The 57,671-nt window shown below is 39.2% G+C and carries 44 protein-coding genes and 1 other RNA gene (2 of these 45 cut by a window edge); 18 read left to right on the top strand and 27 right to left on the bottom strand.

Annotation, left to right across the window (positions count from 1 at the left end; translation table 11 throughout):
- The 3 genes from aceE to H4J56_RS05530 all read right to left on the bottom strand — a co-directional run.
- A protein-coding gene (gene aceE / locus H4J56_RS05540; RefSeq protein ID WP_182213654.1) for a pyruvate dehydrogenase (acetyl-transferring), homodimeric type crosses the window boundary here: on the bottom strand, positions 1 to 280 show its 5' end (the start). Its footprint begins 2,408 nt before the window's first position; the window shows 280 of its 2,688 coding nt (coding positions 1-280); the start codon lies at positions 278 to 280; the stop codon falls past the left edge of the window.
- A 297-nt stretch (positions 281 to 577) separates the two neighbouring features.
- Positions 578 to 1,339 (bottom strand): pyruvate dehydrogenase complex transcriptional repressor PdhR, encoded by a 762-nt coding sequence (gene pdhR / locus H4J56_RS05535; RefSeq protein WP_157471132.1) that lies wholly within the window; start codon positions 1,337 to 1,339, stop codon positions 578 to 580.
- A gap of 536 nt (positions 1,340 to 1,875) precedes the next feature.
- Positions 1,876 to 3,522: a hypothetical protein gene (locus tag H4J56_RS05530; protein WP_182258980.1), complete on the bottom strand. Its 1,647-nt coding sequence runs from the start codon at positions 3,520 to 3,522 to the stop codon at positions 1,876 to 1,878.
- Positions 3,523 to 3,696: 174 nt separating this feature from the next.
- On the opposite strand from H4J56_RS05530, the gene H4J56_RS05525 reads away from it, so the two are divergent.
- Both H4J56_RS05525 and putA read left to right on the top strand, forming a co-directional pair.
- Positions 3,697 to 5,484, top strand: coding sequence for a PhoX family phosphatase (locus H4J56_RS05525; protein WP_182258979.1), 1,788 nt, complete (start codon positions 3,697 to 3,699; stop codon positions 5,482 to 5,484).
- 408 nt (positions 5,485 to 5,892) lie between these two features.
- A complete protein-coding gene (gene putA, locus H4J56_RS05520) occupies positions 5,893 to 9,717 on the top strand; it encodes a bifunctional proline dehydrogenase/L-glutamate gamma-semialdehyde dehydrogenase PutA (RefSeq protein WP_182221778.1) in 3,825 nt (1,274 codons plus the stop codon).
- A 110-nt stretch (positions 9,718 to 9,827) separates the two neighbouring features.
- On the opposite strand, the gene H4J56_RS05515 is transcribed toward putA, so the two are convergent.
- From H4J56_RS05515 to proB, 6 genes are all read right to left on the bottom strand, one after another.
- The gene (locus H4J56_RS05515) at positions 9,828 to 10,079 is read right to left on the bottom strand and encodes a TIGR03643 family protein (protein ID WP_070375800.1); all 252 of its coding nucleotides are present in this window, start codon (positions 10,077 to 10,079) and stop codon (positions 9,828 to 9,830) included.
- A 128-nt stretch (positions 10,080 to 10,207) separates the two neighbouring features.
- Entirely contained in the window at positions 10,208 to 11,758 is a 1,551-nt protein-coding gene (locus tag H4J56_RS05510; RefSeq protein WP_182258978.1) for a cryptochrome/photolyase family protein, read from the bottom strand.
- A gap of 51 nt (positions 11,759 to 11,809) precedes the next feature.
- Entirely contained in the window at positions 11,810 to 11,956 is a 147-nt protein-coding gene (locus tag H4J56_RS05505) for a DUF2256 domain-containing protein (protein ID WP_083278015.1), read from the bottom strand.
- Between the two features lie 6 nt (positions 11,957 to 11,962).
- Positions 11,963 to 13,519, bottom strand: a complete 1,557-nt coding sequence (locus H4J56_RS05500; protein WP_259368161.1) for a cryptochrome/deoxyribodipyrimidine photo-lyase family protein — start codon at positions 13,517 to 13,519, stop codon at positions 11,963 to 11,965.
- A complete protein-coding gene (locus H4J56_RS05495; RefSeq protein WP_182258977.1) occupies positions 13,512 to 14,858 on the bottom strand; it encodes a DASH family cryptochrome in 1,347 nt (448 codons plus the stop codon). The genes H4J56_RS05500 and H4J56_RS05495 overlap by 8 nt, the downstream gene beginning before the upstream one ends.
- A gap of 254 nt (positions 14,859 to 15,112) precedes the next feature.
- The gene (proB, locus tag H4J56_RS05490) at positions 15,113 to 16,291 is read right to left on the bottom strand and encodes a glutamate 5-kinase (protein ID WP_182213667.1); all 1,179 of its coding nucleotides are present in this window, start codon (positions 16,289 to 16,291) and stop codon (positions 15,113 to 15,115) included.
- Positions 16,292 to 16,672: 381 nt separating this feature from the next.
- Between proB and H4J56_RS05485 the strand changes: the two genes are divergently transcribed.
- From H4J56_RS05485 to H4J56_RS05460, 6 genes are all read left to right on the top strand, one after another.
- Positions 16,673 to 17,452 (top strand): pyrroline-5-carboxylate reductase, encoded by a 780-nt coding sequence (locus H4J56_RS05485; RefSeq protein ID WP_182221775.1) that lies wholly within the window; start codon positions 16,673 to 16,675, stop codon positions 17,450 to 17,452.
- 185 nt (positions 17,453 to 17,637) lie between these two features.
- Positions 17,638 to 18,909, top strand: a complete 1,272-nt coding sequence (locus tag H4J56_RS05480; RefSeq protein ID WP_083278014.1) for a glutamate-5-semialdehyde dehydrogenase — start codon at positions 17,638 to 17,640, stop codon at positions 18,907 to 18,909.
- Between the two features lie 401 nt (positions 18,910 to 19,310).
- A complete protein-coding gene (iadA, locus tag H4J56_RS05475; RefSeq protein WP_182258976.1) occupies positions 19,311 to 20,483 on the top strand; it encodes a beta-aspartyl-peptidase in 1,173 nt (390 codons plus the stop codon).
- Positions 20,484 to 20,491: 8 nt separating this feature from the next.
- Complete coding sequence (locus H4J56_RS05470) at positions 20,492 to 21,319, top strand: cyanophycinase (protein WP_182221773.1); 828 nt, start codon at positions 20,492 to 20,494, stop codon at positions 21,317 to 21,319.
- 503 nt (positions 21,320 to 21,822) lie between these two features.
- Positions 21,823 to 24,642, top strand: coding sequence for a cyanophycin synthetase (gene cphA / locus H4J56_RS05465; protein WP_182213673.1), 2,820 nt, complete (start codon positions 21,823 to 21,825; stop codon positions 24,640 to 24,642).
- A gap of 294 nt (positions 24,643 to 24,936) precedes the next feature.
- Positions 24,937 to 26,688 (top strand): Mur ligase family protein, encoded by a 1,752-nt coding sequence (locus tag H4J56_RS05460; RefSeq protein ID WP_182213674.1) that lies wholly within the window; start codon positions 24,937 to 24,939, stop codon positions 26,686 to 26,688.
- Positions 26,689 to 26,825: 137 nt separating this feature from the next.
- Here the strand turns inward: H4J56_RS05460 and H4J56_RS05455 are convergent, their stop codons facing one another.
- Both H4J56_RS05455 and rnpB read right to left on the bottom strand, forming a co-directional pair.
- Positions 26,826 to 28,172, bottom strand: a complete 1,347-nt coding sequence (locus tag H4J56_RS05455) for an AarF/ABC1/UbiB kinase family protein (RefSeq protein ID WP_182213676.1) — start codon at positions 28,170 to 28,172, stop codon at positions 26,826 to 26,828.
- A 354-nt stretch (positions 28,173 to 28,526) separates the two neighbouring features.
- An RNA gene (rnpB, locus tag H4J56_RS05450) (RNase P RNA component class A) lies at positions 28,527 to 28,932 on the bottom strand.
- 168 nt (positions 28,933 to 29,100) lie between these two features.
- Here rnpB and H4J56_RS05445 point away from each other — a divergent pair.
- Entirely contained in the window at positions 29,101 to 31,413 is a 2,313-nt protein-coding gene (locus H4J56_RS05445) for an isoamylase (RefSeq protein ID WP_182221771.1), read from the top strand.
- Between the two features lie 36 nt (positions 31,414 to 31,449).
- Positions 31,450 to 32,277, top strand: coding sequence for a PEP-CTERM sorting domain-containing protein (locus H4J56_RS05440; protein WP_182221770.1), 828 nt, complete (start codon positions 31,450 to 31,452; stop codon positions 32,275 to 32,277).
- Between the two features lie 143 nt (positions 32,278 to 32,420).
- Here H4J56_RS05440 and treF read toward each other — a convergent pair whose 3' ends face one another.
- From treF to H4J56_RS05425, 3 genes are all read right to left on the bottom strand, one after another.
- Positions 32,421 to 33,968 (bottom strand): alpha,alpha-trehalase TreF, encoded by a 1,548-nt coding sequence (gene treF, locus H4J56_RS05435; protein WP_259366351.1) that lies wholly within the window; start codon positions 33,966 to 33,968, stop codon positions 32,421 to 32,423.
- A gap of 23 nt (positions 33,969 to 33,991) precedes the next feature.
- Positions 33,992 to 35,221, bottom strand: a complete 1,230-nt coding sequence (locus tag H4J56_RS05430) for a sugar MFS transporter (protein ID WP_182221769.1) — start codon at positions 35,219 to 35,221, stop codon at positions 33,992 to 33,994.
- Between the two features lie 102 nt (positions 35,222 to 35,323).
- Positions 35,324 to 36,346, bottom strand: a complete 1,023-nt coding sequence (locus tag H4J56_RS05425; protein ID WP_182258975.1) for a LacI family DNA-binding transcriptional regulator — start codon at positions 36,344 to 36,346, stop codon at positions 35,324 to 35,326.
- Positions 36,347 to 36,563: 217 nt separating this feature from the next.
- Here H4J56_RS05425 and H4J56_RS05420 point away from each other — a divergent pair, with 217 nt between their 5' ends.
- Positions 36,564 to 38,822, top strand: coding sequence for a TonB-dependent receptor (locus H4J56_RS05420; protein WP_182221768.1), 2,259 nt, complete (start codon positions 36,564 to 36,566; stop codon positions 38,820 to 38,822).
- A 123-nt stretch (positions 38,823 to 38,945) separates the two neighbouring features.
- Here the strand turns inward: H4J56_RS05420 and rsmI are convergent, their stop codons facing one another.
- A complete protein-coding gene (gene rsmI, locus H4J56_RS05415; RefSeq protein WP_182213680.1) occupies positions 38,946 to 39,806 on the bottom strand; it encodes a 16S rRNA (cytidine(1402)-2'-O)-methyltransferase in 861 nt (286 codons plus the stop codon).
- A gap of 76 nt (positions 39,807 to 39,882) precedes the next feature.
- On the opposite strand from rsmI, the gene H4J56_RS05410 reads away from it, so the two are divergent.
- The 4 genes from H4J56_RS05410 to dolP are packed head-to-tail and all read left to right on the top strand — an operon-like array spanning position 39,883 to position 43,310.
- Positions 39,883 to 41,760, top strand: coding sequence for a penicillin-binding protein activator (locus H4J56_RS05410; RefSeq protein ID WP_182221767.1), 1,878 nt, complete (start codon positions 39,883 to 39,885; stop codon positions 41,758 to 41,760).
- Complete coding sequence (locus H4J56_RS05405) at positions 41,747 to 42,121, top strand: YraN family protein (protein WP_259366350.1); 375 nt, start codon at positions 41,747 to 41,749, stop codon at positions 42,119 to 42,121. The genes H4J56_RS05410 and H4J56_RS05405 overlap by 14 nt, the downstream gene beginning before the upstream one ends.
- A 27-nt stretch (positions 42,122 to 42,148) precedes the next feature.
- Positions 42,149 to 42,739, top strand: a complete 591-nt coding sequence (locus tag H4J56_RS05400) for a phosphoheptose isomerase (RefSeq protein ID WP_070375790.1) — start codon at positions 42,149 to 42,151, stop codon at positions 42,737 to 42,739.
- Positions 42,740 to 42,743: 4 nt separating this feature from the next.
- Positions 42,744 to 43,310 (top strand): division/outer membrane stress-associated lipid-binding lipoprotein, encoded by a 567-nt coding sequence (gene dolP, locus H4J56_RS05395; RefSeq protein WP_182213870.1) that lies wholly within the window; start codon positions 42,744 to 42,746, stop codon positions 43,308 to 43,310.
- A 163-nt stretch (positions 43,311 to 43,473) separates the two neighbouring features.
- Here dolP and H4J56_RS05390 read toward each other — a convergent pair whose 3' ends face one another.
- The 10 genes from H4J56_RS05390 to zapE all read right to left on the bottom strand — a co-directional run bounded on the left by H4J56_RS05390 (position 43,474) and on the right by zapE (position 53,065).
- Entirely contained in the window at positions 43,474 to 43,941 is a 468-nt protein-coding gene (locus H4J56_RS05390; protein WP_404842492.1) for a ClpXP protease specificity-enhancing factor, read from the bottom strand.
- 2 nt (positions 43,942 to 43,943) lie between these two features.
- Positions 43,944 to 44,582, bottom strand: a complete 639-nt coding sequence (gene sspA, locus H4J56_RS05385) for a stringent starvation protein SspA (protein ID WP_070375788.1) — start codon at positions 44,580 to 44,582, stop codon at positions 43,944 to 43,946.
- A gap of 85 nt (positions 44,583 to 44,667) precedes the next feature.
- Complete coding sequence (locus H4J56_RS05380; RefSeq protein WP_182213685.1) at positions 44,668 to 45,381, bottom strand: cytochrome c1; 714 nt, start codon at positions 45,379 to 45,381, stop codon at positions 44,668 to 44,670.
- Positions 45,381 to 46,646, bottom strand: coding sequence for a cytochrome bc complex cytochrome b subunit (locus H4J56_RS05375; RefSeq protein ID WP_146799547.1), 1,266 nt, complete (start codon positions 46,644 to 46,646; stop codon positions 45,381 to 45,383). The genes H4J56_RS05380 and H4J56_RS05375 overlap by 1 nt, the downstream gene beginning before the upstream one ends.
- Positions 46,646 to 47,236: a ubiquinol-cytochrome c reductase iron-sulfur subunit gene (petA, locus tag H4J56_RS05370; RefSeq protein ID WP_070375785.1), complete on the bottom strand. Its 591-nt coding sequence runs from the start codon at positions 47,234 to 47,236 to the stop codon at positions 46,646 to 46,648. The genes H4J56_RS05375 and petA overlap by 1 nt, the downstream gene beginning before the upstream one ends.
- 569 nt (positions 47,237 to 47,805) lie before the next feature.
- Complete coding sequence (rpsI, locus tag H4J56_RS05365; RefSeq protein ID WP_182169313.1) at positions 47,806 to 48,198, bottom strand: 30S ribosomal protein S9; 393 nt, start codon at positions 48,196 to 48,198, stop codon at positions 47,806 to 47,808.
- Positions 48,199 to 48,201: 3 nt separating this feature from the next.
- Complete coding sequence (gene rplM, locus H4J56_RS05360; RefSeq protein ID WP_070375783.1) at positions 48,202 to 48,630, bottom strand: 50S ribosomal protein L13; 429 nt, start codon at positions 48,628 to 48,630, stop codon at positions 48,202 to 48,204.
- 255 nt (positions 48,631 to 48,885) lie between these two features.
- Positions 48,886 to 49,554, bottom strand: a complete 669-nt coding sequence (locus tag H4J56_RS05355) for an NrdJb (protein WP_182213687.1) — start codon at positions 49,552 to 49,554, stop codon at positions 48,886 to 48,888.
- Positions 49,555 to 49,587: 33 nt separating this feature from the next.
- Complete coding sequence (locus H4J56_RS05350) at positions 49,588 to 51,744, bottom strand: adenosylcobalamin-dependent ribonucleoside-diphosphate reductase (protein ID WP_259367700.1); 2,157 nt, start codon at positions 51,742 to 51,744, stop codon at positions 49,588 to 49,590.
- Between the two features lie 205 nt (positions 51,745 to 51,949).
- On the bottom strand, positions 51,950 to 53,065 hold the full coding sequence (gene zapE, locus H4J56_RS05345) for a cell division protein ZapE (RefSeq protein WP_182213690.1): 1,116 nt from the start codon (positions 53,063 to 53,065) through the stop codon (positions 51,950 to 51,952).
- 176 nt (positions 53,066 to 53,241) lie between these two features.
- Between zapE and H4J56_RS05340 the strand changes: the two genes are divergently transcribed.
- From H4J56_RS05340 to H4J56_RS05330, 3 genes are all read left to right on the top strand, one after another.
- The gene (locus H4J56_RS05340) at positions 53,242 to 53,697 is read left to right on the top strand and encodes a YhcB family protein (protein WP_182213692.1); all 456 of its coding nucleotides are present in this window, start codon (positions 53,242 to 53,244) and stop codon (positions 53,695 to 53,697) included.
- A 91-nt stretch (positions 53,698 to 53,788) separates the two neighbouring features.
- Entirely contained in the window at positions 53,789 to 55,144 is a 1,356-nt protein-coding gene (locus tag H4J56_RS05335) for a Do family serine endopeptidase (protein ID WP_182221764.1), read from the top strand.
- A gap of 126 nt (positions 55,145 to 55,270) precedes the next feature.
- Complete coding sequence (locus tag H4J56_RS05330) at positions 55,271 to 56,320, top strand: trypsin-like peptidase domain-containing protein (RefSeq protein ID WP_220465261.1); 1,050 nt, start codon at positions 55,271 to 55,273, stop codon at positions 56,318 to 56,320.
- A 216-nt stretch (positions 56,321 to 56,536) separates the two neighbouring features.
- Here H4J56_RS05330 and H4J56_RS05325 read toward each other — a convergent pair whose 3' ends face one another.
- Both H4J56_RS05325 and H4J56_RS05320 read right to left on the bottom strand, forming a co-directional pair.
- Positions 56,537 to 57,448: a diguanylate cyclase domain-containing protein gene (locus H4J56_RS05325; RefSeq protein ID WP_182230198.1), complete on the bottom strand. Its 912-nt coding sequence runs from the start codon at positions 57,446 to 57,448 to the stop codon at positions 56,537 to 56,539.
- An 84-nt stretch (positions 57,449 to 57,532) separates the two neighbouring features.
- A protein-coding gene (locus H4J56_RS05320) for a response regulator (RefSeq protein WP_182258974.1) crosses the window boundary here: on the bottom strand, positions 57,533 to 57,671 show its final stretch. The gene runs 5,960 nt beyond the window's last position; only the last 139 of its 6,099 coding nucleotides appear in the window; the start codon falls outside the window, past its right edge; its stop codon occupies positions 57,533 to 57,535.

The following is a 57,671-nucleotide window of genomic DNA, read 5'->3' as shown; positions in this document are numbered from 1 at the left end:
GTACCAGCACTAAAGCGTTCCAACGAATAGCTGCACGAATGCGTGCTTCAATCGTTTGATCACCTGGCATATTAGGCTCTTGCCCAGGAGGTATGGTATTTACATAAGCTGTTTTTGCTTCAAAAGGTAAATGTGTGCCACTGCGACGAGCGCGGTCAATAAGTTTTTCTAAAATGAAATGTGCACGATCTGGACCTTCATTTTCCAGAATAGAATCCATAGATTCCAACCACTCTTGGGTTTCCAATGAATCTAAATCAATTTTTGGGAGCTCAGACATAATTACTTAGTTTCCAATAGTTAGTAAGTATATATAGTCATCATTACTCTATATGCAGGTTTATTGCGTTTCAAAACTAGCACTACGGCGTTACTCATTGTTGCAATAGCGAACCATTGCTGCAAACGAATGCCTTGTATCTATAATTTTGCACTCACACTAAACTTCAACATCTTAAATTATGATAGCTATAAGTTAAATTTCTGTGTTTAAAGATAGTCAACTTTTGCATATTTACATGCTTTGATTAACGTTAAACAGTTATTTTCTAAATTTTATTTTGCAACGTAATAGCTATTAATATTCACTACGTTGCATTCTGCGCATTGATCTTTCCATGCGACTATCTTCTTGTGACATTTTTAGTAGCACTTCTTCTATAAAAGCGAGGTGACGGTGGCTTGCCCCCCAAGCTTTTTGTGGCTGACCACTAATAATTGCGTCTAACAAGCGTTTTCTAAATTCAGCCATTTGCGCAAATATATCTGGGCGCTTAGCTAAAACAGTAAGATTTTGCTCAATATTATCAATCAACAAACTCGACATACTTCGCGCTAAGTGCAGAGTGACCGCATTGTGTGACGCCGCACATATAGCAAGATAAAAGTCGAATATAGCCTCAGCCTCTAAACGTAAATCATTTTCTAACTGGGCATTGCCGATACCGTCATGCTTTTTCTGTATTTCAGCAAAATCATTTTCCGTGCCTCGCATCGCCGCATAATATGACGACATCCCTTCAATACCATGACGAAACTCTAAGAGATCAAATTGCGACTCTTTACTTTTCGACATTAACTCAAATAACGGATCAGACAAGCCTGATAAAATTTGGTCACTAACAAATGTGCCACCACCTTGGCGACGATTTACTAAGCCTTTAGCTTCTAACTTTTGAATAGCTTCGCGTAATGAGGGTCGAGAAACATCAAATTGTTTTGCTAACTCTCGTTCAGGTGGTAATTTTTCACCTGCTTGCAAGCTACCTTCAAGAATCAAGGCTTCTAATTGTCGTAAAATTACATCCGACAATTTTGCTTGCTTAACTGGCTTTTGGATACCTGACAATGTCATAACTAACAGCTTAACCTATAGTTTTATTGGCCTAGAGTTAGATAAAACTAAAAAGTGATTAAACTTTCTTTGTAAATCTTCTAAAAAACCAAGAGGTAAATTGGTCTTACCAATCAAAAAAGTGGTGTAAAAATACCAAAAAAAACACATTTTGTAAAGAGAAGATAGATCAGCTAGGCTGATTTTCCAAGTACTATTTTAGAGCTCAAACTCCAAACAACTGTTTGAATAGCTAACACAATAACTCAAATAAAAGCCTTATATCGAACGCTATTTAACCAACAAGGTGGTCATTAAGCTAAATTATTTTATCTGGTTATTTTTAGTTTTATACGCATTGAGATTCGATAACAGATCAAAAAAAACATTATAAAAATTATTGAAAAGCCCGCTATAAATTACGCTTAACTCTTATAAAAGGGCTAGATGTTAAATAAAATAGCCCTTTACAAAGCTGAGTTTCCATTAATTAAAAGTCAATTTAAGCGACACAAAACAATAATGAATTATAGGACTATTTTTTAATTTATAGCTTTATCTGACCAATCTAAACGAATATCCCACCCTTCTACTCGATGATCTGGCTCTAATGGTGCAACTGATTCATCGATCGTCTTATGAACGTTAATTGCAGGCGTAATATTGACATCTCGGCCATGAATAAAACTCTGCGTTCTGACAATTTGGGTATAGGCTTTATTCATCGCATAAGCACGTTGCTTGGACGGGGTAATTAACGCATAAACATCCGCTTGCTTTACTTTCTCCTTATCAACAGAGCCATCTTTTTTATACCACTTGCTGTGCATTTCCATGTTTTCTCGAAACTCATTACCGCCACCATTAATTTGCAGATATTGTAAAATTTCTCCCTCTTGCTGTCCTTTCGATGGTGCATCTTTCATGCCTTTTAAATTGATATAGCCCCAACCTGCTCGTCCAGTTACTTTTCTTGGAAAAGCAAACGTTTGATCAATTGTGGTACCTATAGCGGAGTGACAGCCCATGCAATAAAAAGTTTCTTCATAAGACTGAGGTCGTAACTCACCATTATAATCTTCTATGTAGCCTTGAATAAGCCAGCCAAATTTATTATTAAAACCACGGTCTTTAACACGGATATAACTGGGTAATTGTTCATCAAGTTTCTCTTTTCGCTCTCGCCGATAAGCACTGTCTATTGCCGAGTCATTTAATAATTGCGTTTTAGTCATATAGCGCAACTCTTTCATCCGTTGCGGAATAGTGGTTTCACCCTTTGTATCAATCCCAACATAACGAACTGAATGCATAATTTCGGTGTTAACCGGGTATTGTTGACGAGGCACTTTAATCTGCTTGGCATCGCCAACAAAGTATTCTTGAGCTAACAATAATTCAACTTGTCTGGTTAATTGACCATCTATATTTAAGTCGCTATTAAGCTTTACTTCATCGGCTGGGAAAATATCTATTTGTGGTAAAGCCTTAATACTCATTTCAACTAACGAAAGATTAATTAAATAGACATCTTCATTATATTCGCCATTAAGTTGCCTAAACTCTGCTGATAAGCGAATTAATACATCATCTGTGGCGCCATTCGTTGGCCAAAAGGTTCCCGGAAAGGGTTTGTAATTAAACGCCACCCAACCTGTGCCATCTTTAGCAATACCTTTATCATTAAAGGCTTCACCAGCTAAATTATAGTTTTTCAAGTCGGGAATAAAACCTTGCCAGTTATTATCTTTTAATGTCGTCGACAATTGACTGTAGTTATCTTGATCTATGTATTGTGCTATTTGTTCATCAGATATTTTTGCTATCCAGGGTTCGCGGTTAACAAATAAGTTTTCCCAGCTATTACCTTCACCTTCATCCGAAAAATTGTAAAGACCCTGATTAACCCCGTCATTACGTAAATTATTGCGGTAACTATCAGTTTCAGTATGGCTATAGGTTTGATGGCAGGTGTAACAGGGATTGTTACTCCCTGCAGTTTTGGTGTAACACTGCGATGGAATAGGTGCTTCTTCATTAATGCTGCCATTAGCTGTCGGCGTGATTATTTCACTCATGTCTACTTCGGGTAATAAGCCCTGAGTCATTTTTTCACTTTTTGATAAACTCGAAAAACCAATAAAGGAAATCGTCACAAGTAAACTAAATATTAATACGTAATTTTTCATAAGCTTTAATAGCCCCTCATTTATATATTCAGTAAATTATACAAGGCTTTTATTACAGTAATTTGAAGCGCACTTTCATATTTTCTTAACAATAAAGTCAAAAAGACGTCACCTAAATGTCACACCCCGATATTACTTTAATAGCGTTTTTACACATAACTCTAGGAAGATAAAATGCTGAATCTAAAAAAAAGAAAAATAGCGACACTCATAGCAGTGATTCTCGGTTCGTCAATGTTAACAGCGTGTGGTGGTGATGACGGTAAAAATGGTACAAACGGTTCTAATGGCGTCATTGGATTAGATGGTAGCAATGGCAATGATGGTGTCAACGGTACTGATGGTACTGATGGCGCTAACGGGAGTGATGGGGCTAATGGGCAAAACCTGACAGCTGCAGCAAAACTAACCCGCTTAGCAACCGTGCCAGTAGGTGCAGAAATTACGGGTATGTTTTTAACGGATAACGATGAACTTTTCTTTAATGTACAACACCCTTCAGATCTGTCAGGTAACGAAACACCAGCAAAAGTTGGCGTAGTAACGGGATTTGACTGGGGTACGCTTGACCCTATGACTGAGAGTTTATCAGTGCCAACAACCGATACAGAAAAAATGGCAGTACGGGTCGTTGCCGGAACCTACCAAGTTTTGGGGCAAGCGGGTGATACCTTGAATAACCAATTGCCTCATGGTTTAGGCGCGATTGCTAGTGCTGATCAAGCCACTAAGATTAAGCAATCTCAAGATCCTGATTTTAATGCCTTCGTTCCAACTTCTGCCAGTGGTGACACAGGTTTTTTATTCACCGCATGGGAAGATCGCCCAGGTGCAATGAGCCGTATAGAACTATCTAAAGAAGACAGTGGAACTTGGACAATAGGTGATGCGATTAACGTTGATTTTTCAGCGGTATTAGGCACAATCATTAATTGTTTTGGTACGCTATCACCATGGAATACCCCTTTAACGTCAGAAGAAAACTACGAAGCTGAAAATACCGAGCAATGGAATAACACCGCTTACTTAGATGGCTATCCTAGCTACCCAGATGTTAAAAACTTACAAAGCTATTTAGCAAGTTCAACATTACCCAACCCCTATGATTACGGCTATATAGTTGAAATTACAGACCCAACTTCAACGAGCCCAACGCCAGTAAAGCATTTTACCTTAGGTCGTGTTGCCCATGAAAATTCGGTGGTAATGCCTGATTGGAAAACAGTTTACACCACTGATGATGGTTCAAATAAAGCCTTTTATAAATTTGTTGCCACTAACGCAGGCGATTTAAGCGCCGGCACTTTATATGCCGCTAAATTAACGCAAGACGCAACAAGTGCGCCAGCAAAAGCCGGCTTTGATATTCAGTGGATTGAGTTAGGTAGCAGTAATAATACCGAAATAAAAACCTGGATAAATTCATATAACGGTATTACTGAAGCTGATTATATTGAAGGTGAAACCAGCTATATCACTCAAACAGAAATAGATGATTGGGCAATAAATGGAGCTGGCGACGACCGTTACGCATTTTTAGAAACGTTACGAGCAGCTAAAGCCAAAGGCGCGACCACTGAATTTCGTAAAATGGAAGGTGTGGTGATTAATTATGATGGTGTTGCCAGTGGTGCCGTACCTTACATGTATGTTGCTATGTCTGAAGTAGGAAAAGGTATGGTTGATAATGAAGGTGATATTCAGCTTGATTCATCAGCTTACTGTGGCGCGGTATATCGCTTTGGTGTCCAAACAGACTTTAACGTTAATCGCATGGAACCAGTCGTTGTCGGTGGCGCTTATAATTCAGACGGCGATGCCAATGGCAACAAATGCGATGTTAATGGTATATCCAACCCTGATAATTTAGCGGTGATGGATGATGGTCGTGTTTTAATTGGTGAAGACACCAGTAAGCATGTTAACAACGCCCTGTGGATTTATAACCCAAAAGGTGAATAACCTTTAAAAATTTAGCGTTAATATTGATAAAGCCCAGCATGTCTGGGCTTTTTTTTACATAAAAATGATACAAATATAAGGCGGTTTGCCGCTCGGTAGCAAGAGTTAGGGGTTGGTTTAATTTCAGCATTAAGAAATGACTTAGCAATACAAAACACTCACTAAATATTGACTAAACCATAGCAAGTAAATGCCATGGCAACTTAGCGTAAACAGCAGTATTTTTAGGCAACTATATATATTATACCGTATATTTTATATCTTATTTGACCAGGAAATACATTCTATGGTGGTATTGTACTATAGCGACATTTATAATTAGGCAAATCAGAATTAAACAAACAAATTCTATTGTAACTATCGCTATATAGCACCAAGCTGTTATGTAGTCATTTTGAGGAAGAGTATATGCTTTTTAATGGTTCGTTTAGCACAGACTGCCCAATTCGTCAGAAAATCCGTGAATTTTATCGTATTGATGAAAATATAGCAGTAGATCATATTCTACCTGTGGCAGAAGTTAATGTTAGTGCTAGAAGTAGAGCTTGGGAAAGAGCTCGCAAAATGGTTTTACAAATTCGTGAAGACCAATCTGGGAATGGCGCAATTGATTCCCTATTAAAAGAGTACTCACTCTCCAGTGAAGAAGGTGTGGTATTGATGTGTTTGGCAGAAGCCTTATTACGTGTGCCAGACAAACATACTCAAGATGCCTTAATTCGTGACAAAATTTCTCAAGGCCAGTGGAGCAGTCATTTAGGCAGCAGTGATTCACTGTTTGTTAATGCTTCATCATGGGGCTTATTAATTACCGGCACTATGGTTAATTATGCCGATAAACGTAAAAAAGACAGCTTTGGTTTATTGAAAAAAGTCATTGGTCGCTTAGGCGAGCCAGTTATTCGTAAATCAATGAACTACGCCATGAAAATAATGGGTAAGCAGTTTGTAATGGGCGAAACTATTCAAGCGGCAACAGCGCGTGCTGCCACTAAAGAACAGCAAGGTTATGTCTATTCCTACGATATGCTCGGTGAAGGTGCTCGCACCATGGCGGATGCTGATCGTTACTTTAAATCTTATCAAGTTGCAATCGATGCCATCGGCGCTGTTGCTCGCGCCTCAGGTAAAAATGATCCTCGCCGAGTGCCCGGTATATCGGTTAAGCTTTCAGCCATTCATCCTCGCTACGAGTTTACCCACAAAGCCCGCGTTATGGCCGAAATTGTGCCAAAACTTAAAGCACTTTGCTTACAAGCAAAAAGTTATAACATTGGCTTAACCGTTGATGCCGAAGAGTCTGAACGCTTAGATATATCACTTGATATTATTGAAGCGGTTTTTAGCGATAGCGAGTTAGGCGATTGGACAGGTTTTGGCATGGCTTTACAAGCTTATCAAAAACGTGCGCTTTTTGTCGTCGATTGGTTACGTGATTTAACCCTACGTACTAACCGAAAAATGATGATCCGTTTGGTTAAAGGTGCTTATTGGGATACTGAAATTAAGAATGCTCAAAAAGATGGTCTTCAGCATTTCCCTGTTTTCACGCGTAAGTCTTCTACCGATGTTTCTTACCACGCCTGTGCTAATAAATTACTAGAATATAGAGATAGTATCTATCCACAATTTGCTACGCATAATGCTTACACAGCGGCAACCATTGTTGAGCTAGCTGGCGATGATAAAGAAGGTTTTGAGTTTCAATGTTTACATGGCATGGGCGATTCTTTATATGACCAAATTGTCTCAAGTGAAAATATTCAATGTCGAATTTACGCTCCTGTTGGTCATCATGAAGAGTTATTAGCTTACTTAGTGCGTCGTTTATTAGAAAACGGCGCTAACTCTTCTTTTGTTAATGCTATCGTTGATGAGTCTCAGCCAGTCGAGTCTTTATTGGGCGATCCCGTTGAAAAAACCCAGCGTTTAAAAGATAAATATAACCACCAAATAGTTAAACCTATCGCCTTGTATCATGATGCGAAAGGTCTGGGCCGTGATAATTCTAAAGGGCTAGACTTAACCGATATTAATGCTATAGCGCCGTTAAAATTATCATTAGATAACTGGTTTACCGATCATCACATCAATGAAAATGATGTGCCTTCAGGCTCGGTAGCGGTCAAAAACCCCGCCAACCATAGTGAAGTCATAGGTTTCCATCAACACCACACTAAAGATGACATGCTGGCAATGATCGACACCGCACAAGCAACATTTGCTTCGTGGTCGAAAACACCGGTATCTGAACGTGCCGATTTGTTATGTCGCGTTGCCGATATTCTTGAACGCCATATGGACGAACTTATCGCCTTATGTATTAAAGAAGCGGGTAAAATTGCGCAAGATGGTATTGATGAAGTCAGAGAAGCCGTCGATTTTTGTCGTTATTATGCTAACCAAGCGATTGAACTCGAAGAAGATGAACGCCTAGAAGCTCGTGGTGTTGTACTATGTATCAGCCCATGGAATTTTCCATTAGCGATATTTTTAGGGCAAGTTGCTGCGGCAATCGCTACCGGTAATACCGTATTAGCAAAACCTGCTGAACAAACAAGTTTAATTGCCTTGCGCACCATTGAACTAATGGAGTCGGTTGGACTACCTGAAGGTGTTGTTCAAGCGGTTATTGCTCGCGGAAGCGAAGTGGGCAGTGTTATTGTGCCTGACGCTCGTATTCAAACTGTTATGTTTACAGGTTCCACTGAAACCGGCACAATAATTTCACAAACGTTGGCTGATAGAGGTGGCGATCAAGTCCCTTTCATCGCTGAAACCGGTGGACAAAATTGTATGATAGTTGACTCAACAGCCTTGCCTGAGCAAGTTGTTGACGATGTTATTTCTTCAGGATTTCAATCGGCAGGTCAGCGCTGTTCTGCGCTTCGCGTATTATTTTTACAAGAAGACATCGCTGATAATGTCATTACTATGCTTAAGGGTGCCTTAGCAGAATTGCATGTCGGTAACCCAGAATATTTAAGCACAGATATCGGCCCAGTAATTGATGACAAAGCCCTCAGCGCGCTCAATGCACACAGTGACTATATGCAAACCCATGGTCAATTGTTATATCAGTGTGAGATATCAGCTGAAGTGGCAGGTAACGAGCATTTCTTTTTTGCGCCTCGTCTTTATGAAATTAAAGATATTAGCGTCCTTAAAAAAGAAGTCTTTGGCCCTTGTGTGCACATTGTACGTTTTAAAGGCAATGAAATAGAAGCGGTTATCGATAAAATTAATGGTACAGGTTTTGGTTTAACTATGGGTATTCATACGCGTATTGAACACCGTGCCTTAGATTTAGCTAAGCTGTCACGCGCAGGTAATGTTTATATTAACCGTAATATGATTGGCGCCATTGTTGGCGTACAACCTTTTGGTGGTCGTGGTCTGTCCGGTACGGGACCAAAAGCAGGTGGACCCAATTACTTAACACGTTTAGTTATTGAAAAAGCTACGCCAGATGCCGAACAATTTAACTTGCTACCTTCGCAGGTAGAAGCCTTAGACGGTGATGCAGAATCAGATAAAGCCTCAACTTTGTTTATGGACAAAGCAAATGCAGCAGAAAAAGGCTGGCGCTTAACTGAGTTAAATACCCGTCTTTCTTGTGTTCGTCAGCTGTTAGCCAAAATTGCGCATATTGATATTGTTGATGATTTAGCCGACGATTTAAATCTGACCTTAAAAGGCGCTCGTTCACAGTTGATTGATATTGAAAAGCGTTTGAAAAAGCCAACATTCTTACCAGGACCAACGGGTGAGTCTAATGTGTTGTATTTGGAAAACCGCGGTAATATTATTTGTTTTGCCGATGCGACAGTGAGCTTTCACTTCTGGGTACTATCTATTGTAACGGCGTTGGCTACCGGTAATACCGTTGTTAGTGTTGTTTCTGATTTGTATTATGATGAAGCCATCGCCTTTAGAGACAAGTTCCTCTCAACGGGTGCTGATGAAGGTGTTTTTCAGGTTGCACGTTTACGCCACTTATCAACGATGTTAGCGCACCCTGCCTTGTCAGGTGTTGTGGTCGACAGTCATTGTGATCGTAAGCACTTTATCAGTGAAAAATTAGCTGAACGTCAAGGGGCGATATTGCCAGTGATCAGTTCAGAATATTTCGATAATTTGATCCAGCGTCTATTAACCGAGAAAACGATTAGTATTGATACGACGGCATCGGGTGGTAATACATCGCTGATGACCTTAGTTGAAGAAGATTAACAACTGATTGCCTAAAAAGTATGACCCGTTATGGGTCATTACTTACAAATCAAACGAAAAAGGGCATCATAAGATGCCCTTTTTATTGATATTTTTTTATATAGCTGTGATCAACGTTGTTTATATTGCGTTGGGCAGTATCCTCTCGATACGTCAGGACTTCTTAATTTTACATGCTTGGTTGAGCGTCCACTTACTCTTTCCCGCCATAATCTAAAGCTTCTAGGTTTTAAGTGACTACGCATAAACTTAATAACATCAGGCTCTTGCAAACTAAACTGATGTTCTATTGCTTCAAATGGTGTTCTATCTTCCCAAGCCATTTCTATAATTCTTGACTCTTCATCCATAGAAAATTGCATAAAAGGATCCTAAAGGTAGTAAATAAACATAATCGTTATACGCGCCACTGATAAATAAAGACCATTAGCGCCTAACTTTTATCCATTAACTGAGGGTCTGCCTATCTAGCCAGCGCTAACTCATGAGCCTATAAATTATCTAGATTATTCAATAACTGTGTTGCGTGCTCTCTAATTTCAATTTTTTTCGCAGGCTCCATTTTATCCCAGTTACGAATAGGGAAACTCATTCTATGATTGCCAGCAAATTTTTCATAATTTTGATCAATAAAATTCCAATACAAACTGTTTAATGGGCAGGCATTAGCACCCACTTTTTCTTTAACGTTGTAATGGCAACCTTTGCAATAATCACTCATTTTATTGACATAATTACCACTAGCCGCATAAGGTTTTGTCGCTATCCAACCACCGTCAGCAAAAAGTGCCATGCTGCGGGTATTCGGTAATTCTACCCATTCAATCGCGTCAATGTAGATACCTAAATACCAATCATCGACTTGGCTAGGCGTTATACCAGCCAATAAAGCAAAGTTGCCGGTGATCATCAATCGTTGAATATGATGAGCATAGGCATGTTTGAGTGATTGCGAGATAGCACTTCTTAAGCACTGCATTTTAGTATTAGCATTCCAGAAGAAAGCGGGTAAATCACGCTTTGCCTCTAAAAAATTCTGCTCGGCATAATTAGGCATATTAGCCCAATACATACCTCTAACATATTCTCGCCAGCCTAATATTTGCCTAACAAAACCTTCGATTTGCGCTAAGGTTATCTTACCTGCTGATGCTTGATAGGCAGCCAGAGCGGTTTCAATGACCTCAAGCGGATTAAGCATTTTACAGTTCAATGAAAAACTCAGCCGCGAGTGGTACAAACTCCATGCATAAGGTGAGGCTACAGTCATCGCATCTTGAAAATTACCAAAGTTTTCTAACTGATGTTCGCAAAAGAACGTTAATAATTCTAGCGATTGTTGGCGATTAATAGGATAAGCAACATGCTCAGATTCACGCCCTATCGTGTCAATCTTATGATGTTTTATCCGTTGTAAATAATCACTTGCTGGGTTGTCAAAGACCAATGGTTTAGGAATAAATTTAAGATCGGTTTTTTTAAAGGATTGACGATTATTCGCATCAAAATTCCAAGCATCACCTTCAGGCTTGGCGCCATTCATTAAAATAGCAAAGCGCTTGCGCATAAAACGATAAAAATTTTCCATTCTTACGTGGGTAGCGGCTTTAAAATGATCAGCGAGTTCATCAAAGGGTAATAAAAAGTGTTCACTGTCGACTTCATAGACAGATACCGATAATTGAGCTGACATCTCGCTTAATTGCACGCGCAATCGATATTCATCAGGACGCATAAAACTAAAATCTTCACTGGCATAAGTGGTCACTAATGTGTCGATCAAAGCAGGTAAATCTTGATATTTTGCTGTTTCATCTAAGGTTAAATAGCAAACCTGATGCCCTTTACTCTCCAGAGTTTGAGCAAAATTATCCATAGCAGCAAAAAACGCTGTTATCTTCTGACTGTGGTGCTTAGTATAATTAGCTTCTTGATAAAGCTCTGCGATAACATAAACAACATCGCTATCGACCCGTTCAAACCAGCTGTGCATAACATTAAGTTGATCGCCTAATATTAGCCTAAGATGTTTCGCCTTCATTAATTTACCTTACTTTACATTTAACTTTGAATTGATCTATACATAATTATTTTAGCTGATGCTGTCATTTTTACTACGTCGGCAACGCTCAGAGCAATAGCGGACATCTTCCCAACACGCTTGCCATTTTTTACGCCAAAAGAAATTCTTTTTACAAGTCTGGCAATTTTTCTCGGGTAACGTTAATTTTTTATGCATGATAACTTAATCACTTTCTGCAATTTTTAACTGTTGAGGTTTTTTAGCTTTGGATATTTTTTTATTACCTCTAACATGTTTAGCTACAATACGTTGCCCTTCTTTTTTAGTGGTAAATCGTTGACGAAAGCCCCACAGTAAATCGCGAGCAATCTTGCCTGTTTCGTTAATATCAACCATAGGAGATGGATAATCATCACCTAATTGGCATTGATAAAGCTGTTGTTCCATGGGTGACAATAACCAGGGTGTATGAATAACTTCATTGGGTAACTCAACTAATTCAGGTAACCATTTTCTAAGGAATTCACCATGACTATCTTTCTCTAATGATTGCTTAACCGGGTTATAAACCCTTATGATATTAGTACCAGTAACACCAGACTGCATTTGAAATTGTGGGTAATGAATGCCAGGTTCAAAATCAAGAAATAATTGTGCTAAATGGGTAACGCCTAATCGCCAATCCACCAGTAAGTGATGGCATAAAAAACTCACTAGCATCGCCCGCATACGAAAATTTATATAGCCAGTTTGCTCTAAACACCGCATACAAGCGTCAACTAATGGATAACCTGTTTGCGCAGTTTTCCATTTATCTAGTCGTTCTTCAACACTCAGTCCACAATGAATATCTGGATACATTAAGTCATTATAGGCTTTATTCACGGGTCGCCATTGCATTTGATGTTCACTTTCAAATTTTTGAATAAAGTGACAATGCCAATGTAGCCGAGAAGCCAGCGCGTCTATTGGTCGTTTCCAACCCCGCTCTGATCTTGTTATCAAAATAGTTTGATAGAACTCTCTTAAACTTATATTGCCCCAGGCTAGATAAGGTGACAACCGAGAGCAACTTTTACGACTTGCTTGCGGTTTAGAGATATCAAAATGATACCCCTTACCACGACCCTTTAAGAAGGATTGCAGGGTTCTTTGTGCCCAAATCTCGCCACCTTTGAGCATAAAGTCATCCGTTATTGACCATGATATTGGAAAACTGCAGACAAATAGCTTATCTATTAATGTGCAACTCGCTAGAACATCATCCGATAATTTGGCTTGTTCCAGCGGGGCTTTCATCACTTGGCGCCAGTGTTTGTCCCAATCAATTCTATTTTTTTTGCCACGACTTACTGCACCAAATTGACTCTCATTCCAAATTATATCTTGTGCTTGGCACCACTGTTGTACCGATTTATCTCTCTCAAAGGTCGATAATAAACCCACTTCTTCGTGGCTAAACAACCCGCTTATTTTAAAGACGTTATTGATTTCAATTAAGCCCGCTATTGCATCACCAAAATACAAATATACACGTGAATTAAAAGCGGCTAGCTGACTATTCATATCAGCAATAGATTGCCAAACAAAACGCCAATGCCGCTCATCATAATGAGGATCATTTATAAGTAGCGGTTCAAAGACGTAGTAAAGCAAGGTTTGACCCGATTTAATCGCTTGCACTAAAGGTTGATGATCACTGAGCCGTAAATCACGTTTCAGCCAAACAACATTTACCGCTGTATTCATCGGTTTTTCTTCAATAAGTGTCTTAGTCATTTAGCGGTTGCACTGGCCAATCAGAAGCGTCGACAGAATCCAGTGGCTTACTCGAATAATCATCTCGGGTAAGCCACTTAGCCTGATAACCCCCATCAGGGTCATAAAGTGCTGTTTGCTTTTCAATATTGAAATGTCTGCCACCTCTAGGGTCAACGCCGACACCCGCAATATACTGCCAATTACCCCAATTAACTCCAGCATCATAATCTATTAGCTGCTCTTCAAACCAAGCCGCGCCAAATCGCCAATCAACACTGAGTTCGTTAACCAAACAACTGGCTACAATTTGACGGGCTCGATTACTTATATAACCTGTGGTCATTAATTCATTCATACAGGCATTAACAAGCGGATAAGGAGTTTGACCTAAGCACCATTTATTAAAACGCTCAGGATAAAATGAAGTTAAGGGTGGATGTTCAGCCAAACCTTTAAATTGGTAGGTTTTTGCACCGACTTTAAAATGTAGCCACTGGAAGTATTCTCGCCATAATAATTCTAAATATAGACATTGTGTTGAACTATTTTCCCCTTGCTGCTCTTCAAAATCAGTAATGGAGCGGTTTACTTGCCGCGCAGAGATACAACCATAATTTAACCAAGCCGATAACTTACTGCTGTTATCCCAGCCGTCTAAATTATTTCTAACCTGTTTATAATCAGCCGGTAAAGCCGATGAAAAGTAACGACTAAGTTGCTTTAAACCGGCAGTTTCACCGCCCTCAAAATTATAACCACACTTTGCCCTTTGATAAGGTGTGTTAGGTAACCACGATGGCCTAAAAATTGTTGGTGAAGGCATATTAGCAAACATACTGGGCAAAGATTGAGTGCTGGGTGTAACATCAGCGATGCTAATATCAGCCATCACCTTTCTAAACTTAGAATAACTTATTGGGAGTTGCTCAAGTTCAAAGGGTAAAACGTGATGTGGGAATAACGTAAATTGATCGACCTGATGAATATCCGCTTCGGGCAAACGCCGACCGAGCTCATCGATCAAACTGTTTTCATATGTGCCAGGAAGACGTGTGGTAATAACATCGGTAATGTCATATTTTTCACAGAGCGCGGTTAAACTCGATAATGTGTCCCCGTAAACAATGTAAAGTTGTTGATCTAATGCTAATAAACTTTGATTAAAATCACTCAAACACCCCTGTAAAAAGTGCCAGCGTTTATCACCCAAAGGTTTAGATTGATAGTTCTTTGGCTCGAACCACTTTTTATCAACAACATAAACACAAAGTAATTGTTCGCTTTGGCTGGCTAAGTTAAGTGCAATGTTGTCATTGAGACGAAGATCGTTAGTCACCCAGTATAAGGAACGTTTCATAGATATAATTCGAAAATTCAAAAAAATTATATACGAATTAACTTAGCGATTAGATCAACATCGTTAAGTTATTATATGCGGGTGTAACTCGATGTAGTCAGGCAGTTAATCGGCCACTAATTGATAAAAGCAGGTTTTACAGAAAATCATAGTTGAGTCGGTTAGCTGAGGCTAATACTTAATAGGTAAGAATGACGAGTGTATTTAAGTGATAAAAAAAAACCTCTGCATTGCTGCAGAGGTCATTTAATCAATTAATCATCTTGAACAGGTTCATCCCAAGAAAGATGATGTTCACTTAAGACGACCAAGTTTTCACTATTGATCAATCGTTGTGAAGCGCTATACCCAAGGATATTTTGCACCGTTTCGTCTGGACGACTAGCAATAATGGCTGTTTCATCCGATGAGAAGTTACACAAACCACGTGCTATTTCTTCACCTTTTTCGTCGTAGACGTGAAGCACATCTGCGCGCTCGAAGTTGCCATGTATTGAAACAACATCGTGACAGGTAAATCCTTCGTCACCGCCAAATAATGCATCAGCAACTTCTTGTTTTATCACTAAACTACCGGCCATTTGCAAACGGTCAGTTAGCCAGATGTTCCATGCAGATGAAGGTGATGAGTGAGCAATACACTTAGTGTGTCTGCGATCACCTTGCAATATTCCGGTAACAGGCGCTTCCATCGTCCCTCTCGAAATAATGGTTGTACAACCAGCATTTTGCGCCATATTGGCCGCTTGTAGTTTAGTTAGCATGCCACCGGTACCTAAAGAGCTGGTGCCGCTTGCCGCTTCCATATAACTACTAACATCTTCGATAGAATCGACAAAAATTGCGCCTTCTTCTGAAGGGTCTCGGTCATACACGCCATCGATACAGGTAAGAATAAACAAATACTCTGCGCCAATCATTTGTGCGACTTTAGCAGCAAGTCTGTCATTATCTCCGACACGAATTTCTTCTGTAGTCACCGTATCATTTTCGTTGACGATAGGCATTACGCCTTGTTTTATTAGGCGATGAACGGTATTTTTAATATTGAGAAAGCGACGTCTATTTTCTAAATCATCTAAGGTAACTAAAACCTGTGCTATATCAAAACCATACTCAAGTGCAATTTGCTTGTAGGCATGCATTAAGATGGGTTGTCCACAAGCGGCAGCCGCTTGCTTATCTTGCACACTAGCATTTTCAATAGTGCAACCAACCGTATTTAGACCTAATGCTACTGAACCAGAAGAGGTCAGTACAACTTCGTAGCCTTGCTCGCGTAACAAAGATATGTCACTTAGGAGACCATGCATAAAAGCAAAACTAGGTGTTAAATTTTTAACATTTGCTAAGAGACTCGAACCCACTTTAATAACGATACGTGGCTTGTTTCGAGAAGATTTATCAGTTTTTTGTTGTTCAAATGAGGGCAAAATTACTCCGTGCTCTGGTTAATTAAAATAAATAGTAGCGTTGAATCATTCACAAAATTGATTCAACAAATTGCAGCTATTTTCGTGATATTTTATTGTCGTATTAGAATTATTGCTTATTACTGATAACATAAATTTATCTGCGGTTGACCGCGTTAAAAGTAATAGATAAAAAATTGCTGAAACGTTGGTAAAAACGTTAGAATTTGACGGCAATCGACAAATGAGTGCAGATATCATATACTAAAAAAGATAATTTTTCAATTGAACTCAAACTCAACGTTTTGAAAAATATATTATCGGATTTTAAAAGTTCGTACTGAACACCTGCAAAACGATCTGTATTTCATTCAATGTAAGCTAAAAAACAACAGGAGTTTCATGTCATTACTTATGATTGGTTGTGGTAAAATGGGCGGTTCTTTATTGACTCGTTGGGCAACTTCTACAAATCACACCATCACTATTATTAATCCCTCATTAGTTAAAGCACCGCAGAATGTTATCGTCAGACAAGCCATTGAAGAGCTAGCTGATCAACGTTTCGACATCATTGTTATTGCGATTAAACCACAGCTTATTGAAAAAATATTACCAAGCTATCGTCGTCATCTTGCTGATTCGGGTTGCATTATATCTATCGCTGCTGGCTACTCGGTTTCTTCAATAGAACTACTGATTGGCGAACAAGCTATTGTTCGCGTTATGCCAAATCTACCCGCAAAAATTGGTAGAGGCGTTAGCGGACTTTTCGCAAACTCTCGTTGTAGTGCGGCTCAAATTGAAAACGCTGTAGCATTAACCAATGCCGTTGGTTATACACACATAACAACCAGCGAAGACGAGCTAGACCGAGTAACGGCAGTCGCTGGAAGTGGTCCTGGTTATGCCTTTGAAATAGCACGTTGTTGGATAGAGTCGGCAATTAAACTCGGCTTTTCACCGCAAACTGCAAGAGAGTTGGTATTGAATACACTCAGTGGTTCGATGGAGTTGGCCTTAACGAGTAAAGAAGATGCCGAGACTTTGCGAAACTCAGTAACCAGTAAAAATGGTACAACAGCGGCAGGATTAAGTGCGCTTATGCAAGATGAACAGTTAGCGTCTCTATTTGACTCAACTGTTTTATCGGCTTATCAACGTGCGGTAGCCTTGCGCTAACTTTAGTCCAGTCAGCAATGACGCACTCAAACATTTTTAATGAAAACCCTAAATTCTTTAAACTGAACTTTTATTATTGCTTTTGATATTAATATTAGCGATAAAAATAAAAGTTAATATCATTCAAGTAAAAAAGTTGATCAAACAGTTTAGCGTTAAATGAACAAGTAAAAGGATAAAAATTAATGTCAAATACCTCTAAGAATACTGATATAGAAACAATGATCACTACGCTTGGTAAGCAAGCAAAAGCCGCGGCCAAAGTACTTGCCTGTGCAACGACAGAACAAAAAAACAAAGCATTAACTATTGCCGCAAATGCGCTTCGTGAAAATATGGACGCACTGCTAAAAGCAAACGCACTCGATGTTTTAAGCGTTAAAAAAGCCGGTAAAGCCGATTCGTTTGTAGACCGATTAGAGCTTAACCCTGAAAGAGTTGAAGGTATGGCTGTCGCGCTAGAAGACATTGCCAAGCTAGCCGATCCTGTCGGTCGAGTATTAGCTGAATTTGACCGTCCCAATGGTCTTAAAATAACCCGTGTAGCAACACCTATTGGTGTTATTGGGATGATTTATGAATCACGTCCTAATGTTGGCGCAGATGCTGGCGCGTTATGTCTTAAGTCAGGTAATACGGTAATTTTACGTGGCGGCTCTGAAAGCTTAAATTCCACACGTATTATTGTTGAGTGTATGGCAACGGGTTTACGTGCGGCTGGCTTACCGGCTAACTGTATACAACTGGTTGACACCGATGACCGATCTGCCGTTGCCGCTTTACTGCGCTGTGCCGATTATGTTGATTTAGTTATTCCTCGTGGTGGCCGAGGTTTAGTTGAGCTAGTCAGAAACGAAGCTCAAGTACCAACCTTGCTTCACTTAGATGGCAATAACCATATTTATGTTGATAAAGACGCAGACTTGACCAAAGCACTCAGTATCATTAAAAATGCCAAATTACGCAGAACTGGTGTTTGTGGTGCAACTGAAAGTTTAGTGTTAGACCAAGCAATAGCAAAAGAATTTTTACCACAACTCGTAGACACCTTAGCGGGTTGTGAAATTCGTGGCGATGTTGCGGCTCAAGCCTGCGATCCCCGTATTAATGTTGCAACTGATGCCGATTGGGATACTGAATACCTTGATGCGATTTTATCGGTTAAAGTAGTATCTGGATTAGATGAAGCGCTTGATTTTATTGAAGAGCATTCCTCTAAACATACCGATGCTATTATCACTGAAAATGCGGAAATCGCGGAAACGTTTATGCGCTCGGTCGATTCTGCCGTGGTGATGCATAACGCCTCAACTCAGTTTGCTGATGGTGGTGAGTTTGGTATGGGCGCTGAAATTGGTATTGCGACCGGTAAAGTACATGCACGTGGACCCGTTGGTTTAGAGCAGCTAACCATTTTTAAATACCGTGTTGCCGGTCAAGGGCAAACTCGTCCTTAAACGCTTTTGCGTTAAACACTACCACGCATAAAAGTACCAAACTTTTAGCTAAAGCTATACCTAGTTAACACTTTTTTGTTAGCAATAATAGTGCCTCTAACCGCGTGTTAGGGGCTAGCTATTTATATTAAGTTCAGACCTTTTTCACGTAAATCCCCCATACATTTATCAAACGATTAAAACGTTAAAGCTACCGTTAGTTTAGGCGAGGGATTACTATCACTTTCGTGAACCTTATCAATGCACTATAGATTTAACTACTTAGTAAAACAGTATTTAAACCTTTCGTTTACAAATGTAGTTGGCTGAGAAATTATAGCTATGTTATAGTTGCAACCCTTAGGACTAGGTATAGAATAGTCTATACTTGCCCGTCATTTATAAAGCCTTACCGTAAACCTATGATTTCATTATTAAAAAACGTGAACCTTTATAACCCTGCTCCTATGGGTATTAAAGATGTGCTGATTGCTGGTGGAAAAATCGCTGATATTTTTGATGTATCTGATCATGCCCACCATAATATCCCTGATAACTGGCCGGTTGAAGTTATCGATTTTAATGGCGCATACCTAGTGCCAGGTTTTATCGACAGTCATGCTCATATTACCGGTGGTGGTGGTGAAGCAGGTTTTTCAACACAAGTTCCCCCAGTTTCTCTTTCAGAATTTACCCAAGTGGGTGTGACAACTGTAGTTGGACTTTTAGGTACAGATGACACCACTCGGAGTATTGCCAACCTAATAAGCAAAGTTTACGGACTCCGTGAAGAAGGCATGTCGGCATATTGTTGGACCGGTGGTTATCATTATCCGTTAACAACGTTAATTGGTAGCGCAAAAGCAGATATTACTTTTTTAGAGCCGGTTATTGGTATTGGTGAGTTTGCTATTAGCGATCATCGTTCAAGCCAACCAACTTTTGAAGAAGTAATAAAACTAGCAAGTGAAGCACATGTTGCGGGTTTATTAACAGGCAAAGCCGGTATTATTCATTTTCATCTCGGTGATGGTGAACGGCGTCTTGAATTAATAGAGCGAGCGATTAGTGAAACAGAAATTCCTGCCCGTGTCTTTAATCCGACGCACGTTAATCGAAATAAGCCATTATTTGAAGATAGTTGCAAATTATTAGCGCACGGCTGTTATATCGATATTACCGCTTTTCCTGAAGGCACAGCAGAGCCTGGTTTAGAGGCATGCGATGCGATAGAAATTGCCCTACAAAGAGGTTTACCCTTGGACAAAATAACCGTCAGTTCAGACGGTGGTGGTTGTTTACCTTGTTTCGATCAACAAGGCGAATTACAACACATGGACTTTGGCCGAGCCAGTACATTACTGGAAACATTACAAGCAACATTAAGAAAGAATATTGCGCTTGAAAGTATTTTACCGATGTTTACTAGCAACGTGGCTACGTTGTTACGTTTACACAGTAAAGGAAAAATAGTACGTAATAACGATGCCGATATGCTCGTACTTAACAACAAATTTGAAATTACTGACGTGATGATAAAAGGTCGTTGGCATAAACGTGACAACACAACAGTAGTAAGTGGAACTTTTGAGTAGAGGTAGGTATGTGTCCAGCAAAAATTGCTGAAGGTCAGCAAAGGGGATTTATAATTCCAATCGGGGGGGCAGAAGAGCGTGTTGATGACCCAATAATTCTACAACGTTTTGTAGAATTATGTGGCGATGAAAATGCCAATATAGTGATTATTCCAACCGCGTCACAGCTTGCTGAGACTGGGCCAAATTATGAAGTTATTTTTCGTAATCTTAATGTCAAAAATGCGATATCTTTACCGATAAATAGCAGAGAAGATGCTGAGCGCGAAGATTATTTAGCCGCACTTGAAAACGCAACAGGTATTTTTATTACCGGTGGTAATCAATTACGCTTGTCGACTATATTAGGCGGTACTTCGGTTGCACAGAGTATAAGAAAATTAAACTCTGAAGGTGTGCATGTTGCAGGAACATCTGCAGGTGCCGCTATTATGCCTGAGCATATGATTGCAGGTGGCTCTACCGGTGCATTACCTAATGAGCAAGGTGTAACTTTTGCTCCTGGCTTAGGTTTAATAAGTAAAGTACTTTTAGATCAACACTTTAGTCAACGTAATCGTTTAGGACGTCTACTTTCTGCTGTTTCATATAATCCTTTTGCTTCAGGACTCGGAATTTGTGAAAATACCGCTGCCTTTATTGCGCCAGACGGGTTACTAGAAGTAGTTGGACACGGAAGTATTACGGTAGTTGACCCTTCTGATTTGCAGCACAGTTCAATGGCTGAAGCTCGTACAGGAGATTCCATTACCTTGATAGGGTTAAAACTTCATATGCTTAGTCACGGTGATACTTATTGTTTAAATACTCGAGTCGCATCACCTAAAGCCGTTTAGTCTCTTTAGATACCAATAAGCTAAGCTAAAATTTGCCCATAAATAAACGCATTATTTATGGGCAAATCTATTTAAAAGGCTCACAAACGCCGCTTCTTTTTCATTGAACCCGAATTAAAAAACACCTTTCTACGACGCTATTCACCATAACTTTTTGGCTGACTTTCCTTGCGCATTTTATCATTAGCAAGTTTAGAAAAAAATTGTCTTGTCTATTAGTAAAACCATGGTATCTTTTTGTTATACCATTATTTTTTTATGGCAATTTTTTACTTCTATTCGATCTTATAAAGATCTTAAGTGTAATGCGTTGAAACTTCTCGGTTTGTAACTCAACATATGCACATCAATAGAACCTGTGCACATAGTAAGTTCAGTATCACCGTGATTTATTCCTCCCAATAATTGTCATATTATATTTTGTTGCACCCTGTTTTCGACAAAAGGTTCAACTTGTAGGTACACATAATAATAATTCTAATCACCTGATTTTTGGACATATAATGAAAATATTAACAAGTAATGTTTATGTTGGCCCTAATGTTTACGCCCATTTTCCTGTTATTCGACACGCTGTTGATGTTGGCATATTAGAGCAATACCCTTCGGTAAAATTAGGTAAAGAATTCATTGATGGCTTAATTGAAGCCTTACCCGGTTTAAAAGAGCATGGCTGTTCATACGGCGAATCTGGCGGTTTTATTAGGCGCTTGCAAGAAGATGAAGGTACCTGGATAGCTCACATATGGGAACATGCAACCTTAGAACTGCAATGCATGGCCGGTACTGAAGTTACTTTTGGCAAAACCAGAGGCAATGGCGAAGTTGGTCAATATGATATGGTCTTTCAGTACAAACAACGAGATGTTGGATTAGCTGCTGCTGAACTTGCCAGAAACCTGCTTATCTCAGTGATGCCAGTAAATATTCAAGCACAACTACAAACAAAATTAGAAGCCGATTTCGATTTTGCTGAGGAGCTATCAAACTTTATTCGTTATGCACAGCGCAAAGAATTTGGTCCCAGTACTCAATCTTTAATAACGGCAGCTGAAGAACGTCATATCCCATGGCTACGGTTAAATCAGTACAGCTTAGTACAATTTGGCCATGGTAAATACCAACAGCGCATTCAAGCCACCATTACTAGCCAAACGAATCATATTGCTGTTGAAATATCTTGTGATAAAGAAGACACCCACAATTTATTAAATGATCTCGGTTTACCTGTGCCTAGACAACAAATGGTTTATTCTGCCAAAGATGCCATAAAAGCAGCAAAACGTATTGGCTTACCGGTTGTACTTAAACCATTAAATGCTAACCATGGCCGTGGCGTCTCTATCGATTTAACCACTGACGAGCAAATTAATACAGCATTTGATTTTGCCCGCGAACAAGGCACCAGTAGAGCTGTTTTAGTTGAGTCATTTTTAACCGGTTTAGATCATCGAATGCTTGTTGTTAATGGCGAACTTGTTGCTGTCGCAAAACGCGTACCGGGTCATGTTGTTGGTGACAATAAACACACCATTATGCAATTAATCGATATTGTAAATGAAGACCCGCGTCGGGGTGTTGGCCATGAAAAAGTGCTCACTCAACTCGAAATGGACTCACAAGCAACCCGTTTAGTTGAAGAAGCTGGCTATAGCGTTGATACCATATTACCTGAAGGCGAAATTTTCTATTTACGTTCAACCGCTAATTTATCAACGGGCGGCACCGCGATAGACATGACTGATGTAGTTCACCCTGACAATAAAGTGATGGCTGAACGAGCGATAAAAGCCGTTGGTCTTGACGTTGGCGGTGTTGATTTTCTGACCTCTGACATTACTCAATCATATAAAGATATCGGCGGCGGTATCGTTGAAGTCAATGCTGCGCCAGGTTTTCGTATGCATGTTGCACCAAGCCATGGCAAACCTCGTGATGTTGCTGGCAAAGTTATTGATATGCTCTTTCCACCTAATACACCCACTTGTATCCCTATTGCCGGCATTACAGGTACCAACGGTAAAACAACAACTTCACGAATGCTTTCGCACATTTTAAAAACAGCAGGACATGTTGTAGGTATGACATCAACTGATGGTGTGTACGTTGATGGTCTGTTATCAGTAAAAGGCGATATGACCGGACCCGTTGCATCACAAATTGTCTTAAGAGATCCTTCGGTTGATATTGCTGTTCTTGAAACTGCCCGTGGTGGCATCGTTCGCTCAGGTTTAGGTTATAGAGAAAGTAATGTTGCCGCCTGCATTAATGTTCAACCCGATCATTTAGGCTTAAAAGGTGTTGATACCCTAGAACAACTTGCTGAAATTAAACGTATTGTCGTTGAAGTAGCCAAAGACGCGGTCATACTTAATGCCGACGACCCACTTTGTTTAAAAATGGCCGACCATACTCAAGCAAAACATTTATGTTATGTGACTATGAATTCAGGACATGGTTTAGTTAGGGAGCATATTCGCGCGGGTGGACGTGCCGTGGTGCTTGAAAAGGGCATCAATGGTGAAATGATCACCATCTTTGATAACGGTGCGCATATCCCATTACTTTGGACACATTTAATTCCTGCTACACTGGAAGGTAAAGCCACTCATAACGTACAAAATGCGATGTTTGCCGCTGCCCTCGCCTATTCTCTAGATAAACCACTTGATGCGATTCAACAAGGATTAAGAACGTTCAACACCACCTTCTATCAAGCACCGGGGCGAATGAACGTCTTTGATGAACATCCTTTTAGAGTTATTTTAGATTATGCTCACAACGCCGATGGTGTTCGCCATATGAGCGAATTAGCGACTAAATTAGACGTTAATGGTAAGCGTATTGCGGTATTAGCCGCACCGGGAGATCGCCGTGATGAAGATATTGAAAACATCGCCAAAGCAGCCGCTGGACATTTTGATTTATATATCTGTCGCGCCGATGACAATCTTCGTGGACGTGGTAGTGATGAAGTGCCGCAAATGTTAGCTGCAACGTTAAAAGCACAAGGTATCAGCGAAGACAATATCTTGATGATACCTGACGAGGTCACAGCTACTGAAAAAGCCTTGTCGATGGCAAATAAAGATGATTTAGTGATTGTCTTTGGTGATGCGATTACCCGTTGTTGGAAGCAAATCATTAATTTTAACGGTAGTGAAGATAATCCAGCAGAAACATTAACAAAACCCGTGCATACCGTTGTTTCGATGTTAAACACCGATGAACCTGATCCCTTTATACTAGAGTCAGGCATGAAGTTAGTTAAGGATGATCGAGGCGTTCGCATTGTTTCAACCATAGAAGAAGAAAGTGATTAAAACCAAGTTAATGCAGTTATTTGCCATTAACTTAAGATGAATAAGCTTAACCTCGCTAGGTGATGTGTTACCAACATAACCTAGCGGCATAAATTAGCGGCATAAACTAACGCAGCCTATTGTTAAACCAATAAAGCTGCGTATTAGTTTTTGAAATCATCATCGAGCTTGTCATACAAATAATGACCTAACAAAACTGTCTCAAAGTGAACAATTATATTGATACAGCTTTACCTTCTTCTCACTTTCCTAACAGCGCTGCGTTGGGAATAAATTTAATCAAATTGGTATGCCATGAATAACCTTATAACCTTAACATTAGATGACCAGCGACGGCTTACTGGCAAAAGCTTATTATGGAATAAACCCGGCGCGATTATTGATGCTTTTGTCTCAGGCATCGATAAGCAAACAGTCGTTGATCAGTGGTTAATTTACGTTAATCAGTTATTGGCAGCAGTCGATTGGCAAGATGAATCTACGTGTTATCGTATTTTTGAAGACGGCATAAGCCTTGCGATAAGTGCGCCAATGGATGCCTTGTATGCATCTTGCGATGTCAACGAAGCCGCATGGGATTTTGCGTGTAGCAAAATTTTAACCGGCAGTATAAGTGACACTCATCAACAAGAAATGGATAAAACCGTCACTCGTCTTAAACAAATGATTGCCGAAGAGGCTAACCCTGCTCTACTTAACTTAATAGATTTAGCCATAAATAATCATGTCGATTATTTAGTTGATGATGATGAATTTTCGTTAGGTTACGGTAAAAGCTGTCAACGCTGGCCAGTGACATCATTACCAGATCCAACGCAGCTCAATTGGCATCAATACCAATCAATTCCTATTGCATTGGTCACTGGCACTAACGGAAAATCAACCACCGTGCGTATCATGTCTGAAATTATTAAGCAGTCTAATAAATGTTGCGGTGTCACCTCGACTGACTTTATTCGTGTTGGCGAAAAAATAATAGATTATGGTGATTATTCAGGACCCGGTGGTGCACGAATGTTACTTCGACATCCAGAAACCGAAACAGCCATTCTAGAAGTCGCGCGCGGCGGAATATTGCGCCGTGGCCTACCCATAGATCACGTTGATGCTGCATTAATTACCAACATAGCTGAAGACCATTTAGGGCAATATGGTATCAATACCGTAGCAGGGCTTGCACAAACCAAAGCGGTTGTAGCAAAAGCGCTAACTAGCGGTGTATTAGTGCTCAACGCTGATGATCCGTATTTAACAGCACTTGCACCAACATTAACCGTTAATAAATGTTGGTTTTCATTAAATGAAAATAATCCAGTACTTCAACAGCATAAAGCCATTGGTGGTGCTATTTGTTTCATCCGTGACGGCGCAATTTTTTATTGTACGCAAAATACCAGCACTGGCGAGCGCCTTGAATCGATGATCGTTGCCGTTAACGATATACCTATGACATTAAACGGCGCTGCCCGACATAATGTTCAAAATGCCTTAGGGGCGACCGCTTTAGCTAAGAGCTTACACATAGATAGCGCAGTGATTGGTCTTGCCTTGCAAAATTTTTCAAGTAATGTTGACGATAATCCGGGCCGCGGTAACCAATTTAAACTCAATGGCGCTTCGGTTATTATGGATTTTGCCCACAATGTTCATGGTATGAATGCCATGGCACTGACCATGGCCAATATACCAGCATCACGAAAGTTTTTGATGCTTAGTCATGCAGGTGATCGCAGCAATGACGATATTATTAAAATGACAAAATCAGCCTTAAAAATGAAACCTGATATATTGGTTGCGGCCGAAACTGTCGAGTACTTAAGAGGAAGAGAGCTTGGCGAAATATCAAATTTAATAGCTAAAGTAGCGATTGAAAGTGGTATGTCTGCCGATAACATCTATTTTTCAGAGGGTCCTTATCAAGGTGCGCAACAGATTGTTAATCAACTGTCAGCTAATGATTTAGCACTGTTAATCGTTTTATCTGAACGAAATAAAGTGATCGAGTTATTAACCAAAAAGGCAAATCAAACAGCAGGTATGTCGTAAACCATAAAATCATCAATAACATTGAATAATAGAGAACTTTAGAAAGCCGCTGAGTGATTTAAAAATAGCTCAGGCGGTTACTAAAGTTTACTTTTAAAAGACTAAAACAGCAGTTGCTGTTTTGAAAATCGATTGTGTTAGGTTTCATCGTTTAATTGCTTTGCGCTTTCCAGTAAATAAGGAGCAAGTGTGCTTTTAAAATCGAGTGTTGCCCCCAACTTATTGGCTAGCAGTATCATACCGGTAATTTTACGATTGACTAATGCAACTTCAAATATCGGAGATGCTATCGCTGTTTTATCGGTAATTAATGGCATACTAACCTCTCTAATTCGCTTAATCAGTTGTTGTTTTTTTAAGTTGTAGCCCGTATTACTTTGTAAACAATAACTAGCTTCAAAACACGTCTTTAGCACAATATCTATCGCGGTATCACTCATGTTATTGTCAACTAAACCAAGCGAATACAAGGCTGAACGCATGTCATTATTATCTTGACGCTGCATTGCATCAGCCATAGCAAGATAATGTACTGAGGTATGTTGAGAGAGCTGCCGGCAAGCGCCAAAATCAAGTAACACTATTTTTTGTGTATCGCTCTGATACAAGAAATTAGCAAAGTTGGGATCACTTTGCATAAGTTTATGCGTAAATAGCTCTTGGTAAGTTAAATCCATTAATTGGCTACAGACTAAATCAACAATACCAGCACTCATGTTACTAATATCAGTGATGGGAGAACCTTCGATATATTCCATCGTCAGTATATTTTTGTCCGTTAGCTCGTCAACAACAAAGGGCACAATAAAGCGAGGATCGTTACCCAGATTTTCACGATAAGTGTTAAGAAATTCCGCCTCCTGCAAATAATTAGCTTCAGCTTTAAGCTGTGCTTTTGCTTCAGCGAGCACGCTAGTCAAATCAATATGTTTAGGTAAAACGCCACTGAGTTTTAATAAATTCATGACGTTATCAATATCACTGTCAATGCTTTCTCTAACACCCGGGTACTGGACCTTAATCGCCAACTGACGACCATCCTTTAGTGTTGCCCGATGAACCTGACCAATACTTGCCGATGCGATGGGGGTAAATGAAAAATAACTAAATTGTTGATGCCAGTCTTTTGACCAAGACGCAGCCAAGGTTTTCAGTAGTTGCGCCTTAGGCATAGGGTCAGCTTCTTGGCGCAATCTTGAAAGAATAGGTTCCCATTCGATAGGCAGTAATTCACCGGCATCCATGGAGAGTAGTTGACCAAGTTTCATCGCCGCGCCGCGCATATGTGCTAAACGCTTGGTGATAGATATAGCGTTGTCAATATTACGTAAGGACTCAGTTAATGATGGACGTTGTCCACTGAGCATTTGTTTTGTCGCACCTTTAACAATATTACCGGCAACCGCTGAGGCCAAACCGCCCAACTTAGCGAGACGAGCAATTCTTCCGGAAGGTACTTTCCGCTCTTTACGTTTGTCGGTCATCGCAAAATGGCTTGGTTGGGCATGTTAACTATTACCTTAATGTTGTTTACTCTAGCCTCCATACTATTTATAGCAAGCGGTGAGAGGCAAGAATAAGATTAACAAAAATTAAGCCGGCAACCAATGACATTACAATCAAAAAAGACAGGTTACTTCAACACGTTCAATTACTAGCTTATTTTTAGGTATTTATGTATTTCGAAGACTAAGATAATGCGTCAATTAAACAGCATAGAAAGCCGTTCAGTCTCCTATAGCTAACGCTATAACATTATTTGGGATTGTATAGATTGATATGAAAGGATTTTAGAAAACCGCTTGATTATTATTAAAATAATCAAGCGGTCACTAGAATAGTTGAGTTGACCACATAAGCCGGGTTTTGTATCTCTTTCGAAAAAGAGTGACAATCATTCGTCTAGGCCTTAAATCGCTCTAAGGCTCAAGCAACCTACCCGGTTTCAACGCGAGCCACGCCATATGAAACCCTATTTGGTCTTGCTCCGGGTGGAGTTTACCCTGCAATTACTGTTACCAGCAATCCGGTGCGCTCTTACCGCACCCTTTCAGCCTTACCTGTGAAGTTCCTAGAAACAACCATCGGCGGTCTTCTCTCTGCTGCACTTGTCGTCGGCTCACGCCGCCCAGGCGTTACCTGGCACCCTGCTCATTGGAGCCCGGACTTTCCTCCCCCTCATACCTATATCTTCAGTTTACACATCTGATACAAGAATAAAGCAGCGATTGTCTGGTCAACTCGCCGCGCATTTTACCTGAATTACAAAAAAACGCCAATGGTTATTAATCTGACTAAAAAAACAAACCCGTATGAATACGTATGTAGACAATTGCTATCTATTTTCACAATTAGTTAACATCTAGTCAGGTCAAATAACAACCAAAAATATAATATTAATAAGGTTCAACAATGACAATAAATATAATAATTAAACAGAGTGCCAAATATCTACTGGCTTTAAGTACGCTTTTGCTCGCTTTTTATAGTCATGCAGATATTAACCACAGTAACCTCGGTGCAAAGTACAGCATTGATAATCAACAACTCAATTTTAGAATTTATTCTGCCACAGCAACAAAAATAGATCTTTACCTTTATGACCAAGCGATAGGTGCTGAAGAAGTCGCTCAATATTCTTTAAGTAAAGACAGCAATAATATTTGGTCTGTATCAATAGCAGCCAACAATTTAGACGTTCGGCTTAACGACACTATCTTTTATGGCTATCGTGCATGGGGAGCAAACTGGGCATACGAGACTGCATGGCAAAAAGGTAATAACGCTGGTTTTATCAGTGATGTTGATGCTCAAGGTAATCGCTTTAATCCGAATAAACTACTGAGTGACCCTTACGCTAAAGAACTAAGTCATGACAATTTAACACCTCAGTGGAATGACGGTACCATTTACGCGTCTGGTCAGAACTACCGTAATATCGACAGTGGCTTACAAGCACCAAAAGGTATATTACTTAAAAGCTCTACTCAATCTATCGGTATAAAACCAACCCGTGCGTTAAAAGATGATGTTATCTATGAAGTTAATGTGCGTGGCCTAACCAAAAATGACAATACAATTCCTGAACAGTTTCGTGGCACTTATCAAGGTGCAGCACTTAAAGCTGACTACTTAGCCGATTTAGGCATTACAGCTGTTGAATTTTTACCTGTACAGGAAACACAAAACGATACCAATGATGTCGCCACATCAACCGATGGTGATAATTATTGGGGTTACATGACCTTAAATTACTTTGCACCCGAACGTCGATACTCCAGTGATAAATCGGCTGGTGGCCCGACGAAAGAGTTCAAGGCTATGGTTAAAGCCTTTCATGACAAAGGCATCAAAGTTTTTATTGATGTTGTTTACAATCACACTGGTGAAGGTGGTGCATGGGTAAATGGTGATTCATCAACTTATAACCTTTATTCATGGCGTGGCTTAGACAATCCTACCTATTATTCTTTGACTAATGACAAGCAACATTCGTGGGACAATACGGGTGTTGGCGGAAATTACAATACCGTTAATCCTATTGCACAAAACCTGATTATTGATTCTTTAGATTATTGGCAAACAGAACTTGGCGTGGATGGTTTCCGCTTTGACTTAGCTTCGGTATTAGGTAACACCTGCGAACATGGCTGCTTTAATTATGACAAAATGGCCCCCTATACTGCACTAAATCGTATTATTAATGAGTTTACCGAACGTCCAACATGGGGCGGAAAAGGGACTGATTTTATTGCCGAACCATGGGCAATTGGCGGGAACTCATACCAAGTAGGTGGCTTTCCATCGGGTTGGTCTGAATGGAATGGCCAATATCGCGACACTATTCGTAAAGATCAAAATCAAATGGGTAGCGAAGATGTAACATTAGGCCAACTGGCTAATGCGCTTACAGGCTCAGCGTCATTATTCCAAGACGATGGCAGAGCGCCGTGGAATTCCGTTAACTTTATGGTTTCACACGATGGTTTTACCTTAAAAGATTTATATTCGTGTAACAGTAAAAATAACAATCAACCTTGGCCATTTGGCGCTTCAGATGGTGGCGAAAGCAGTAATCATAGCTGGGATCAAGGTTGGTATAATCAAGCACAAGAGCAACGCAAAGCGGCTAGAAACGGTTTTGCATTATTAATGCTTAGCGCTGGTACGCCAATGTTAACGGGCGGAGACGAATATTTACGTTCTATACAATGTAACAACAATCCCTACAACCTAGACTCAATTGCTAACTGGTTAAGCTTTGACTGGAATGCAGACCAAAACAACTTCAATAGTTTTGTTAAAGGTATGATTGAGTTTCGCAAAAATCATCCATCATTACGCCCTGCTAATTTTTATCAATCAACTGACACCAATGGCAATTTTATGGAGCAATTACGCTGGTTTAAACCAGACGGTAATCTTGCTAGTGGTGATTACTTTAATGATGCAAATAACCATGCTATTTCTTATCGTATAGATAGCTCTGAATTTAGTGAACCAACAGCTGCGATATACGTGGCTTATAACGGTTGGTCTGACAACGTGAACTTCACATTACCATGGCCAGGGGCAGGTAAAAATTGGTATCGAGTAACGGACACTTCAAATTGGAATGACGGCGCTAGTTCTGTAAAAGCGGCTGGTGCTGAAGAATTCATTGGGGGTGAATACACTTCTTATGGGCTTGGTGGTAGGGCAATACTAGTATTAATCGCAAAATAACAAACATAATAAACGGAATTAATAGGAAAAATATACATGAACATTAAACATATACTCGCTGCCTCAATATTGGCTTTAGCTTTTAACAGCCAAGCATCCTTAATAACGGTTGCAGAAGATAATGCAAATAACTATGGCAATCAATGGAGTGGAAATGGCGGTAAAGGCTTTGATGAATGGAATTTCATTACAGACAGCGCAAGTGGCAGTGCTGGTGGATTTCTTGCAAATAAAAGCACGCATAGTGACCTTAATCACATTGCTTCAAATCCAAGTGATAATGCGTGGGGTAGTTATGCAAATGGTGATGGTTTTAATCAGTTTGAAGCTTACCGAGGTTTTGCAGGGAACTCACTAACACAATCCGGTGATACCTTTAACGTATCCTTTGAGCATGGCGGAATTACTCAAGGTGGCTCTGTTGGTTTTGTGTTAAGAAATCAGAATATCCATAATACTATTGGCGATTATAACCAGCAAAGCCGCTTTGAATTTGGCTTTATTGGTGGTGGTCAACATTACAGTATTTTTGATGGGCAAGGTGTTATTGATACAGGTATCGATTATACCGATGCAGGACTTAATATAACATTCAGCCTATTAAGCGCTGATTTATACCAACTCGATATATTCAATGCATTTGATAATTCGTTTGTCCAAAGTCGAAATGGTTCATTAATGGGAAGTGGAAATATAGACAGTGTTTCTTTATACAACAGAGATGCTGGAAACGATAATGCCTATTTCAACAGTCTTTCAATTCAAACTAAACAATCAGTTTCAGTACCTGAACCAAGCAGTTATTTATTAATGATAATAGCATTTGGTTTATTATCGTTATCAAAGCGTAGTAAGCATAACTAATCGATCTTTATTAACTAAGTAATGAGAAAACTGAGCCTATATTTATTAAACCGAGCATAAACAAATAACTGCTCGGTTTGCTCTTTATAAAAGTTATTATCAAAACTGATCAAACAAAACTTGCTATTGTAAAAGGATCCAGCTTAATCTCTTTCTTTAATACATAACGCGCTAAAGGCGACATGCACACCATTTGTCCAACCGAAACCTTCTTGTACATCATACTCTCCGCCTTCGGCTTTATGGCTTTGCTGACATACATTATATTTTTCCATTATTTTTCCTGTTTGCTGAAAATACGACTCTACCGTATTAAGCCAACGGTTCTTAATGGTTAGTGCTAAGCATTGTTTTTCATATTTAATTAGGCCTTGAACAGCAAACCAATGTAATGGCGCCCAACCATTTGGTGAATCCCATTGCTGGCCTGTTTCAATAGCAGTCGTGATTAAACCGCCTCGCTGTAAAAATTCATTTTCAATCACCTTACTAACTTGGTCAACTTGTTTCGCATCAGCTAACTCAACAAACAAAGGTAATACTCCGGCTAATGATTTTACTGAGCTATAAGATTTTTTATCTAGATCATAGTCCATGTAAAAACCATCATTTTCTGACCACATATAACGCTGTATTGCTGCTTTTCTTGTTGCCGCATAATCTTTATAAACAAGGCTGGACGCTTCATTCCCCAGTATTTCATAGAACTTAGCGAGTAATTCTTCCTGCTTGTACAATAAGCAATTCAAGTCAACTGGTAGAATCCGTGTGGTTCTAATAGACGCTAATGAATTTTCATCACCTAACCAGCGTGAGCTAAAATCCCATCCTGATTCGCATGCTGCACGAATATTACGATAGAAAGATTCAGGATCTTCAGGCATTAATTCCTGACATAATTCAATGTCTTCACGATATGATTCGGCACGAGGAGCAGCATTATCATCCCAATATCGATTCAAGAAACTTCCGTCGGGCATTTTAATGATTCGTCTAGACTCAAATTGTTCATCTGTCTCCAATGCCTTACCTTGCATCCAGAACTTATATTCTGTTTCAATGGCTTTAATATGAGTTGTTATAAATTGCTGTTTATTTTGTTGAAAAGGCAAAAGTAACTCAACTAACAAGCCTAAAATAGGAGGCTGCGAACGAGATAGATAATAACTTCTATTACCATTAGGAATACAACCATAGTTTGATTGTAATTCTAAGAAGTTACTCAACATAGATTCAGCTAAAGCAATATTTCCTGACTCAACCAAACCTAATGCAGTAAAGTAGCTGTCCCAGTAATATATCTCCCTAAATCTACCTCCTGGCACTATGTAAGGATTTTTCAGAGGTAACAAAGAGCCTACAGCATTGGGATCAGCTTCCTTTTTTAAAACGGTCCATAGTGAATCAATGTGTTCGGCGATACTCGTTTTTACGTTTTCTGAACGTATTTCTTCATGCTCAACAATATCAAAACACTCTGTGATAAAAGCTTCTAAATTGAATGAAGACTTATGTTTTTTTTCAGTTTTATACTTCTGTAAAATTTCCATAAAAGCAGTTTTAGGAATAGCATCAGTAAAAGTTTTGCTGTCGGCAAACAAACCACTCATTTGCACATCTTTGAATAATTCACTTTCAAAAAAATGTAAACTTTCTTTAGTTTGTTGATTTAATAATTCGGTATTCATCATGGGATAACCTTGTTGTTATTTCTTTAAACAGAATGCTTCGCAGTTGCGACTTTAAAAAAATACAAACTAGCGACGAGAAGTCCCATAGGTATTAATGAGAGATAAAAGGCTTGTTGACCACCGAGTGCTTCAAAAGAATAACCGGTAATAATAGAACCTGTAGTACCACCGAGTGCAGAAAACACCACAATGAGTCCAGTCATTGATGAGTGCTTTGCACGCGCTAAACTACTTAGCATCACTGAATTGAGTACAGGATAAATAGGCGCCATCATTAAACCAATTAACGGGAGAAGATAAGCGACGGCTGGAGCATCAAAAACACTGGTGACTAAACCCGTCGTCGGGTCTTGTGTTAATGGCAGTAGTAATAGAATAATTAATGCCATCCCTGCTAAACAAATATTCAAAAAGGTATACCAATTTAGGTAACGTAGAATTTGCCCAGCTAATAATCGACCTAATGCTAATGCAGCGGCAAAGATACTCGTCATCTGTACACTAATATTGGTGGGTAAACCTAAGACTTCACTATTGAACGTAGGTAGCCAAGTGCCGATCCCTTGTTCAATTAATACATAAAGAAATATAGAGATGACAAAGATAAGCACCAAAGGCTGATAACTCATTTTTATCATTTCAACAAAGTCACTAAATATACTTGTTGATGTTAAAGACTGCTCAGCTTTGCTAATCGAAGAAAAGCTCACTAACACTAAGGTTAATAAAGACATAACGGCTAGCACATAATAAACATTCATCCATTGCGTAGACTCTGCCGAATTGCCATCAATATAAAAACTGAATAACCAATAGCCCGATAAACTGCCGAGCATAAAAATACCTTCTATGGTGTTAAGCAGTGAAGAGTGAGATTTTACTGAATGTGTTAACTGACCAATAATGGAATAAACTGATATTTTGACTAAGGCAAACGAAACACCTATACAGGCGAATAGGAGTTTGATCACTAGAAAGTTACCAATAACTGGCGTTAAGAAACAAGCGATGGTAACTATGGCTAAACCTACAGCCAGCGCAATTTTATATCCAATTCGTGGAATAACTGATGCCACAAAAAAAGAAACAAACGCGATAGATAAATCTTTAAAACCTTCTAATGTACTCGCTTGCGGTTTGCTTATATCAAAGCTATTTATTGACTGAAGAATGACAGTACCTACGCTATTAAGCAGAATAGCAAAAACGAAATAGCTTGCAGCAATTGCACTTATGGTAATAAAACGCGACATAAATAAACTCATTATTTGATAATTAAGTTTAGTCTATAATCAAAAGCGCACGAATGCAAACGTTTGCATTCGTGCGCTAATAATAAGAGGATTTAACGATTATTAGATAGAGCGGGTAGAGTTTCGTGCAATTAACTCAATATCCATAACAACCGATTTTGCTTTTCCGCCACTAAACTGAACTAATAACTGTTCCACCATAATTTTAGCCGCCGATTTAGTATTTTGTTTAATCGTGGTAAGTGACGGGTGAAAAAGCTCAGCCATCGCTATATCATCAAATCCTACAATACCAACATCATTTGGAATACTGACATAACGCTCTTTCAACGCTTTCAACGCTCCAAGTGCCACCATATCGCTTGATGCAACAATGCCATCAAAAAACAGCCCATTTTCAAGAACAAGATCGCCGATTCTTTCGTAAGCCACTTTACTGGTTATATCACACGCTAATGTTAATTCATCACTGATATTAATATCATACTCTTTTAGTGCACGCCCATAGCCCTTATAGCGTTCACTCATTTCTGCATGTTCAGGATCTCCAAGAAACAAAATACGTTTGCAACCGGTATTTATTAAATGTTCCGTCGCTAAATATCCACCTAGCTCATTATTACTGCCGACAACGGCATAGTTCGCGTGCCCTTTTGGATCGCCCCACACAACAAGTGGTGCATTAGATTCAGCCACCTTTTCAATTTTTTCCGTGCTTTTACCTTGCCCAATAACAATAATGCCATCAGCGCGACTACTTCCTATGAAGTAATTAGCCCAATCTTGTGTTGCCATAAAAGAATTCGACAACAGTAATTCATAGCCACTTTGATTAAGTGCTTGGTTTAAATCGCCCACCACTTTGAGTAAAAAAGGGTCACTAATACTTTGATCGGTATTGTCAGTTAAGTTTAAAATTACCGCGACAACATTGGTTTTTTGCGTGCGTAAACGGCTAGCAGCTCTATTTAAGCTAAAATTATGTTCACTCGCTAATGCTTGTAATTTTTCACGTGTTTCTTTTTTTATCAAAGGGTTATCATTCAAAGCCCTTGATACCGTTGACGTTGATACACCTGCTAGTTTAGCCAGCCCTGCCAAAGTAAGTTTGTTTGCGTTAGCCAATTCCGTTTATTTCCAAAATTAATAAAATATAAATGCCGAGGAAGTATTACATATCTAGCTAGTATTGCAATTGAAAGCACAACAATGCAAACGTTTGCAAAAACAACTTGCAAACGTTTGCATTCATCTTTATATTAATTATGGGGAAGGAAATATCAATAAATATAACTAATAACTGATATGGCACTGCTAATATTGGTATAAGAGGGAAAAATACATGACTACTAACTTCAAACTATCTACCATTGCGATAGTTGTCGCATTAAGCTGCCAAGTGAGTTCAAGCTTTGCGGCAGAGAAAACATCAACAAAAAATAAAAATGCTAATATCGAAAAAATTGTTGTTACGGGTACTTTCAGCGGTAAAAGCGTTGCTAAGGAAGAAGCAAGCTTTGCTGTTAGTTCTTTTTCTGAAGACGACATGATAAAAATAGCACCTAAAAGTACCGCTGATCTTTTTAAAGCAATTCCTGGTGTTTGGGCTGAAAGCTCGGGTGGCGTTGCCGGTGCCAATGTATTTGTTCGCGGCTTTCCAGGTGCAAGTGACGCACCATACCTTACAATTCAGCTGCAAGGCGCTCCTATTTTCCCACCACCAACACTTAGTTTCCTAGAAAATTCAAGCATATTTCGCTTAGACGATACTATTGAATTTATGGAAGCACTTCGTGGCGGCACAAACCCAGTAATATCAAATGGTCAGCCAGGCTTAACCACTAACTTTTTATTAAAAGAAGGCTCTGAATATACTGAAGGTTCAATTAAATATTCAACATCCGATTACGGCTTACAACGTGTAGATAGCGTAATAAGTGGTCGCTTAGCTGATGATTTATACTTCATGGTTGGTGGCTATATTAAAAGCTCACCTGGCGCTCGTGACGCAGGTTTTAATGCTGAAGAAGGTAATCAATTTACTATTAACATTACTAAAAAGTTAGACAACGGTAAAATTAATATTTATACCCGTCAAACTGATGATCATGGTACTTGGTATGTACCCGCACCTATCACTGTTGATGGCGTAGACAATAACTATACGCAAATTGGCACTAATAATCGTCTGCAAAAAATTGAGTTTGGTGATGGAGAATCTAAAGTTTTTGATTTTGGTAAAGGCCGAGGCTGGAATGGCGCAGTATCTGGCGGTAGCATTGATTTAACCCTTGATAATGGTTGGGGTCTTGTTGATCGTTTCTCTTACACCAAAGGTGATGCTGATACCTATGGCTTAGTACCACAAGGTGGAGCGGTTAAGTTATCAACGGTTGCTGATAATGGCGAATCGGCCATTGGTGTGGTTACTGGTACTCAATATAATGGTAATACCGACGTTCAAATGATTGGTGGTTGGGTCGTTCTCAAAGAAATTGAAGCATTTACTAATGACTTTGCTTTAACTAAAACATTTGATAAAGGCAGTGTAACGGGTGGTTTTTATAATTCTACATTTTCATCTACCGATTGGTGGTCATTAGGTAATCAGTCTTATCATGTGGTAGAACAAGGTGGCGAAAACCTGACAGGTATTGACTGTAATGACAATGCCGACCACTGTAGTTGGAGTTACGACATCAATAGCATTGGTGATGGCAAAACTACCGCATTTTATGCTGCTGCATCTTATGAAATTTCAGATGTTTTAACTATCGATAGTGGTGTACGTCGTGAGAATCATGAAATTGAATATACGCTTGATACGGGCTTAGACGGTAGTATTGATCAGGTAGCCTCTTTTGATGAGTCAAGTACTTCATGGACTGTTGGTGCAAACTGGATGTTTACAGAGAAACAAGGAATTTTTGCTCGTATTAGTGACGGTAGCAAAATGCCTTTCTTTGATAATTTAAGAGAAGGTCAAACTGAAGTTCAAGAAGTTGCTCAATATGAATTAGGTTATAAACACTCAGCGGATAACTTTAGCCTTTATGCTACAGGTTTTTTCAACGAAGTGACTGGTGATTCTTTCGTTGCTATTCCAGGCCAACCAGCACAAGTAACGACCAATGAAGCTTATGGAGTAGAGATTGATTTTAATTTCTTCACCGATAATGGCTTCTCTGTTGCCGTAGGTGCGACGCTTCAAAAAACTGAGCTTACAGAGTCTAGCAACCCTGATAATGTCGGTAATCAAGCACAAAGATTACCAAACTGGCAGGTACGTATCACGCCAAGCTACGATCTTGAGTTTGACAATGGCATGTACGGCACAGTATACGGTACAGTTTCTTCGGCAGACGACCGTTTCAGTGATCCAGAGAATACTGATGCGCTAATATTAGAAGGTTATACGAAAATTGATTTTGGTGTCATTCTAAACCTTACTGACGAAGTTAAAATGCAATTAGCGGTGAACAACCTTACTGATGAAGAAGGTTTAACAGAAGCAGATCCGCGCGGAACTTCTGGTCTGTTGGATAATGGCCGTTATATCATAGGTCGTACAATTGATTTTAACGTGAGTTATCAGTTCTAGTTTGACGGTACGTTTGAGCGATTAGCAAAAAGCCAGCTTATATTATTAGCTGGCTTTTTATATTTATTTAATTATCATTTACTCGTACTATTTAAAATAAGCGTATTAGTGGGAGTAAACGACCTAAACTTGGTCTTCCTTCATTGAAAGGGCAATCTCATATAAAGCGTTTTTCTTCACACCATAAATTTCAGCAGTAATTGCACAAGCTTTTTTAGGTTTCATTTCTTCCAATAATAACTTCAATGTGTCAATCGCTTTTGCGGGTATCACATTGGCGTCAATTTTTTTGCCTTCTATGATTAAAACCATTTCACCTTTTAACTGATTTGGATCTTCTTTTAACCAAGCTAGTAAGTTTTCAGCAGTATCTGAGTGGACGGTCTCGAACGTTTTTGTTAACTCACGAGAAATAACCACCTGACGGTCTCCACCCAATACTTTGACAATATCTTCAACGGTATCAATTGCTCTACGTGGCGCATCATAGAACACCATAGTGCGCGGTTCTTCTAATAAGTTTGCTAACGTTGATTGTCTAGCACCTGATTTTGAAGGAAGAAAACCTTCAAATGAAAAGCGATCTGTGGGTAAACCCGCGACAGATAGAGCAGCAATTGCTGCACAAGCACCCGGAATAGGAGAAACAGGTAAATTAAGTTGTCGGCAATGGCGAACCAAATGAAAACCAGGATCACTGATTAAGGGAGTTCCGGCATCTGAAACCAGTGCAATGCTTTTGCCTTCTTGTAAAAGTGTTGCTACATAGTCTTGACGTTGGCGTTCATTATGGTCATGTAATGATAATGTTTTGTTTTTGATAGAATAAGCAGATAATAATCTTTGAGTATGGCGAGTATCTTCACAGGCAATAATATCCACATGAGTTAACACATCAAGTGCGCGTTGACTGATGTCGGTTAAATTTCCGATGGGTGTGGCGACGATGTAAAGCGTGCCTGATTCTACAAATACTGACGACATAATGAATACTTAAGTTGAGACTGATGAAGATGAAGTTTATTATAAAGCTAACTAATAAAGTACGGATTTATCGCTGGTGAGCCAAACTAATTTTTTGTTTTCTAAAAAAAGCACTTTTTATCGAATTACTACACTCTTTTCTGTCGTTCTATTAACAACGACATTATTGACAAGTTGCGGTACTTCCAAAAATATTGCCGCCAATAAAGGCGCAATCGACTCTCGAAATCAACCATTAGCGAGTGCCAATAATAAAATAACCTCACAACAGTTGCTGTCGGCTGCACAAACACAAGAAGTAAAAACAGCAATCGCCACACTTATTGATGCTAGTGAATTACTGATTGGTGAGGAGAGTTATAATCAAGCACTATGGTTATCTGAGCAACTCACAACATTGACTGACAATTCACAAGACAATTACCGTCTAGCATTGGTAAGTGCAGAAAGTTTACTTAAGCTAAATGAGGTTGAATTAGCCTTTAAGCAGCTTGAAGTTGCTAATAAAATTTCAACCGATAATAACGCTATTCATCGCGAAAACTACTACTTCTTACTGGCTGATATACAGCAGCGTAGAGCATTAGAAATTAGTGCGGTCAACGCTAAATTGCATTGGTTTTCCAGCAGTTCAAATACAGACGTTGATGATATTTATGGGCTATGGCAAGCATTAAGTTTACTGTCTACTTGGCAAGTCAGCCAATTAGCAGAGCTTGACCCGCCTTATATTAAAGGTTGGCAACAACTATTAACTTACGCGCATAAATTTGGCGGTGATATTAACCGCTTTGATGCTTACTTAAGTCAGTGGCAAGGTGATTTTTCTGCGCACCCCGCACAAGCGATTATTGAAACATTAAGAAGAACAGAACAAAGCCCACAAGCACTTATTGAAAATATTGCTATTATTTTACCCCTTTCCGGTAAACAAGCGTCTGCAGGGAAAGCTGCCCAGCAAGGGATCCTAGCCGCTTATAGTAATATTCCCAATAAAAACTTAACCTTTATCGATGCTGATACACTTGACTGGACCTTATTAAATGAACAGCTAATCGCCTTAGATAGTCATTTTATTATTGGTCCTTTGCTTAAAAATAATGTTGATAAGTTCCTTGCCCAAGGTGAAATTTTGCTACCTAGCTTATTGCTTAACACCCCAAAAGTTCAGCAACGGAGCGCAGAGCAATTCATTCTGTCGATGCGTCCAGAAGACGAAGCTTACCAAGCAGCAACAACATTGAGTCGAAAAAATTATCGCTCACCAGTCATACTCAGCCACCGAGATACCGCCAGTAAAAGAATTGCCCGAGCCTTTAGCAAACAATGGCAACTGATTAACGGCTATGCTCCTGAAGTTGTTTATTTCGAAAAAGGCAAAATGATGCAAGAGCAACTCAAAGCTAGCTTAGAGGTTGATAGTAGCCAAGCCCGTATCAAGGATTTGAAAATAAGAGTAAAACAGAGTATCGATTCAGAGCCAAGAAATCGCCGTGACATCGATATGTTTTACTTAGTGGGTTCACCGGCACAAACAAAATTACTAAAACCGTACATTGATGTTAATACCAGTCCTTTTGCTACTATTATCCCGGTTTATGCTAGCTCTCGCAGTCATAGCAGTAAACAAGATTCAAGTAAGCATAATGATCTTCGTAACCTTATATTTACCGAAATGCCTTGGCTATTAAGTAGCCAACAACAAAATGCTCAATTAGCTGATTTGAGTAAAACGCTTTGGCCAAGTCGCACTGACTCTTTACAACGCATCTTTGCCATGGGTTATGACAGCCTATATTTAGTCGATAAACTGCCGCTAATGAAACAAAAACCCTATGTTCGTCATTATGGTCAAACCGGTATATTAAAATTAAACAGTAATAACACCCTAACGCGAAGCTTATTGTGGGGCATATATCAAGATGGCGAGGTCGCTGAAATTGCCATGGACTAAGCCAGTTACGACTAAAAAAACTGGCGATATTACCGAAAGGTACGCGGGAGATTTTTTGGTGGCACAAGGCTTAATTATTGAAGAAAAAAACTACACCTGCCGGTTAGGTGAAATTGATATAATCGTCAAAGATGCTGACACTTATGTCTTTGTCGAAGTAAAATATCGTGCTTCGATGTCGTTTGGTGGTGCTATTTCAGCAATATCAACGAAAAAACAGCAAAAAATTAGGAAAACAGCTGCAATTTATCTGCAACAATGTGGTTTAAACGAATATAATACTTCTTGTCGATTTGATGTTATTGCTTTACAAGGTAATATAAACAATCTCGATATTACCTGGCTAAAAAACGCCTTTTAGAGTCAATAAACGGAGCTAATTTCATTTATGTTAGAACGGATCAAAAGCAACTTTACCGAAAGTATCCAAACCAAAATTGCCGCCAGTGAATTACTAGCAGGCCCTATTGAGCATGCTGGTATGATAATGGTGCAAAGCTTATTGGCTGGTAATAAAATACTTGCCTGTGGTAACGGCGGTTCAGCCGGTGATGCACAGCACTTTTCAGCCGAGTTATTAAACCGCTATGAAACTGAACGACCACCTTTGCCGGCAATAGCCTTAACAACCGACACGTCGACGATTACTTCTATCGGGAATGATTATTCCTTTGATGAAATATTTTCTAAACAAGTGCGAGCATTAGGTAATAATGGTGACGTTTTACTCGCTATTTCAACCAGTGGTAATTCTCGCAATGTCATAAAAGCGATTGAAGCAGCAGTATCTCGCGACATTCCTATTATCGCATTAACCGGCGGTGATGGTGGTGATATTGCAGGTTTACTGGGCGAAAACGATGTAGAAATACGTGTACCTTCTTCACGTACGGCTAGAATTCAAGAAGTACATTTAGTGGTAATACATTGCTTATGCGATATTATTGACACGACTTTATTTCCTCAAGATGCCAATTAATATGATGCGAAAAAAATTATTAATAACCCTAGCAAGTATTGTACTTTTGCAAGGGTGTGTTGCTGCTGCTGTTGTTACTATTGTCGGTGGAGCATCTGCTGCTACCGATGAGCGTAGTATTGGTACACAGTTGGACGACCAAAAAATTGAATTTGAGGCCAATGCTAAGCTTGGCAAACATCAAGCCCTCGAAGACAACACTAATCTACAAGTGATCAGTGTTAACGGTAGTGTCTTAGTTATCGGGCAAGTGCCCAATACCTATTTACGCGATCTGGCGATAAAATCGATTAATGAAGTTAAACAAATTGTTCAGCTACATAATCAAATTCGTATCAGTAATACCACTTCTATTACGACCAGAAGTAATGATGTTTGGTTAACATCTAAGGTTAAAGCGGCTCTTTTTGGCAGTGACAACATCGATGCGACTAATATTAAAGTGGTTACTGAAAATGGCGAAGTATTTTTAATGGGCTTAATAACACAAGCACAAGCTAATGAAGCCGTAGAGATAGCCCGTAATGTTAGCGGCGTCAATCGTGTATTCAAAATATTTGAATACATTTAACGATAAGTTACTTACCATCGCGCTCATAAAAAAAGCTTCACAAGTTAATACTTGTGAAGCTTTTTTATTATTTGCTGCTTGCCATAATAACGACTGAAATAAATTTAAAACAGTTTCAGCATAACCGCTAATATACCAACAAAAATTATGGTGTCTTTAGTAATTACTTGATCACTTTTAAGCTAGGCTTACCTTTCGCTGAACCCGTTTCAGACTTGGTTTTTACAGTGCTGCTCTTATCTGAAGAGACACTAGATAAACCTACTGGCTTTACTGGACTTATTTCTTTATCAAGTTCTGGTTCAGGGTGTTCAATCGCAAGCGATGTCCCTGCACCATTCTCTTTTGCATAAATAGCACTTATAGCACCGTAAGGCACGACCAGCTGTTCAAGCTTACCACCAAAACGTGCGCTAACTTCAATGGCATGATCAGCAAGAGAAATAGAGCCAACAGCTGACATTGAAACGTTGAGCACAATTTGCCCATCAGTCACATAAGCTGTTGGAACTAACACACCATAGACACTCGTATCTACAGCAATATATGGTGTAAGGTCGTTATCAGAAATCCACTGATAAAAAGCTCTCACTATATAAGGCTTGTTAGAGGTCATCTCTGGAGATATCAAGGTTAAAACATACCTAAACGTATTTCACGTTCTTCTTCAGTTAACGATGCTTGAAATGACTCACGTTCAAATAACTTCAGCATGTAACCTTTAAATTCTTTAGAGCCTTCACCATCAAGTTCAATACCTAAAGCAGGTAAACGCCATAATAGTGGTGCTAAGTAACAGTCAACTAAACTAAATTCTTCACTCATAAAGTAAGGCGCTTCATTTAAAATTGGCGCTACACTTAACAAACTTTCTTTAAGTTCTTGACGAGCTTTGCTTGCAGCGTCTGCTGGGCCACTCATAATTATTTTTGCTAGACTGTACCAATCTTGTTCTACGCGATGCATCATCAAACGGCTACGACCACGTGATACCGGATAAACTGGCATTAATGGTGGATGAGGAAAACGCTCATCTAAGTATTCAATAATAATTGATGCTTCGTATAGTGCTAATTCACGATCAATTAACGTCGGTACTGTGCCATAGGGATTTAAGTCGAGTAAATCTTCTGGTAAGTTAGCCAAATCAACTAAGTGAATATCAACGCCAACACCTTTTTCAGCGAGTACGATGCGTGTTTGATGACTATACATATCATCAGCATGAGAATATAAATTCATCACTGAACGCTTGTTTGCTGCTACGGCCATAATGCCTCCAAAAATCTGTAATAAAAAACTAACAAAGGGGGCCAAAGCCCCCCATAAATAAAACGCTGTACATTAACAATAATTGTTAGTGTACATCCTTCCAATATTCAACTTTAAGTAAGTAAGCAAAAATAAGGAAAATAAATAAGAAACCTATTACCCAATATCCCATAGCTTCACGCTTAAGCTTGCTTGGCTCACCGGTGTACTCTAAGAAATTGGCTAAATCACGAGCAAAGGCATCGTACTCTTCAACGGTCATAGAACCACCCGTTGCTTCACTGAGTTTACCATTTTCGTCCATCGTACGAACACCTTGTAAACCCTGTAAAACATGCGGCATACCCGCATTTTTTAATACCGTGTTATTAACGCCAAAGGGACGCTCAGGATCAACGTAGAAAGAACGCAAGTAGGTATAAATATAATCAGGCCCTGGTTTTAAACGCGCCATTAGCGTTAAATCAGGTGGTGTATTACCAAACCATTTAGCCGCATCTTTTGCTGGCATAGTATTAGTAATATGATCACCGACTTTTTCACCCGTATACATATAATTAGCAATACCATCGGCTTCACTAATACCTAAATCCTCAAAAGTACGGTTGTATCTTTGGTACTGTAACTGGTGACAACCTAAACAATAATTAATGTAAGATTGAAAACCACGTTTAAGTGACTCTTTGTCACTTAAATCATTACCGGCTTTGTCTAAATGAACACCACTGCTAGCAGCAAGTGTAAGCATAGGCACAAGCGCAAAAATTCCAAAAGTAAAAGCTCTAATAAATTTATTCATTATCCTGAAACCCTCTCTGGAACTGGCTTAGTTTTTTCGTTCTTACTGTATACCCATAAGGCAAGAAAGAAACCAAAATAACCAAACGTAGCGATAGTACCAATTAAGTTATAGACCGGTGTTGATGGCAATGTACCTAAAATACCCAAAGCAATAAAACAAATAACAAATTGCGCTAAGTTAACCGTATGAGCAGTACAACGGAATTTAATAGATTTCACTGTACCACGGTCAAACCAAGGTAATAAGAATAAGACAATGATCGCAGAAAACATACCAACTGCCCCTAATAACTTATCAGGGATAACACGTAAGATGGTATAGAAAGGACCAAAATACCAAACCGGTGCAATATGCTCTGGTGTTTTCAAACCATTTGCAGGTTCAAAATTCGGCGCTTCCATAAAGTAGCCACCGCCTTCAGGGTTGAAAAACATTACCCAAGAGAAAATGATTAAGAAGATAACGATCGCCACTAAATCTTTAACCGTGTAATAAGGGTGGAACGGGATCGCATCGACGATATCGTATTTTTTAGTATATTGCTCATGGAAAGTAAATTTACTGTGCTCTTCTAATGGCACACTACCTTTAGGTTTTTTAATATCTGTGCCTTCAGGGTTGTTCGAACCCACTTCATGAAGTGCAAGAATATGTAAGAAAACTAATACAACTAAAACCAGTGGCATTGCAATAACGTGTAAAGCAAAGAAACGGTTTAAGGTAGCACCTGATATAACGTAGTCACCACGTATCCAGAGTGTTAAGTCATCACCTATAATTGGAATAGCACCAAACAGAGAAATAATAACCTGCGCGCCCCAATAAGACATATTACCCCAAGGTAATAAGTAACCCATGAAAGCTTCAGCCATAAGCACTAAAAAGATCAACATACCGAAGATCCAAAGTAACTCACGAGGCTTTTGGTATGAACCGTACATCATGCCACGGAACATATGCATATAAACAACAACAAAGAACGCTGACGCGCCTGTAGAATGCATATAGCGAAGTAACCAGCCGTAATCAACATCACGCATGATGTATTCTACAGAAGCGAATGCACCTTCACCTGATGGCTCATAACTCATTGTTAACCAAACACCCGTTAACAATTGATTGACGAGTACGACACTCGCTAAAACACCAAAGACATACCAAAAATTAAAGTTTTTAGGTGCAGGGTATTGACCAGCATGCTTGTTTACCGCGTCGGTTAACGGTAAACGTTTGTCAATCCACGCCATTAAATTAGCTAACATTATGCTTCTCCTGCGCTAACACCAATTAATAAGGTGTCTGCTGTTGGGAATGAATGCTCAGGAACCACCAAGTTTGTTGGTGCAGGAACGCTTTGAAAAACACGACCAGCCATATCGAATTTAGAACCGTGACAAGGACAAAAGAAACCGTCTTTTACACCTTCAACAAACTCTTCAAAATCGCCTTGGTGGTGAGTAGGAGCACAACCTAAGTGAGTACACACGCCTAAAGCAACCATAAACTCAGGCTTTATTGAACGATATGCATTGGCTGCATAAGTAGGTTGTTGAGGCTCTTCTGAACCAGGGTCTTTCAATTGATCGTCATGCGCCGCTAAAGTTGATAATATTTCTTCAGTTCTACGGACCACATACACAGGTTTTCCTCGCCATTCAGCGCGGATTAATTGACCTGGTTCTATTTTACTAACATTGACTTCAACCGGAGCACCTGCAGCTTTCGCTCTAGCACTAGGGTTCCAAGAACCAATGAAAGGCACAGCCAAACCGACAACACCAACACCACCTACTACCGAAGTAGCAGCAGTTAAAAAGCGTCGACGGCCGTTATTCACGGGCGCATTGCTCATTCAAAATCTCCAAATAACATTGTTTCAAACAAATTCGAATTATTATTCTCACAGCTACAGTGAGTTGCGAGAGGAAATACTTTCCAATTGTTTGCCCAAACTTGCGACAAAAAATTTTTCTGATAATAAAGAAATAAGCACTTTTTTACAAGTAAAAATAAGCGAAACATCAGTTATATATCTTAATTTCACTGACTTTGTCACTTTAAACACACAGCTAAATACGAAAGATTATTATTCAAAAAAAGCGCAGAAAAGAATAGTTTCTCTTTCGCTATCCGATAAATTATTTTAATGCTTATATAGTTGAGTGTAATTGCTAACCATCGAAAAAGTGCTCAGTAAACAGCTCAATAATACGACTATTTTCCCGCATATTATTTTTATTACTGATACTTTAAAGTTTACCATTTTATTGGAACTCGCACTGTATTATTTATTATCGCCTAAGGTCGCTTTTATAATAAACAGCCCACGAAGTTACCTTACTGCGGATGCTCATTTTTCTAAATGACAGATATAAAAAAACCGACATAAAGTCGGTTTTTTGAAAACGTATAAGGTAAATATTAACGTTTTGAAAATTGTGGCTTTTTACGAGCCTTGTGTAAACCAACTTTCTTACGTTCAACTTTACGAGCATCACGAGTTACGAAACCAGCTACACGTAGAGAACCACGTAAAGTTTCATCGAACTCCATTAATGCACGAGTAATACCGTGACGAATTGCGCCAGCTTGACCAGAAATACCACCACCAACAACAGTGATGTTAAAGTCAAACTTTTCTAACATTTCAACTAATTCTAATGGTTGACGAACAACCATACGAGCCGTTTCACGACCAAAGTATACAGAAATGTCACGCTTGTTAATTGTAATTGCACCGTTACCAGCTTTCATGAACACACGAGCAGTTGAGCTCTTGCGACGACCAGTACCGTAATATTGATTATCAGCCATTGCTTAAAGCTCCAAAAGTTGTGGTTGTTGTGCAGTATGCTTATGTTCAGTGCCCGCGTAAACTTTAAGCTTACGGAACATTTCACGACCTAAAGGACCTTTAGGTAACATACCTTTAACTGCGAATTCTAAAACACGCTCTGGAGCTTTTTCAATTAGTTTTTCAAAACTAATTTGCTTAAGACCGCCTGGGAATTCTGTATGCGAGTAGTAAATTTTACCTTTCGCTTTATTACCAGTTACTTTCACTTTCTCAGCGTTAATAACAACGATGTAATCGCCAGTATCTACGTGAGGAGTATATTCTGCTTTATGCTTGCCGCGTAAACGGGTTGCAATTTCAGTAGCGATACGTCCTAAAGTCTTATCTTCGGCGTCCACTAAGAACCATTCGCGTTGTACGCTTTCTGGTTTTGCTACAAAAGTTTTCATTAAAAAACCCAATATTTATTATGTTACTTTAAATGATGAATGCTAAGAATTAGCATCACCGGTTAAAAAGACCACGCTCTACCCCTTCGAGTATCGAGTCCATCGCCACTACTTTTCACAAAAGTCAAAAACAGTAGGCATTTGTAACGCAGGGAGCGCGGATTATACAGAAGTTATCTACTAAGATCACCTATAAATCACAATCAATTGCACTTTTTTTAAACTTTTATCACGAATACAATCGCTAGCTAGTAACTAACCACATTTTGAATCGCCGCAATTTAAGCAAGTAGCGCAATTGTCTAATGAGATTACCGACTTTTGATAACATTTTACACATTGGCTTGCTGTGGTTGGAAAAGCTAATAGCTCACTTCCCTCTTTAGCTTTTATTGTTTGGCGCTTTTCCTCAATGTAGGCTTGTTGGTGGTTATCTCTTTCACTTTTTGGCAACATATCTAATGCCTTTAAATGTGTTTCAATAACATGGCCAATATCAGCGACCACCGATGGCATAAATATACCTGTGCCTCTTTGGTAATAGCCACCTTTGGGGTCAAATACTGCTTTTAGCTCTTCGACTAAAAAGGTGCAGTCACCTCCCTTGCGAAATACCGCTGAAATAACCCGTGTTAGCGCCACTACCCAAGAATAAAACTCCATATTTTTTGAATTGACAAAAATTTCGAAAGGACGGCGAGTTTCTTGGTCACTTTCTTGATTGAGCAAAATATCATTAATAGTAATATAAAGAGCATGGTCTGATACTGGCGGTTTTATTTTATAAGTAGAACCAATTAACATTTCAGGACGTTTTGTACTTTCGGTGAGTTTATCCGCGATGCCTTTTATTTTTTCTTTAACAGGCAGCTGATCAGCAACTAACACCTTAACCGCAGTGATCGCTTGATTAATTTCTCTCATTATTAGTTTCCTCGTTATTTTTTGCCAGGGCTTTTAGAGCTTACCGTAGTAACCTTCTTTTAAAGCGTCATGAAGATTTGCAGCCGTATGCGTTTCGCCGTCGTAAACCACCTCTTCATTACCTTTCGCTAAAATCTCAGTGCCATCGGCTAAGGTAAACTGATACGTTACATTAGCGAGTTCTTCGTCTTTTACTAATACGCCTTGATGGACTTCTGGGTTAAAACGAAAAGTCGTACAGCCTTTCAAGCCCTGGTCGTATGCATACAAATAGATATCTTTGAAGTTTTCATAATCGATATCAGTTGGAACATTAATTGTTTTTGAAATAGACGAGTCTATCCAGTATTGTGCCGCAGACTGAATATCAACATGTTCTTTAGGAGCGATGGCATCGGCAGATACAAAATAGTTAGGCAGCTTTTTATTGTCATCTTCGCTATATGCCAAAGCATCTTTATTGATAAAATGACGATATGCCAGCAGTTCATAACTTGAAACAGCGACGGATTCTTTTGATTTCTTACCTTGACGAATAATATTGCGGTGATATTCATGTGCAAAGCTTGGTTCAATACCATTAGATACATTATTACCTAGACTGAGCGCTAAAGTGCCTGTGGGTGCTATTGAAGAATGATGTGTAAAACGGGCGCCAACCTCAGCTAACGCTTCGACAAGTTCAGGATTTTCTTCAGCGATACGCTGCATATAACGACTGTATTTTGCGTGCAGAACTGAACCTTTTATTTTATCCGCCACTTTTATGCCGTCTTTTATCATTTCGGGGCGTTTTACTAGCATTTGCTGAGTTACCACGAACGTTTGTGCAAGTATCGGCGCAGGACCTTTTTCTTTTGCTAAATTTAACGCTTCTTGCCACCCCGTTATCGCTAAAACTTTTGATACTTTGTCAGTAAAAGCCAGGGCTTCAGGACTATTATAAGGTATTTTTAATAATGTCAGAGCTGAGCCTAATCCTAAGTACCCCATACCATGACGGCGCTTACTTTGAATTTCTTGCTGTTGTTCAGGCAGTGGTAAGCCATTAATTTCTACTACGTTGTCGAGCATGCGGGTAAAAACTTTAATAACTTCGCGGTATTTATCCCAATTAAATTTCGCACTAGAAGTGAAAGGTTGCTCAACAAATTTAACTAAATTTACTGAACCCAGCAGACAAGCACCGTTGGGCGGTAATATTTGTTCGCCGCAGGGATTACTTGCACGTAGTTTTTCACAAAACCAGTTGTTATTCATTTCGTTAGCATGGTCAATGAGTAAAAAACCTGGTTCAGCATAGTCAAATGTATTGCTCATTATCATATCCCACAGCCTAACAGCTGGTATCGTGCTATAAATTTTACAGGCGATTTTACCTTCATGATTCAATACATAATTATGTTTTTTAATATAAGCGTTATCAAAATAATTCTCTTTGAAGAGTATTTTATCCCGATCGGTGATAGCGATATCATCGGCAAGTAACTCTTGGTGAGAAATAGGAAAATTGAGTAACCAGTCTTGTTGATTTTTTACAGCAGCAATAAATTCATCACTGATCAGTAGTGATAAATTAAATTGCCGTAACCGACCATCCTCGCGCTTCGCTAAAATAAAACGTTTAACATCAGGGTGAGAGATATCAAAAACCCCCATTTGCGCACCACGCCGCCCGCCGGCAGAACTAATGGTAAAACACATTTTATCGAAGATATCCATGAACGACAGTGGACCTGAAGTTGTGGCACCGGCGCCAGCAACAAAGGCACCACTAGGTCTTAAAGTTGAGAATTCATAACCAATACCACACCCCGCCTTTAACGTTAGGCCTGCTTGGTGCACCGCAGTTAATATACCCGTCATTGAATCGTCGATAGTGCCTGAAACCGTGCAGTTTATTGTTGATGTGGCGGGCTTAAATTTTTTGGCACCTGCATTTGATATTATTCGTCCCGCAGGATAGGCGCCACATTCCATCGCCCAAACAAATTTCTCGTACCACTTTTTCTTATCTTTATTTTCTATATCCGCGAGCGCTAAGGCAACTCGATGAAATGTTTCTGAAATAGTATTCTCTTGCGGGTGGCCATGTTTGTCTTTTAAGCGGTATTTTTTATCCCAAATATCAACTGAAGCGGCTTGTAATTTAATACTTGTCGCTAAGCCTGGTGAAAAAGCGTTTGTCATCAGCATTCCTTTATCATTTTATTTTTGGTGTATATTACCTATAAAAATAAATGACAAAAGCCAAAGCACTACATATTGCGATCAAGATCAATAAACAACACAACATATAGCTAGTTAGCGTAATAACGCTAAAATTGGCATAAAAAAATGCCGATCGTTAAATCGGCATTTTTATAATTATCTTTAAGTAAGTTTTACTATCTCACTAAGGTAAGTGCTTACTTGCTAAATAATCATGTGACTGCATTTCTTGTAAACGACTTAAACAACGTTTGAACTCAAATTCCAAACCACCGTGGCTGTATAAATTTTCCATTTCGACTTCAGCAGAAATAATTAATTTTACATTACGTTCATAAAATTCATCAACCAAGGCAATAAATCGACGGGCCGCATCTTCACGATCGACACTCATTTGTTTAACATTTGCTAATAATACCGTGTGATACAAACGACTTATCTCCATATAGTCAGTTTGACTACGTGCGGATTCACACAACACCGAAAAGTCAAAGTGCACAATACCGTCTGACTCTTCAATCGCCGATAATGAGCGATTATTTATTTTAACGTCAACATCTTTCTTACCTGGTTTGACCGACAATTGAATAAAATATTGCGCCAGGTTTTCACTTGCCTCTGCATCAAGTGGAGCATGGTAAATCTCGGCTTGCTCTAGGGTTCGCAAACGGTAATCAATACCGCTATCGACATTTACCACATCACAATGTTTATTGATGAGTTTAATAGCTGGTAAAAAACGTTCGCGTTGCAAACCATTTCGGTACAGACCGTCAGGTATAATATTTGACGTTGCCACTAAAGTAACATTATGTGCAAATAATTCTTCAAACAAAGCGCCAAGGATCATTGCATCGGTAATGTCGGAAACAAAAAATTCATCAAAACAAATAATACAGGTTTCATCAGCAAAACGTTTGGCAATTATTTTCAATGGGTCAGCTTGCCCGGTTAATGTTTTTAATTCTTGATGAACACGGTGCATAAAGCGATGAAAGTGAACACGCATTTTATTTTCAAAAGGCAAACAATCATAAAATGTATCAACTAAATAAGTTTTCCCTCGACCAACGCCACCCCAAAAATAAAGTCCTTGTATGGTTTTGGTTTCAGATGAGGCAACAATGCGCTTCCAGCGATTAAGCACCTTCTTAAATCCTTCAACGGGTAAGGGTTTATTTTGAAGATCTTCATAGAGACGCTGTAAGTTTTTTACCGCATTTTCCTGCGCATCGTCATGTAAAAAATCATCACGAGTTAAATCTTCATTATACTTATCTAGAGGTGAAAGCTTGATCATTTATTGGCCACTTATATTTTGTTTCACAAAGTCTTTACAGGACTAATGAAATATTTTCTTGAAATTAACAAATTCGCAATCATATTCATTAGGTAAGCGCGAACAGAAGCGCTATTATACAAAATAAGTTCCCATATTTTTACTAATTTTATTGAATATAACGAGGGTTTGACACTATGGATATAGTTTTAGCAATTTTTCTTTTATTAGTTGGTGCGGCAATAGGTTTTGTTGCTAGTCGTTTTTTATCTGCATCAGTCCAAGACAACCAGAAACTTAGTGAACGCGTTAGTAATAGTGAAGCCGCTTTAGCGCAATATAAACTCGATGTTGCAGAACATTTAGATGATTCAACAATACTTTTGGACAAAATGAATAGCACTTGCCAAACAGCCATGTTGCAAATGGAAAAAAGTACGCAGTTATTAAAACAAGCAACACCTTCAGACGTTGATGGCATGCCTTTTTTCTCAAAAGAAACACAAGAACAACTTGCACAAACCGTATCATTACGTCACAGCCGAGCCGAACGTAAGAGTGAAGAAACAAGCACAGAACCACCACTTGACTACTCAGGTCAAGCGAGTGGACTTTTTGCCGACAAGAAACAAAGTGTTACAAATGTAGGCTAATGTTCTTTGGAACTAACGCACACAGCATAGGTCTTTAGTTAAGTATAAAATTACATTAATCATTTATGTTTATAAGAAGGTTGTCTCTTTTATGAAAAAACTGTCTGTTTTAGCAACAAGTATTCTTCTTTCCGGCTCTATTGCCGTGGCAAGTTTGCCCGTCCAAGCCAATTTACCTTTTTCCGTTAGTGGTCAACAGTTGCCAAGTTTAGCGCCGATGCTAGAGAAGGTTACTCCGGGTGTCGTGCTAATTTCGGTTACTGGTACCCACGAAGATAAATCTAAAGTACCAGATGCTTTAAAGTTTTTCTTTGGTAATCCTCAACAAAACCAAGCAAGAAAACGTGAATTTCGAGGTTTAGGCTCAGGGGTCATTATTGATGCTGCACAAGGCTACATAGTCACTAATAATCATGTCATCAATGAAGCTGATGAAATTCAAATAACGTTAAAAGACGGTCGTCAAATCACCGCCAAGAGAATTGGCTCCGATGCCAGTAGTGATATCGCTTTACTACAAATAGACGCTGAAGATTTAATTGAAGTAAAATTAGCTGACTCAGATGATATACGAGTTGGAGATTTTGCCGTTGCCATTGGTAGCCCTTTTGGTTTGGGGCAAACCGTCACTTCAGGTATTATAAGTGCTTTAGGACGTAGCGGATTAAACGCGCAGAATTACGAAGACTTTATTCAAACTGATGCTGCTATCAACAGCGGTAATTCAGGTGGTGCACTCATTAACTTACACGGTAAACTTGTTGGCATTAATACGGCGATATTAGGCCCTAATGGTGGCAATGTGGGTATTGGCTTTGCCATACCCAGTAATATGGTCGATAACATTGTTAGACAATTGATTGAGTTCGGCGAAGTTCGCCGTGGTGTACTTGGCGTGTTAGGCCGAAGTGTCAATGGTGAAATCGCCAAGGCACTAGAACTCGAGTCGAGCCAAGGTGGCTTTATCGAGCAAGTCGTTGCTGATTCTGCTGCTGCCGATGCCGGCATTGAGTCTGGTGATGTTATTACCAAAGTGAACGGAAAAGTGGTAAAAACGTTTGCCGCCATTCGAGGAAAGATTGGCTCAATTGGCGCAGGCAAGTCTGTTGAATTAACGGTCATCAAAAAAGACGGCTCAGAAAAGACTTATGACGTTACGCTTAAAAAACAAGAAACAGCAAAAGTAGAGGCCGCAAGCATTCACAGAATGTTAGATGGCGCTGAACTTGAAAATAGTACGAATGATCAAGGTATTGATATTAAGTCAGTCGAAGAAGAAAGTCCCGCCGCCGCTATTGGTTTACAAAGAGGTGACGTGATCAGCGGAATAAACCGCACGCGTATAAAGTCTATAGGTGAATTACGCAGTTACTTAAATGATAACAAAGGGGTTTTTGCGCTCAATATTGTCAGGGGTAATAGCACATTATTTTTAATGATCCGCTAACACCGCAAGGGTGATAATGGACTTATCTAAAGGCTCTTTATGAGCCTTTTTTATTTTTCAAACTATAAGATTAAAGCAGACCTATGCTATGCTAGCGATATTAAACACTCATCATAAAAATTAATTTTGAACATAATAAACCTAATAAAATACATTGTTCGTCCAGCCAGTTATGGCGTGATGTTAGCTGTCACTTTACTTCTATTAGTGCCAGAGTTACGCAACAACACTTTGCAAGTACTACAAAACAATCAACCACAACAACAACCATTATCTTATGCAAAAGCAGTAAGTACCGCCAGTCCTGCTGTTGTTAACATCTATTCAGAAGATATAAGCACTAGCCCTGTCTATGGTGCAAAAGCGAGAAGATCTACCCGCTTAGGTTCGGGGGTTATTATGGATTCTAACGGATATATATTAACCAATTTTCACGTCGTACAAAATGCTGATTTAATTAATGTTGATCTGCAAAATGGCCAACGTTTTCCTGCAGAACTTATTGGTTATGATACTTATACTGATTTAGCCGTCCTTAAAGTAGACACAGCGAACCTACCGGTTATTCCACAAAGAGCTGATTTACAATCACTTGCTGGTGATGTGGTTTTAGCGATAGGTAATCCACTAAATTTAGGACAAACAGTGACTCAAGGCGTGATAAGTGCCACAGGTCGTAGCGGTTTAAGTGTCATTAATTATTTAGAATTATTACAGATGGACGCGGCCATTAATGATGGTAATTCCGGCGGCGCGCTTATTAATACTAATGGCGAACTGGTAGGTATTAATTCAAGAAAGTTCATTGATACAGAAAGGAATATTCAGGGAATATTTTTCGCCGTTCCTTATTCACTCGCCCATAAAGTGATGAGAAAAATAATTGCTAATGGTCGGGTAATACGTGGCTACTTAGGCGTAAGTATCAACTCGCTACCAAACAACTTTAAAGGTTTTACTATTGCTGGCGTTGAAAAGAACAGCCCTGCCTTTAGAGCTGGCTTACAACCGGGTGATATCGTTTACCAGATTAATAATGTCGCCATTAGTTCATTTATACAAGCACAAGATATTGTGGCTGAAACTCAACCTGGCACCGTATTACCTTTTAAATTAATACGAAAGAAACAGTTAATAGAAGTATCTGTCACTATTTCTGAAAAGGCAAAAGATTAGCCAGTGATTAAATGATAATGCCAAATGTTTTTTATCTCTTGCGCCAAAAGTTAACAAAAATTTGGCGCTGTTGATAAACAATTTGCCTAGTTCGTTCAGCTCGTTCAGCTCAGCAAGACAGTGATTAAATTATAACGCCATGGGTGTTTTATCACTTGGCTAAAAATTAACTAACATCCGGCGCTGTTGATAAACAATTTGCCTAGTTCGTTCAGCTCAGCTCAGCTCAGCAAGACAGTATTGATTACGGCCATTGTTTTTCGCCTGATAGAGTAAACTGTCCGCTTTTTTCATAACATTAGCGACAACAACAGACTGAGACGACTTAACCACCACAGCACCAACACTGACTGTTAATTGTGGCGACACACTAGAATACTGATGTTTGATTTTTTTATCTTTGATCGCTTGAGCAATATTACTGAGCATAATTTCAGCGCCCGCTTTATCACAATCAGGTAAGATGAGCACAAATTCTTCACCACCATAGCGTGCGATAAAGTCTCGTGGTCTTACACAGATTTCACGAAGCGCCTGTCCGACTTGCCTTAAAGCAACATCGCCAGCGCCATGACCGTAGCCATCATTATATTGTTTAAAGTAATCTATATCGAGAATTGCCACGAGTAAATTGGTATGCTCATATTTATTTGCTGCAACTTCATCTTTTAAAACAAGATCCATCTTACGCCGGTTATTAACCCCTGTTAAGGCGTCAATATGAGCAATTTCATCTAACATTTTACGTTGACGAATTAATTCTAAATGCATCATCACGCGAGCAATAACAATGTTGGGTTTAAAGGGCTTATAGATATAATCACAGCCGCCTAAATTAAAACCACGCTCTTCATCATCATCATTAGCTAAACCTGTGATAAAAATGACCGAAATATTGATTGTCTTAGGGTCATTTTTCAAAGAATCGATGACCTCAAAACCAGAAATATCAGGCATAATCACATCTAATAAGATAAGATCAGGAAGATGTTTTCTAGCAAGTTCTCTGGCTTGTTTACCATTTTTCGCAAAAATAATTTTTGCTTGTTCCTGCAACAACTCTTTTAGCATTTTACGGTTTGCTTTATCGTCATCGACAATTAAAATGATTTGCTCTAAAGTTTTCATTTTCCGCTATCAACTTTTTTCTTTTAAAACAGATAATAATCAAGCCAAACTTGACCCACTAATACTCACTTGCCCTTGAGCCGACTAATAGACAAGTTTATTCCTTAATGCTTCGATACGGTTTAATGCGCTAGCGTATTCGATATCTTCAACTAATTCGACAATATTATCAACAAGTTCAACGAGATCACTTCCTCGGGTATATTCGAGTAACTGCGGTAAT

The organism is Colwellia sp. BRX8-4 (genome assembly GCF_014077345.1).
In the GTDB taxonomy this organism is placed as follows: domain Bacteria; phylum Pseudomonadota; class Gammaproteobacteria; order Enterobacterales; family Alteromonadaceae; genus Colwellia_A.
This window is presented reverse-complemented; position numbering and strand designations above follow the sequence as displayed.

Excerpts from the sequence above, each read along its gene's own strand:
- H4J56_RS05530 (WP_182258980.1), bottom strand. The coding sequence starts at position 3,522 with ATGAAAAATTACGTATTAATATTTAGTTTACTTGTGACGATTTCCTTT.
- H4J56_RS05525 (WP_182258979.1), top strand. The coding sequence starts at position 3,697 with ATGCTGAATCTAAAAAAAAGAAAAATAGCGACACTCATAGCAGTGATT.
- putA (WP_182221778.1), top strand. The coding sequence starts at position 5,893 with ATGCTTTTTAATGGTTCGTTTAGCACAGACTGCCCAATTCGTCAGAAA.
- H4J56_RS05515 (WP_070375800.1), bottom strand. The coding sequence starts at position 10,079 with ATGCAATTTTCTATGGATGAAGAGTCAAGAATTATAGAAATGGCTTGG.
- H4J56_RS05510 (WP_182258978.1), bottom strand. The coding sequence starts at position 11,758 with ATGAAGGCGAAACATCTTAGGCTAATATTAGGCGATCAACTTAATGTT.
- H4J56_RS05505 (WP_083278015.1), bottom strand. The coding sequence starts at position 11,956 with ATGCATAAAAAATTAACGTTACCCGAGAAAAATTGCCAGACTTGTAAA.
- H4J56_RS05500 (WP_259368161.1), bottom strand. The coding sequence starts at position 13,519 with ATGACTAAGACACTTATTGAAGAAAAACCGATGAATACAGCGGTAAAT.
- H4J56_RS05495 (WP_182258977.1), bottom strand. The coding sequence starts at position 14,858 with ATGAAACGTTCCTTATACTGGGTGACTAACGATCTTCGTCTCAATGAC.
- H4J56_RS05485 (WP_182221775.1), top strand. The coding sequence starts at position 16,673 with ATGTCATTACTTATGATTGGTTGTGGTAAAATGGGCGGTTCTTTATTG.
- H4J56_RS05480 (WP_083278014.1), top strand. The coding sequence starts at position 17,638 with ATGTCAAATACCTCTAAGAATACTGATATAGAAACAATGATCACTACG.
- iadA (WP_182258976.1), top strand. The coding sequence starts at position 19,311 with ATGATTTCATTATTAAAAAACGTGAACCTTTATAACCCTGCTCCTATG.
- H4J56_RS05470 (WP_182221773.1), top strand. The coding sequence starts at position 20,492 with ATGTGTCCAGCAAAAATTGCTGAAGGTCAGCAAAGGGGATTTATAATT.
- cphA (WP_182213673.1), top strand. The coding sequence starts at position 21,823 with ATGAAAATATTAACAAGTAATGTTTATGTTGGCCCTAATGTTTACGCC.
- H4J56_RS05460 (WP_182213674.1), top strand. The coding sequence starts at position 24,937 with ATGAATAACCTTATAACCTTAACATTAGATGACCAGCGACGGCTTACT.
- H4J56_RS05455 (WP_182213676.1), bottom strand. The coding sequence starts at position 28,172 with ATGACCGACAAACGTAAAGAGCGGAAAGTACCTTCCGGAAGAATTGCT.
- H4J56_RS05445 (WP_182221771.1), top strand. The coding sequence starts at position 29,101 with ATGACAATAAATATAATAATTAAACAGAGTGCCAAATATCTACTGGCT.
- H4J56_RS05440 (WP_182221770.1), top strand. The coding sequence starts at position 31,450 with ATGAACATTAAACATATACTCGCTGCCTCAATATTGGCTTTAGCTTTT.
- treF (WP_259366351.1), bottom strand. The coding sequence starts at position 33,968 with ATGATGAATACCGAATTATTAAATCAACAAACTAAAGAAAGTTTACAT.
- H4J56_RS05430 (WP_182221769.1), bottom strand. The coding sequence starts at position 35,221 with ATGTCGCGTTTTATTACCATAAGTGCAATTGCTGCAAGCTATTTCGTT.
- H4J56_RS05420 (WP_182221768.1), top strand. The coding sequence starts at position 36,564 with ATGACTACTAACTTCAAACTATCTACCATTGCGATAGTTGTCGCATTA.
- rsmI (WP_182213680.1), bottom strand. The coding sequence starts at position 39,806 with ATGTCGTCAGTATTTGTAGAATCAGGCACGCTTTACATCGTCGCCACA.
- H4J56_RS05400 (WP_070375790.1), top strand. The coding sequence starts at position 42,149 with ATGTTAGAACGGATCAAAAGCAACTTTACCGAAAGTATCCAAACCAAA.
- dolP (WP_182213870.1), top strand. The coding sequence starts at position 42,744 with ATGCGAAAAAAATTATTAATAACCCTAGCAAGTATTGTACTTTTGCAA.
- sspA (WP_070375788.1), bottom strand. The coding sequence starts at position 44,582 with ATGGCCGTAGCAGCAAACAAGCGTTCAGTGATGAATTTATATTCTCAT.
- H4J56_RS05380 (WP_182213685.1), bottom strand. The coding sequence starts at position 45,381 with ATGAATAAATTTATTAGAGCTTTTACTTTTGGAATTTTTGCGCTTGTG.
- H4J56_RS05375 (WP_146799547.1), bottom strand. The coding sequence starts at position 46,646 with ATGTTAGCTAATTTAATGGCGTGGATTGACAAACGTTTACCGTTAACC.
- petA (WP_070375785.1), bottom strand. The coding sequence starts at position 47,236 with ATGAGCAATGCGCCCGTGAATAACGGCCGTCGACGCTTTTTAACTGCT.
- rpsI (WP_182169313.1), bottom strand. The coding sequence starts at position 48,198 with ATGGCTGATAATCAATATTACGGTACTGGTCGTCGCAAGAGCTCAACT.
- rplM (WP_070375783.1), bottom strand. The coding sequence starts at position 48,630 with ATGAAAACTTTTGTAGCAAAACCAGAAAGCGTACAACGCGAATGGTTC.
- H4J56_RS05355 (WP_182213687.1), bottom strand. The coding sequence starts at position 49,554 with ATGAGAGAAATTAATCAAGCGATCACTGCGGTTAAGGTGTTAGTTGCT.
- H4J56_RS05350 (WP_259367700.1), bottom strand. The coding sequence starts at position 51,744 with ATGACAAACGCTTTTTCACCAGGCTTAGCGACAAGTATTAAATTACAA.
- zapE (WP_182213690.1), bottom strand. The coding sequence starts at position 53,065 with ATGATCAAGCTTTCACCTCTAGATAAGTATAATGAAGATTTAACTCGT.
- H4J56_RS05340 (WP_182213692.1), top strand. The coding sequence starts at position 53,242 with ATGGATATAGTTTTAGCAATTTTTCTTTTATTAGTTGGTGCGGCAATA.
- H4J56_RS05335 (WP_182221764.1), top strand. The coding sequence starts at position 53,789 with ATGAAAAAACTGTCTGTTTTAGCAACAAGTATTCTTCTTTCCGGCTCT.
- H4J56_RS05325 (WP_182230198.1), bottom strand. The coding sequence starts at position 57,448 with ATGAAAACTTTAGAGCAAATCATTTTAATTGTCGATGACGATAAAGCA.